The organism is Halalkalibaculum sp. DA384, assembly GCF_043951955.1.
GTDB lineage: Bacteria > Bacteroidota > Rhodothermia > Balneolales > Balneolaceae > JAMQKA01.
Genome location: NZ_JBINJE010000016.1, coordinates 1 through 57671, shown reverse-complemented (window position 1 = coordinate 57671; position 57671 = coordinate 1). Strand labels below are relative to the sequence as shown.

The window sequence follows — 57671 nt, the reverse complement described above, 5'->3', positions numbered from 1 at the left end:
CCCTAACGTAAAGGTTAACAGCAAATATTTGAACTTATTTTTCTTGCCTAAATAATTTAAGTCACGCACAAAACATCTACTCATACATATTTAAAATTTCTATATATAAATACATTAATCTTATGTGCAGCATATAGTTATATATAATATATCTATCCATATTTTCCCATTTGACAATACAATTAATGAGAGTTTTTGACTCTCTTTTCCAGGGATATGACCCAGCTGGTAACTCATGACGCCAACTCATTGCCGGACAATCAGCTACAGCTTTCTTACATTATTATTTCTTTTTCTCATGACAAAATGCCGATCCGGTAGATTATCACCCCAAAAACTTTAATGTGACCTCTTCATCCCTGCACTTTTCTGTATGGATGGGCCCATCATTTCCTAATTCCGTCCTGGCGGCCAGCATTAAAAATTTTGTGAAATGTGTTTCCAATGAACCAGCTTACACTGTGTACCCTCGAGGTATCCCTTGCCTAATCCCAAAGTAAATTCCACCCTACTCTCTACACCTATTTTCAATACCAAAAGGGTCGTTTTTTCTCCTTATATCCCCCCCCTCCTTTCATCCAATTATTTATCCATTATTGCCTGCGTGATATACTCTTTTCAGGTTTATTTTTCCGGGCTTTTCCCTGCAGGAACCACCAGGCTGTCGATATACATTTTACCGCTTAAGTCGCACTCCCTGTAGCAATTTAATAGAGTGCATTTTCAACTTCCTCAATTCTTCGTTCTGAGGGGTATACTCCCGTTTGATAAGATCAGGTGGTACAACCACCTTCCAACTAAATAGCAGGTTCTGCAAAGGTCCCTCAATATCAAAATTCATTTAGGGTATGATTCTTAGTTCTTACTGTTTATTTTAAGCGGGAAAGCTCACAAAGTGCCTAAAAATTAATATTACAATGACCGAATCACAGACTCCTGAAATCACTGAACAGTATTATTTTAATGTCTTCAACCGTCTCCCGATTGTAATGGAACGGGGAGAAGGTACCCGCGTATGGGATGAGGAGGGAAATGAGTATATCGACTTCCTGGCCGGCATTGCGGTAAACAGCCTGGGACACAACCACCCCAGCGTGGTGAAGGCGATACAGGAACAGTCTGAACGGCTGATACATGCCTCCAACATTTTTTACTACAAACAGCAGGCCGATCTCATCAAGAAGATGGCTGAGCTGTTTGATATGGATAAAATATTCCTCTGCAACAGCGGAGCCGAAGCGGTGGAAGGCGCCGTTAAACTGGCCCGGAGATATGCGGCTAAAAATGGAAAAGACGGCGAGATAATCACGATGGAAAACGGGTTTCACGGCCGTACCATCGCCACCATTTCAATGGGAATGAAAAAATACCAGGAGGGCTTTGACCCGATGCTGGGGGGATTCAAGGAGATTCCATTCAACGATATCGAGGCGCTGGAAGCGGCGTTCGACGAGAACACCTCCGGGATAATACTGGAAGTAATCCAGGGTTCCGGCGGACTTCACGTGGCCACCCAGGAGTTTATGAGCGCTATTGAACAGCTTTGCCGCACACACAACGCCGCCTTTATTGTGGATGAGGTACAAACCGGCGTTGGTCGAACGGGCGCATGGTTTTCGTACCAGAACTTCGGTGTTCAGCCGGATATCGTCGCCTCTGCAAAGGCGCTCGGGAACGGGTTCCCCATCGGGGCGGTCCTGGCCCGCGAAGAAGTGGCCGAAGCGATGGACACCGGCATGCACGGCAGTACGTTCGGGGGAAATCCGGTGGCCTGCGCGGCGGCGCTTGCCACGCTTGAAGAGATGGAAAAGCAGCAGATCGTAAAGCAGGCCGCCGAAAAAGGAGCCTATTTTACCGACAAACTGAATGAACTGGCTGACAAGCTCGACGGGGCGATCAAGGATGTACGTGGACTCGGACTGATGATCGGCGTTGAGCTCTCTTTCAATTGCGGAGATATCGTTACCGAAATGCTGAAGCGCGGCATTATCACCAACTGTACCAAGGGCAATGTGATTCGTATCATCCCGCCCATCATCATTACGGCTGAAGAGATCGATATCTACATCGAAAAACTGGAGGAATCGATTAATGCCGTGCGGTAACCGCGTACAGACCCGCCCGGGTTAACAAGTCGTTTACAATACCTCGTGCATGAAGTGGGGATGCGTTTCTTGTGGAGAGCAGCCGGCAGCTCCGGTATAAAACGCCTGTTTCAACGAAACGGTCAAACAGATGGAGATCTATAATGAAATCGAGGCTGCAAACAAGCGGATACGGAGCCATATTCTTCATACCCCGTTGATTCGGTCTCGCTGGCTCGGGTCACTGGCCGATGGGGAAGTGTATCTCAAGCTGGAAAACGAGCAGTACACCGGGTCCTTCAAGGCGCGGGGCAGCCTCAACAAGCTGATGTGGCTGCAAGAGAGAGGACAGCCATTTTACCCGGTAACCGCCTCCACCGGCAATCACGGCCTGGGATTTGCCCGGTCCCTGGAGCTGCTCGGACTCGAAGGCCGCGTCTACCTGCCGGAAACTGCTGTTAATGCAAAGGTGGAAAAAATAGCGGCTTACGGGGCAGATATCGAATATTATGGTGATGATCCCTATAAAACGGAGATGCATGCCAAAAAGCTGGCAGAAAAACAGGACCAGTGGACATATATATCGCCTTATAATGACAGGCAGGTGATCGGTGGACAGGGAACGATCGGCATCGAAATTTTCGAGGATATACAGGGTATCGACAACCTGTTGGCGACAGTCGGGGGCGGCGGACTCATTTCAGGAGTTGCGAGCTATTTTGCCAGGCATCTCCCGGGAACCCAAATCATCGGATGCCAGCCGGAGAACTCTCCGGAAATGGCAGTCTCGGTCCGTGCCGGCCGCTATCAGGAGGTGACATCCAGCCCCACGCTGTCGGATGGCTCGGCCGGCGGATTTGAACGCGATTCCATGACATTCGCTCTTTGCCGGCAGTTGGTCGACCAGTTTATCCTGGTCTCGGAACAGGAGATCGAGGATGCAATCAGAATGATGATAGAAAAGCATGGCAAACTTGTGGAAGGAGCCGCGGCAGTGGCGGTAGCCGGTTTTTTAAAGAAAATTGAACTATTCCGGGGAAAAACCACCGTCATCATTATCTGCGGGGGAAATATTTCGCGGGACCAGCTGAAAACCATTCTTTGACCTGGCGAAGATGTTGAACAAACCGATCGTTTTAAACGGAAATTAACCGGCTGTTAAAATTAATCGCAACCAGCAGGAAACACGATGAGCTTTCTTTTCCCTCTTATTACCTGTTCACATTGTCAGTACCCCATCAATTGTGTGTTGGAGTGGAACCAGTAACACGGTTAAAAAAATATTAACGGCGAACACTGCGTCAGGAAATTCTCTTTCCCTTAAACTATATTTTGACGGCAACCCGTTAGATTACAAACCCTAATCATCTAAACCCATTGATATGCGTTACCTCCTGATCCTGTTAAGTTTTTACTTTATTGTCCCCCCCGCCCCGGCGCAACAGCCTCAAGATAATATCATCTCGGTAACCGCAAGTGGCGAAGTAGAGCTCCCGGCCGATATCATCCAGTTCAATATCAATCTTAATGCCGAAGCCGATACGCCCCAAAAAGCTTATGAGCTACACAAAGAGCGCGAAAAAGTGCTCGTGGACCTGTTGGACCGATATGAGGTAAACGAGGATCAGATCCGTTTTCAGCCGATTTCGATCCAGAAAAGGTATACTGATGAGTATGTTCCCGGGGGAGAACGTGAGCGAAAAGAAATTTTCCAAACCAAGCAGCAGGTTAGCCTGGCTCTAAGGGATTTTGAAATATATGAGCAGATCCAGGTAACCCTTATTGAACACAGTTTTGACCAGTTTAGCGGGAATTTTCTCTCCTCCGACCAGCAGCAAGGAGAAGATGAGGCCCTTCGGCAGGCGATGCGCAAAGCTCAAAACAAAGTGGATATCATCGCCGAAGAAGCCGGTGTTGTACTCGGGGATATTAAATCCATCAACTACCACGAGAGCCAGTACTATCCCGGCCAGCGGATGGAATCGATGGCCATGAAAGCCGCCGACAGTCCCAGCCTGATGCAGTACGAGCAGACGGTGATATTAGAGGCGTCGGTCACAATCCAGTATACCATCGGGAAAACGAACTGAGAAGACGGAGACTATCTTTGAAGAAGACTTCAATCGTGCCGGTAGAATCCTTCGCCCGTTTTGTCGCCGAGCCTGCCCGCATCCACCATCTTCACCAGCAGCGGGCATGGCCGGTATTTGGGATCTTTAAATCCCTCGTAAAGCACCTCCATGATGTCCAGGCAGACATCAAGACCGATAAAATCAGCCAGGCGCAGCGGGCCCATCGGGTGGTTCATTCCCAGCTTCATGACCGCATCCACATCTTCGGGATCGGCCACGCCCTCATACACGCAGAAGATCGCTTCATTGATCATCGGCATCAGTACGCGGTTTGAGACAAATCCAGGTGAATCCTTCGCTTCTACCGGCGTTTTGTCGATCGCCCTGGCGATGCGTTCTACCGAATCATAGGTAGCCTGGCTGGTTTCAAGTCCCCTGACCACCTCAATGAGTGTCATGATGGGTACCGGGTTAAAAAAATGCATCCCGATGAAGCGGTCTGGCCGGCGGATCGTCGCCGCCAGCCGGGTGATGGAAATGGATGAGGTATTGGAGGCCAAAATGGCATCCTCACCGGTGGCAGCATCCACTTCGGCAAATACCTGCTTCTTCAGTTGGAAATTCTCAGGTACCGCTTCCACGACCAGGTTCACCTGCTCTACCCCTTTGGCGAGATCGGTGAATGTTTTGATGCCATTGAGCGTCTCCAGCTTTTTTTCGGGATCGATCTTGCCTTTGTCAACCATCCGTTCAAGGTTATATTCAATGGTTGCCACGGCGTTTTCGGCCAGCTCCCGGGAGGTTTCCACCAGGTGAACAGGGATCCCATTCATCGCAAATACATGAGCAATACCATTCCCCATCGTTCCGCCGCCCACAACTGCTGCTTTCTTAATCTCCATCGCTTGTTATTGATTAGTGGTTCTCCTTTATTGGCTGAAAGAATCATTTACCCTTTTGTAAACTAACATATCTACCCGCTATATGCGACATTGAGTAGCAACCGTTCTTTCTCAATCTACTCCTTTTTGGGAATGCGTTGCATATCACATGATCATTGATCAAACAGTTTTGTTTCGTACATTTCCAGAGGACTTTGCAAAGCTCTCTTCCACAAATTTTTATCGTCGAATTTTTCCATGAATAATTTTCTGAAAATTCTTCTGCTCATTCTGATCGTGTTAATCGGGATAACGGGACTGGGGATCTACTGGACGTTCTACCGGACGCTGCCCGACTACCAGGCCACCCATACGCTGGAGGGACTGGACCGCGAGGTTCAGATCCACTGGGACAACTACGGGGTTCCCCATATTTATGCCGACACGCGCAACGACCTCTACTACAGTCTGGGCTATGTGCATGCCCAGGACCGTCTCTGGCAAATGACCCTCACGCAGATGGCTTCCGAGGGTCGCCTGGCAGAGTTCCTGGGGGAAGACCTGGTGGAGGCCGACCTCTTTCAGCGTACGCTGGGCTTTTGGAAGATTGCCCAAAAAATCGAGCAACAGCTGCCGGACTCTACCCGCCGGATCCTGCAGTCATATACCGACGGTGTCAATCAATATGTCAAAACCCATCCGAACCAACTCCCGCTAGAGTTCGCACTGGTCGACATGGAACCAATACCGTGGACGGTTACCCACTCGCTGGCACTGGCACGACTGATAGCCTGGGAGCTGAATATTGCGTGGAAGAACGAGCTGTCGCTGGCCTATCTCAGCAAGCACCTGGAACCGGCACAGTTCAGGGAATTGATGCCCAGCAATGAATTTACAGCTGCCAAAAAGCCCTCAGTTCCCGCCTCTCTCACTTCCGACAAGATGCTCGCGTTGCTGGAGGGGGATCTTGCGCTTCGCCGGGTTTTGAAATCGGAGGGATTCAGTCCCGGCAGTAATGCCTGGGCCGTCAGTTCCGAAAAGACGGAGACCGGCTATCCCCTGCTGGCGGGCGATCCCCACCTGGGACTCAGCATGCCCGGCAAATGGTATGAGGTGCACCTCAATCTCAACGGCCGGAATCTCTCCGGGGCCACCCTGGCCGGGGCTCCGATCCTGGTGCTGGGACAAAACGATTTTATGGGATGGTCGCTCACCAATGTGATGCTGGATGACACCGATTTTTTCCTGGAAAAAGTCAATCCCAACGATGAAAACCAGTACCTGGTGGATTCGCTTGACGGTCAGCCGGTCTACCGTGAATTTGAGATTCAACGTGAACTGATAAAAGTTCGAAACAGCAATGATACCACCTTAACCCGCCGTTTGACCAAACACGGACCGGTGATATCAGAAATCTATCCCGGCCAGCAGATCATTGGCGAGCAGGTGATTTCCATGAAATGGACGGCCCTGCAGGTCAGCCACGAGGTGGATGCGCTGCTGGGCATCAACTGGGCGCAGTCATTCAAAGAGTTTCAGCGGCATCTTCCCTATTTCAAGGTTCCGGGTCAGAATATTATCTACGCCGACAGGGACGGAAATATCGCGATGTACAGCCTCGGCGGACTCCCGGTCCGCAGTGGTAACCCGGTATTACTGCGCGAAGGCTGGAAGCCGGAAAATGACTGGCAGGGCTACGTGCCGTTCGAAGAGATGCCCCGAACCGTAAACCCGGAGTCTGGCTGGGTTGCCAATGCCAACAATCCTGTACAGCTTCGCGAAGCTGAGCGGTATATCTCCATATACTGGGAACCCGACGCCCGGTATGAACGAATCCGCCAGTATTTGACACAAAATGAGCGCCTTTCGCCCCAAATTTTCCAGGCCATGCAGCTCGACACCTACTCTATTTATGCCCAACAGATCACCAACATGATCTTGCCCGTACTGCAAAATGCCGACCAGGATTTCGATACGGTGATATCTTACCTGGAAAACTGGGATTTCCAGTATGAACCCAACGAAACGGCTGCTTCTATTCTCGATGTCTTTATGCTTCGGCTCAACGAAAATGTGTTTAAGGATGAGATGGGAGAAGCCGGCTACAACAACTACATCCGCTTTTCGGGGCTGCCCGCGCGTATCCTGTTTCGTTCCCTCAGGCAAAACAGCTCGTTCTTCGATAATGTTAACACCGACACCATTGAAACGCGGGAAGACCTGATTGTAAACACGATGCGGGAGACGACGGATTACCTGGAATCGGAGCTCGGCGAAGAGCCGTACGAGTGGCGGTGGGAAAATATCCATACCGTTACACTTAAACCCCAGCTTTTTGGTCAGGCGGCCGAACAGCCGGATGCCAACAGCGCGCTGAAGCTCATCGTCCGGAACCTGATGAACAAAGGACCCTATGCGGCACGGGGACACAAAATGAGCATCAACAAGGGGTCCTACCTTTGGAGCGATCCCTATGAGATGGTTGTCGGCCCCTCCATCCGCCGGGTTGTGGACCTGTCGAATATGAGCAGAACGCTCTCGATAACACCTACCGGCCAGTCGGGGCTGATGCTATCGGAATATTACGGAGATCAAACGGAAAGCTGGCTCAACGGCCAGTACAAATATCTTTACCAGGACAGTACCCTCTTTGAGGAGACTGTCTACCGCACCATGCGGCTACTACCGGCCGAAGCCCCATAATCAACATGGCCGACAAGCGTTGCAAGAGTTGAACTCTTTGCCGTATGTTACGCATCAAAGAGCTGGTAGCTCATGGTTAAAGACCTGTATAAAGTATTGATCTTTTCAGCACTACCGCAGGAATTGTGTAAACAAAAATTTAACCGGACCGAAACCTCATGTATTCGACGCTTTGTAGTTCCACTGTCAGCCAATATCAGTCAGAGGCAGTGAGGACCGGCAGGCTACAGCAAGAGGGTCGATCCGGCTTAACCGTATTGGAAATTTGGAAAAAAAGTTACTGATGAATGTTGGATCAAATTGGAGCACCCGTATAACAGTCCTTTCCCTATCTGTACTGGTATTGCTGGTCAGCTGCCGCACCACCCGGGAGACTCCCTCTGTTAATCAGCCAGATCAACCCGGGGCGATGGAGCAACCAAGCGTGCTGGAACAGCAGCTCCACGGAGAGGGTGACGGAAAACCGAAACCTGAAATATCCCTGGTCTCCGGTCCCGTAACCATCGATTCGCTGATGGAAGAAATGACCTTGCGCGAGAAGATCGGTCAGCTTTTTGTTACCCACGCCAACGGGTACTTTGTCAATGAGGACAGTGACACCTATTATGAGCTTGTACAGAAGATTCGGAAATACCAGGTGGGCGGAATCATCTTCAACAGCGGTAATATTTACGGACAAGCCGTGCTTCACAACAAACTGCAGCGGGCCAGCAGACTCCCCCTCTGGATAACCCAGGATATGGAGTTTGGGGCGGCGATGCGGGTCCGCCGCTCGACATACCTGACCCCCGCAATGGGAATTGCCGCCACGCAGAACCCGGAATACGCCTACTGGGCCGGAAAGATTACTGCGCGTGAGGCCAAGGCGCTGGGCGTACATCAGATCTTTGCTCCCGTCCTCGATGTAAATAATAACCCGGAAAACCCGGTCATTAACGTGCGCTCTTTTTCAGGTGATCCACAAACCGTGGCTACCTTTGGTAACGCCTTTATTGACGGGGTACACTCGGAAGGCGTCGTGGCCACAGCCAAACATTTTCCGGGTCACGGGGATACCGACGTCGACTCTCACCTCTCCCTGCCGGTCATACCACACTCCTATTCCAGGCTGGACACCCTGGAGCTGCTCCCGTTCAAGGCAGCCATCGACCATGGAGTTTCGAGCATCATGAGTGCTCATATCGCTTTTCCAAAAATAGGCAACTCCAACGGTACCCCCGGCACGCTGGATGAACAGGTGCTGGATCGTATTTTGCTGGATTCACTGAATTTTAACGGCATTGTGGTCACCGACGGGCTGGAAATGCGCGGGATCTCTTCCCGGTATTCTCCCGGCGAAACTGTTGTCAAAGCCCTTCACGCCGGGGCCGACCTGATGCTGCTGAGTCCCGATGAACTGACGGCAATCAACGAAATAGAGCAGGCGGTCCGCCGGGGAAGTATCACCGAGCAGCGTATTGACCGTTCGGTGCGAAAACTGCTTGAATGGAAAAAGGAATACGGACTTTTTAAAAGCCGGACTATTGACATCGACAGCCTCGACAAGGAGATTCATACTACGGAGCACCAGCTGATCGCGGATGAGATCGCCCGCAAGTCGATCACAGTCATTAAAAACGAGCAGGATCTGCTGCCCCTGCGCCCCTACAAATACCCGAACGTGCTGGCGATCTCTATCGCCGACGACATCTCGGGAGAGACCGGCACCTATTTTGCCGAGCAACTCAAAACCTATCATCCAAACGTCAAGTTTCATGTATACGACCGGCGAACAAACGAGGAAGAGAAAAAGGAGATCATGAACGATGCCCGAAATGCTGATCTCATCATCCTGGGCTCATTTATCTACGTGCGTTCCGCCCAGCCCATGCAGCTCTCTTCCGAACAGTTCGATTTTTTAAAACAGCTGGCGGCCGGGAACAAACCCTCCCTGCTGGTGGCGTTCGGGAATCCGTACATTGTTCGAGACCTTTCCCAAACCGATGCACAAGTGATGGCGTGGTCGGCTCGAAACGCACAGGTGCGAAACACTGTACCGGCCCTGTTCGGGGCCTCCCCTGTTACCGGGAAGATGCCGATCGATATCCCGGGGTATTCGGTCATCGGTCAGGGCATCGAAATTCCACAAACCACTATCCGAAAAGATCAGCCGGGGACCGCCGGTTTTGCCAAGGATTCCCTGCGCCGCATCGATCATATCATGCAGGAGGCTGTTTTCGATTCTACCTTTCCCGGCGGCACGGTAACCGTGCTTAAAGACGGGATTATCGCCTACCAGAAGGGATACGGGTATCACACCTATGACAAGCTGAACCCCGTAAATGCCACCGACATCTATGACCTGGCGTCCCTGACCAAGGTAGTTGCCACCACAACAGCGGTAATGCGACTGGTCGATACCGGAAAATTGAAACTTGACGACCGGGTGGCCGAATATATTCCCGAATTCAATACGGGACCTAAAAAGAATATCACGATTCGCCATCTGCTGTCTCACAACTCGGGACTGCCCCCGTTTCGAGTGTATGTCGATTCCCTGAAAGAACGCAGTCAACTGATCCAGGCTGTCAGGGATGAACCTCTCATCTATTCGCCGGGAAGCAGGTACGAATACAGCGACCTGGGATTCATCCTGCTTGCCGAAATAGCAGAAAAAGTCTCCGGCCGGCGGATCGACCGCTTCATCCGTCAGGAGATGTTTTACACGATGGGGATGAACTCCACCTACTTTAATCCCCTGGCAAAGGGAGAGTGGATCAGCAACCGTATTCCTCCCACGGAGATCGACACCGTCTTTCGAAAAGAGACCGTCCGGGCCCGGGTTCATGACGAGCGGGCCTATTTTATGGACGGAGTGGCGGGGCATGCCGGTCTTTTTTCCAACGGTACCGACCTGGCGGTATACGCACAGATGCTCCTGAACGGGGGAACGTATGGCGGACGCAGGTACCTGAGCGATGCTGTTATTCGAGCCTTTACTGCCCCGCAGCCGGCCAATCCTGAGCGGGGACTCGGGTTTGACCGGAAAAGTACCGGTTTCAGTTCGGCGGGAACGTTGACCAGTGACAACACATTCGGTCATACCGGTTTTACCGGCACCAGCATCTGGATCGATCCTGCACGGGACCTCGCAATTATTATTCTTGCCAACCGGGTGCATCCCCACCGGTCGTACGGCCACAACATCAGTGAAATCAGGGCAGCCGTGGCCGATGCCGTCATTTCATCCATAATTGACAACCAGTAAAATGACGTTGGAAGAGCTCGAAACCCGATCCTACACTCCCTACTCCGGGCAGCCTGCAGCTGTTATTTTGGAAAGCCGCTCGGGGAAATTATATCCGGGTGTAAGAATTGAAAATATCTCCTTCCCCTTGACCATCTCCGCAATGCAGTGCGCCGTGGTAATTTGCACAAGCGAGGGAGAACAACCGGTAAAAGTCTACCGCAGAACACCGCCATCAACAGATGGAAAGACCGATTTTTGGGAACGAGAGCTGGACCTCGAGTATTCTGTTGAGCCTGATTTTGACAAAGAGCTGGATGAGATCGTCACTTCACACGATGATATCAGCCATTGCCTGCAGCGTCTACTGGGCCGTTCACACTCCCCCTATTCCAACTTCCCGGTTTCCACAATTCTTGAAACGAGCGGAGGCCTTGTCTCGGGTGTGAATATTGAATTCAGCGCCTGGGAGTCGGGGCTTTGTGCTGAACGCACGGCCATTGCCAAAGCGATCGCCGGCGGGATCGACCTTTCGTCGATCAAGGCCCTGCATCTCCATACCCGACACGGAGAATACAGCAGCCCCTGCGGAGCCTGCAGGCAGGTTATCATTGAGCACCTGCCCCAAATCCCCGTTTTCATCCACCATTCGGATGGATCCCTATCCCGGCACTTTAGTTCCGACCTGTTACCATACAGCTTTAAATCCGACTTCCTGAAAAAAAACTTACAACACACAAAAAACCAGTAATGAAATATATTCTAACACTCGATTACGAGCATCTCGATAATGGCTTATTCCTTACCAATATTGCCCAGGGGCTGGCCCGGTTTCAGAACAACCGGGATGATGCCCGGCTTGTTGTCGTTCACGGAGAAAGTGAATACACCGAACGCCTTATACAAACCGGAATTATGCGGGAGGAGGCCACCATTCGAGCGATCAAGGATCTGAATCATCGACTGGTGGCCCTGTTCGCCGACCAGGGCGTTTCAGCGGTGGGGCTAAACGGCTATCAGCGAGAATGCATCACGCTGGAAGAGGGAAAACTCAACATCAATATGGACTACATTGAATCACTGCACCACGGCCCGGTATTGCTGCTTTCCAACCTCGTGCTAAACCGAAAGAACAATAAACCGACGCCCGTGCCACTGAATAGATACCTGGAATTCCTCCATATGCAATTTGCACCCGAAGAGCTCATCCTCTTTTCAAAGTACGACCATCGTTCGCCATCCAAAGAAAACTCTTCGGGCCCGGCCCCCGCTCCCCCGGATGATCTCACCGGACTCTCGGTCCCAACCCATATTACCACGACGGCGGAGTTCATTACCCGAATCAACCAAAATCCGGACCAATAGCAGTACAAAGGATTAATATTTCCCGATGATACTCCGGATATCCCCCTTATTCTGTTAGAATAGGAGAAAAAACGCAGAATTTAGGTTAAAAATCAGGTTTTTTACTTGACAGTACAGATTGGAATGTATTAGTTTCGAACAATCGATGGCGGTATAAAAACAAATGTCATCAAATCGATTAAAATTAACATTAAACATTAATTTAACGGAGTTACATAATGAGCCGATATGACGAAATGAGCGAACTGTTAGATCAGCTGGAACCAGATATTAACAAGTTCTACAACAAAGGGAACAAAGCTGCCGGCACACGTGCTCGCAAAACTCTTCAAGAGATTAAGAAGACAGCACAGGATATTCGTTTGGAAATTCAAGAATGGAAAAACACCGGTAAAGTAGACGAGATTAAAGGATAAGATACCCAATTATTTAATTCGGTAATATCCTACCGGAAAAGGCCACTTTTTTTGAAGTGGCCTTTTCTATTTTAAATGATTTTTAATGCCCGTTCGATATAAAATTTCTTGCAAATTATCTGTTCATTTCATCGGGCCTGGCCCTGCCCTCCCGCCGCAACCGGGTATTTCTCTCCCCGCCCTTTCATTGCATCAGTTACTGGCACACGAAGAGTATTTTAACGTCCGTTAAAAGTTGTAGGCCAGAGTAAGCCGGGGAATCAGGTCTGTGCCCGGCGTGGTGCCCGTTAAATCGCTCTCATCATATATAGCGGCTTCCAGGTTGGGCATTAAATGGATATTGTTGTCCAGCTCGAAATCAAGCCCGGCAATCAGGATGGTTGAGGCAGACTGGCTGCTGATCGGAAAATAATCGTTGTTCTGTACCCCGTTTATATTGTCAAACGTACGGTCGACCCGCAAGAAGCCCTGCATTTTCTCTGAGAGTGTAAAATTGCTGAATACAGAGGCCACCTCCAGGCTCAGGTCCACCTCGTTGCCCGCTGAATACTGCGTGGCATTCTGCCGCTGTTGATGGGCAAAAAGAAGTCCCAGGTTAAAACTGTCTGACTGGTAGCCCAAAAAACCCTGCAGAGTGAACCAGTCCTGGTTTTCAAATTGATCGTTATAATCGCCATAAACTTCTGCCACCAGGTGATCGGTCAGTTCATAGGAAAGCGAAAGCATAAACTTTTTACCCGGGTTGGTTTCCGAGCTGTTGCTGTTCCCGTTGCCAACCATAAAGTGGTAATTCAGCCTGCCGTCCGTGTCCAGTTCTCCTTCAAACGCAATTCCAAAATCCCGGGAACTGGCAAATTTCAGCAAGTCCAGCGGCGACTTTTCAACCGATCGGTAGCCCCACACATCCTCAACGAGGGCAAAAGTGGGCGTCGGTGATATGCCCGCCAAAATCTGGTGTTGGTCATTCTCCCACTGCAGGTAGAGATCTTTGACAACGGGAGTAATTTTTGCCTCGGTATTAAACTGACCGGGGCTGTTCCCCTCCAGACGAAATCGACCGGAAAAGGCCTCACTTATCTGGTAGTCGTAGGTAAAATAGACTCTGCGTATCCAGAATCCGTTTTTTCCCTCCAGGTCATTGTTGTGATTGGAGGCGACCCAAAAATAGTCGCTGTAGACCCTTCCGCTGATCTCACCCTTTTCGGTAAGAGCAGATTGTGCAAATGTGGTGGACGCCCATACCAATAGCAGGGCGCCTAGTAAACCTGACGTCTTCATGTAAGTGTGTTTTTTGTTTTGCTGATCGTTTTTGGACGGCGTTTGATCGTCCTGTCAAAAAAATCATCCGGTGCATCGCTGCTACCCGGTCACGCTGTCGCACCTGTTATAAAGCTTCCGTTCCACTGTAGGTGATCCCAAACATGTATTTCCAGGAAGCGGCTTCATTAATATCTCATAAAGCCACTGCAAAGCCGGTATCGGGTTACTCCTCGTTATTCTTCTTTTTCTTTGATCCCAGCTTTTTGTGTTTAAGGACTTTGGCCTCAATATAAAATACCAGCTGCTCGGCGGTATTCTTTGTCAAGTCGCCCACCCGCTCCAGCTTGCGAATGATGGAAAACAGGTACAGGTACAGCTCTACGTTGTCTGGATCTTTCTGGATAAGCTTTCCCGTGGTTTTTGCCGCTTCCTGGTTGATCTCATTCAGCAACTGATCTTTGGAAAATACCTTCCGGGCTTTCTCCGTATCTTCGGCGACATAGGCGCTAAATACGTTGCTGAGCATATTGATAGCCGTTTCGTACATCTCCTCGATCCGCATTTTTTTGATCACCTTCTGATCAATGGGGTCTCCGTACTCCAGGATATACCGTGCGATGCTGTCGGCGTGGTCGCCGATCCGTTCGAGGTCGGAATTGATTTTAAGCGAGGCGATCACGAAGCGCAGATCCACTGCAACCGGATTAAAAAGCGCAAGGAAATTCTCGCAGTCGCGATCTATTTTCAACTCCAGGGCATCGACGCGCCTTTCGTTGGCAATAATATCGTGGGCCAGTTCTTTATCAAAATTGAGCAGCGCTTTTTTCCCTTTCTCAAGCTGGGTTTTCACCAGGTACATGATCTCTAAAATATCGTCATTGAGTAAGCGGAGCTCCGTCTCTAGGTGTGACATGGTGGCTGATTCTTTTAATTGTCCTGATTCATCGGTATGCATTAACCGAATCTCCCTGTAATGTAATTTTGTGTACGCTCTTTTTCAGGATTTGTAAATATTTTTTCAGTATCGCCATATTCAATTAATTTTCCCATATACAAAAAGGCGGTTTTACTGCTTATCCTACCTGCCTGCTGCATGTTGTGGGTGACAATGACAATGGTGTAGTTTTTCTTCAGTCCATGGATAAGATCTTCAATTTTACCGGTGGAGATCGGATCAAGTGCCGAGGTGGGCTCATCCATGAGCAGCACCGAGGGTTTGACGGCGAGCGCACGCGCAATACACAACCGCTGCTGCTGGCCGCCCGACAGGGATAATGCCTGCTTGTCAAGATCATCTTTGACCTCGCTGTAGAGCGTGGCCTGCTTCAGCGATTCGATAACCCGTTCTTCAATATAATCCTTGTCGGAAATTCCCTGTATTTTCAGCCCGTAGGCTACATTCTCAAAAATGGACTTGGGAAATGGGTTGGGTTTCTGAAAGACCATGCCCACCGCCTTGCGCAGTTCCTCAACCCGGACTGACGGGGCGTAAATATTTTGATCGTCCAACAGGATTTTGCCGTTCATTTTAAAGTTGTCGATATAGTCGTTCATCCTGTTAAAGAGCCGCAGAAACGTTGATTTTCCGCATCCTGAGGGACCGATAAAAGCAGTTACGGAATTGGGAACAATATCCAGGCTGATGTTCTGTATCGCCTGGAAATCCCCGTAAAATACGTCAATATTCTTTGCCTGCAGCTTGTACTGCAACTGGTCACCTTTCTTTTGCTTGTTGGATTCTTTCTCCACGGCGTTTACGTTTGCCTCTTTGGTTTTGGTCTCCATGTCATTTCAGTTTTTATCTTGATACTCATCGTTGTGAGCCGGGCTGCCTACCAGTTAACTTTCTTCTGCCATCGGTTTCTAAGGTATACCGCAATTCCATTCATCACAAATGTGATCAGCAGCAGTACAATGATGGCCGCGGCCGCATTTATTACAAATTCGTGCTGCGGGCGGGTAACCCAGTTAAATATCTGTATCGGCAGTACGGTAAACTCGTCGAGTGGACTCCGGGGAGCAAATGGGACATAAGCCAGGGCGCCTATAACAATGAGAGGGGCCGTTTCCCCCACGGCGCGCGAAATCGCCAGGATAACCCCAGTCAGGATTCCCCCGATACAAGCGGGCAGAATCTGGTTCCATATAGTCTGCCATTTGGATGCTCCCAGCGCAACGGAGGCGTCCCGTATGGAGGAGGGAACCGCCCTGATAGCCTCCCGCGTAGATACGATAATAACCGGCAAAATCAGCAGCGACAGCGTCAGCGCACCGGCCAAAATGCTGTTTCCCAGTTTCATAATCCGTACAAATACCTCCAGCCCCAATAGTCCATAGATAACCGAAGGCACACCCGCCAGATTCGCAATATTAATTTCCAGAAATGAACTGAGCCTGCTCTTTTTTCCGTATTCCTCCAGGTAGAGTCCCGCACCCACTCCCAGCGGAAACGAGATGAGCGTGGTCAGCACAAGCACCCATACCGTACCGATCCATGCAGTATAGATGCCAGATCGCTCGGCAAACCGGGAGGGAAGACTCATGATAAATTCCCAGCTCAAACGCTCGCTTCCCATGTATACGATAAATCCCAAAAAGATAGCCAGGACCACCAGTCCCACAAGCGTGGCAGCCACGCCCACCCCTTTGAACATTTTGTCTTTAAACCTGTTATATCTGGCTCTATTCATATTTCTCCCGGTATTTTGCGCGAATCCAGTAGCTGATATTGTTCAGGATAAAGGTAAAAATAAATAGCGTTATCCCGGCCGCGAAGATGGTCCGGTACGCGGTGGTCCCATACGGTACATCTCCCATGCTTATCTGTACGATATAGGAGGTGATCGTTTGAATCGGGACGGTGGGATCAAAGGTAAACCGCGGCTGCATACCCGCTGCAATTGCCACAATCATGGTTTCGCCGATAGCCCGCGCAACGGCAAGAATACCCGAAACGATGATACCCGACGATGCCGCCGGAACCATCACTTTAAAAGCGGTCTGCAGCCGGGTCGATCCCATGCCGAAGGCCGCCTGCCGCAGGGAATCAGGCACCGAATTCAGCGCATCTTCACTCAACGACGAGACAAACGGAATAATCATGATACCCATCACAATTCCGGGCGAAAGAGCATTAAACCCGGAGAGATCGGTAACAAAATTCTTTAGAAAGGGGGTTACGATCATTAACGCAAAAAAGCCGTAGACCACGGTGGGTACTACGGCTAATACTTCCAGCAACGGTTTGACCACGTTCCGAAATCGCCTCGGGGCGTATTCATTCAGATACACCGCAATGATGATTCCGATGGGCAGGGCCACCGAGATCGCAATCAAAGAGGTGAGCAGGGTTCCCGCAATAAGAGGTAAAATACCATACGACTTGCTGGTAAAGAGCGGGGTCCATTCCGTACCGGTCAAAAAATCGATTATTGAAACTTCACTGAAAAAAGCGACAGCTTCCACTAGCAGCACCAGGATAATCCCAACGGTGGTCAACACGGTAATAAAGGCACAAGCCGCCAGCGCCCTTTCTATTATGTTCTCCTTCGTTTTCCTTTTCATATAAAAACGATGTCGTTACTAATACCCAGCAATTTTTTGGTTATGGTTGAGCGCTCGTGCTGTCAGAGGAAATAAAGGAGTGGAATTTGTCTTTTTGAACCTGGTAAACAGAATCGGGCATCGCCACGTAACCGACCGATTTCGTAAGTTCAGGAGCGATGTCCAGATAGAATTCAATAAATTGCTGCACTGCCGGTCGCTGTGCGGCCTCTTTGGAGACATAGATAAACAGCGGACGCGAGAGGGGGGTGTAGGTATCATTGGATACTGTTTCAATGGAGGGAGCCACCGGGTCTTTCTCGCCATGTTTGACCGGAACCAGCCTGAGCTGTTCCTGGTTTTCCTCGTAGTAGGCCAGGCCAAAAAATCCAAGTGCGTACTGGTCGGTCGACACCCCCTGTACGAGTACATTATCATCTTCACTGGCCGTAAAATCTCCCCGGCTTGCACCGCTTTCGCCAACAACAGCTTCCGTAAAGTAATCGTACGTACCGGAGGCGACGCCCGGTCCATACAGGTTGAGACCATTCTCCGGCCAGTCGGGGCGGATATGATTCCACTGGGTAATCTCATCCTGCGCTTCTGGTTCCCAGATCGTTTTCAGCTCCTCAACCGTTAAATAGTCGACCCAGTCGTTTTCCGGGTGTACAACGACCGCCAGCCCATCATACGCCACCGACAACTGAAGATATTCGACCCCGTTTTGTTTGGCCGCCTCAATTTCGGTAGGACTAATCTCCCGCGAGGCGTTATTTATAGCCGTTTCTCCTCGTACGAATTTCTGGAACCCGCCCCCTGTACCTGACACGCCCACGGTAACCCGAACATCAGGGGCTTCGGAACGGAATTCTTCAGCAACGGCTTCGGTAACGGGAAAAACAGTGCTTGAACCATCGATATTGATTCTACCGGAAAGGGTGTCTCCGTCCCCCCCGGAACCGCAGGAGGAGAGTAAAAAGGATGCAACCAACAGGGTGAGAAACAGGCTTTTATTCATAATGAGGAAAAAGTGAAAAGGTTAAAAAGTATTCTGATTTCAGTGTGCTGATCATTGAGCGGCAAAACTAAAGAACAGATGTTAACAAACTGTTAAGCCAATGTATTCTTAGTGTTATGTTGTCCTGCAAAACGACTTTCCGCTGTGGTTCTCTTTAATAAATACAAAACGGCAAAATCTCAACTGGTTTTTAAAAGTTATTTCTTTCCACAAACCTGTCATCTCCCTCCATCTCAGAACGCTCTGTTCTCCAGGTGTTGCGGCACAGTCTCCAAGAGAGCCTCTAAAAAGCCTGAAGCTTGTTTCAAAGCCAATCCCTGAGCGCGGAATTGGTCGAAACAACGTTTTTTTCGATGACCTCTATGAAAAACAGTCTGGTAAAATTATTTGGCCATTGACCACTGCACCGGGACCAGCGCCCGGGTGTAGTGCAGGTATTTACAGCCACCGAAATTGCAGCATCACGACCCAAAATTTGATACGCGGCTCCCTTTTTAAATGAAAAAGCGGCAAGCCCAAAATGCCGGCCAGTGCCAGAACCTGAAACTTTCCTTTTTAAGGAGTTCAGGCACAAATATGATGGTTTTTTCGCTTATAATTGGTTTTATTTGATACCCATATTAAAAGGATAATTACAGATCTAAAAATCATAAAATGAACAACCTATTTGATCTTTCAGGTAAAGTAGCAATCGTAACGGGCGGGACCGGAGTTCTGGGCGGAGCCATGGCAAAAGGGTTGGCTGCTGCCGGGGCTAAAGTCGGCATTCTGGGCAGGAGCGAAGATTCTGCCAAACAAAATGTAAAAGATATCGAAGACAGTGGCGGGGAAGCGGTGCCATTGATAGCGGATGTGCTGGTAAAAGCTGACCTGGAAGCGGCACGGGACAAAATTATGGACAAATGGGGACGTATTGATATCCTCGTCAACGCTGCCGGCGGCAACATGGCGGGAGCCACGATCAATCCCGACCAGTCGTTCCTGGACCTGGACGATGAAGCGCTGGAAAATGTGATGGATCTGAATTTTTTTGGCACCTACCATCCCACCAAAGTATTCGGCGAAGACATGATCAAGAACGAACGGGGGTCGATTGTTCATATCTCATCCATGGCGGCAGATCGTGCCATCACCCGTGTGCTGGGATATTCGGCCGCCAAATCAGCCGTTGACAACTTTACTAAATTCCTTGCAACCGAGCTTGCAATCAAATATGGAGACGGACTCCGGGTTAACGCGATTGCCCCGGGCTTCTTCATCGGGGAACAGAACCGGGACCTGCTGCTCAATGAAGACGGATCTCTAACCGAACGCGGGCAGACGATTGTCGACAACACCCCGATGAAACGGTTTGGAGAAAAAGAGGAGCTTATTGGAACGGTGGTTTGGCTGGCCAGTGAGGCATCCAAATTTGTTACCGGTACGGTCATTCCCGTTGACGGAGGTTTCAGTGCGTACAGCGGAGTCTAAATATTGTTTTCCTGCTCAGATCCTCTCGGAAATGGGGAAAAATGTTAAACGTTTTCACCCGTTCAGCAGGAGCTTTTTAATCATGCTCCTGCTTTTTCTTTTTCTTCCGCACCTGCTGCCCGCCCAGCAGATGAAAGCGGAGCGGTACGAATACCGCAGCTCTCACATGGGAACCACCTTCCGGATAGTGCTTTACGCAGACTCGAACGTACAGGCAAACTCCGCCTCGCGGGCTGCATTCAGGCATATCGAAAAGCTGGATTCCTTGCTAAGCGATTATGATCCCGAAAGTGAACTAAATCGACTGAACCGGACCTCCGGCAGGGATACGGCCGTTGTGGTCTCCCGGCACCTGTTCAGGGTACTGCAGTACGCCCGGCAGGTTTCAGAGAAAACCGGCGGCGCTTTCGATGTCACTGTCGGTCCCTACGTGCAGCTTTGGAGAAAGATGAACCGCCAGGCGGAACCCGCACTCCCAACCGATCAAACCCTTGCCAGCATGAGCAAACGGGTCGGATTCCGGTATGTAAAGCTGGACGAACAACACCAGACCGTTGAACTCAGGCAAAAAAATATGCAGCTCGATCTTGGCGGAATCGCCAAAGGGTATGCAGTGGACCAGGCCCTGAAGATGCTGAACCGTCATGGAGTTGATGCCGCCCTTGTTGATGGGGGAGGCGATATTGCGATTGGCGCCCCTCCCCCCGGCAGGAACGGGTGGAACATCGAAGTGCTCACCCACGACACCGCCGGCGTTGACAACCGTATTATGCTGCAGCTCGCAAACAGCGCGGTGGCCACCTCGGGCGATCTCTATCAATACGTGGAGATTGACGGCACCCGCTACTCCCACATCATCGATCCGCGAACGGGGCTGGGACTGACCGACCGCAGGCAGGTTACCGTGATCGCTTCCAACGGCTTGACTGCCGACAGCTACGCTTCCGCTGCCAGCGTTCTCCCCCCCGAAAAAGCCCTTCGTCTGGCCGAAAAAATGAAAGGAGTTGCCCTCTTTATGGAACAATACCGTGATTCCGGTATCAAACGGTGGCAGTCCGGTGGGTTTCGCACGCTGATACACGAGGAATAATGGGTCGCCAGGCTGTCTGACAGATTGCAATCGCCAAAATTCTCATCATTTCTTAAATACTGCTGATTAACGCTCACAATATTTTTTTACCGCCTCCATATCTTTAACAAGGGCCTTTCTGATGGAACCCTTCATGAGTGGAGTCATGATCCTGGCCATAAATTTTTGCGGTTGGATATCCATTACCAGGGTCAGGGTGGTTTCCTCCCCCGTTTCCTCCACGGTAAACAGCGAATCCCAGCGTACACCGTGACTTTCAGCAACAATACGAATTCGACTATTTTCCACCAGCTCCGTCACCTCAAGCTCCTCCGTCGCTTCGCGGCCGTACATGACGCGTGTTTCCCTAAAACGGGTACCCACCCCATATGTCGATTTTGACAAAAATTCCACCTCCACAATATCCGGTACCGCTTCTGAAAAATTCCGTATATCGGCGATGGTCTTAAACACCAACTCTGCCGGGGCATCGATCGCTATACTGGTGGTAATATGACTCATAATAGATCCCTTCGATATGTTCCAGTTTTATATAAAAAAGAGCAAAGGGATATCGCCTGCTACAGCGACATCCCTTCACACATTACACCAAAACCATTCCCAACAAAACCTCAGAACCGGGCGATATGATGTGTTTTTTCCAGCTCCTTGTAGTATTCCAGGGAGTGTTCCGGCTTCTCATATTCCTCGGGAATCGGCTCTCCCGCAAACTGTTGGAAGTAGAGTACGCAGGCGTTTCTCCACCAAAGGGCCGCCTCCTCCTGGATTTCCAGCAGCGCTTCCACATGACGATACCGTCCCTTGTCGATCAGTCCCTCTACGGACGCCCATTTTTCCCGCATTTCCCGGACATCTTCCACCCCCTGGTAGTAGCGATGCACCAGCTCCTGCCAGAGTGTTCGGCCGGTTGAAAGCTGATAATCCCAGGGCACGTGGTGGAACCAAAGCAGGTATTCCAGCGGTGTATCCCCCATTTCATCAAATTGGTCCCGTACTTCCGGTGCGTATTGCTCAATTGCGTTTGAGCCGGACTCCGTGCGGTCAAAACCGATCCCTTCGTCATCCGCCCTGTGATAGTATACCGCCGTCCAATCGGGGCGCGGCAGGTCGGAGGTCCAGGGCGCCGGACCGTAGTGATGGCCCTGCGCGTACAGGTGCGTGAGGCCCAGCGGATTCCGGTATCGTACGCCCGCCTCGCGAGACATCATCATCATCTCTTTAACCGGTTCCACAAAATCCGGATCGTGGGTAAACGTCATTCGAATCCACTCGTCAGCGAGTCCTTCAGCCGTTTGTGTATGATCCCATGCCAACCGGCCAAACAGGTACCAGTTCGACTGCCCAAACGGATGGCCGGTCCAGTTTCGGTCGCGCCCGGTATTGGCCACACCCGCAATACCGGTGTGCTCGTAGTCAAATACCTCCCCGTCGATTACCCGGGCCACCGTCGAGCCTTCCCCTTTGGCATAGGTATCGGCACTCAGTGCTTCCTTGTAGAGTGGGCCCATATATGCAAGGTGCAGACTGAATCCGAAATATTCCTGCGTAATCTGCAGCTCCAGCATGGTATTGGTCTCCGGCAGGGTTCCAAACAGCGGGTGAAACGGTTCCCTGGGCTGGAAGTCGATCGGCCCGTTTTTGACCTGCAGTATCACGTTGTCCGCAAACTGCCCGTCCAGGGGAACAAACTCGTCGTAGCCCTCGCGGAAGCGATCCTCCTGCTCGGGACTGTATACAAACGCCCGCCACATCACAATACCGCCGTGCGGAGCCACTGCTTCTGCAAGGACATTGGCCCCTTCGGCATGCGAACGGCCATAATTCTGGGGTCCCGGCTGCCCTTCCGAGTTGGCCTTTACCAGAAAACCTCCAAAATCTGGAATATGTTTATAAATTTGATCCGCCTTGTCTTTCCACCACTGCTGCACGTCAGGATTTAGCGGATCCGAGTTTTCGAGACCTCCTACACGACTTGGTGCAAAAAAGTTGGCTGAAAAGTAAATCTTAATTCCATAGGGACGAAAGATGTCGGCCAGCTTTGCGGCTTTTTTAATGTACTGCTCAGTGAGCATCCGCGGGTCGGCGTTTACATTGTTGATCACCGTACCATTGATCCCAAGTGAAGCGTTGGCCCGTGCATAATCCGTATAGCGGGGATCTTCGTAGTTGGGCAGCGTCTTCCACTCCCACAGCGAAAGCCCGGCATAACCCCGCTCCACCGTACGGTCCAGGTTGTCCCAGTGGTTTAGCACGCGATGCTGTATTTTCGGAGCGCTTGCGATCGAAATATGTTGCACCTCTTCATGCGTCTTCATCAGCCGCAACAAGTGAAAAGTACCGTAGAGTGCCCCCACATCGGTATTGGCTGCAATCACGACATGGTCATTCCCCTGAACACGGTGCTGCTCAATCAAGAACCCTTCGTCACCAACCGACGTTAATTTTTTATCCAGGTTGAGCGAGGAGATGATTTCAGAGTCCGACGGTGTACCGATAATAAGCGACCGGTTGCCAGAGAGCTCGCTTTTGACCGGGATCTCTTTACCCAACAGCCCACTCAGGCCCTTTTGGATTTCCCTGCCTGTCACCCTGGATGTTTCCGAATCGCCGGCCAGGACAACCTCCTGAAAGGCCAATCGATACTGCTGAAGTCTGGCGTTATCTGAAATCTGGTCATATCTCAGCCACAGGCGGTAGCCATCGTCAGCGATAACCTGCTGAGCCCCTAATCCGACTAAAAACACCACCAGAAATAATAGATGCCTTTTCATATTAGGTATCATAGTAATCCTGTTTTTATGAGTTAACTTGCTACCAATGTTTATAGTCTGCAATTGAGATAAAAAAAATTAAATGCCAACATTGCCCATAATGACCAGGTGCCCGTTTGTCGTGTGACTCCCATATATCCTCCCGGCAGAATCTTCAAATCACCGTCAACTGGTCTTGTAACTGCCTGAACCATCACTCGGGAAACTCAAGCAGATACTCTCTTTTTTCCTCTTTCAGCTCCACCCACTGACGGCGACCGTCAAACCAATGCACCTCTATTTCAGCAACATTGTGATTCGACCGGCTGCCCATTACCTGGGTAAAACTATTTTGCGACCAGTATCCTGAACCGGCCTGTATTTCGCGCAGCGGACCCTTTTCACCGTTGCCATAAACCAGTCGTATAGCCGAACCCAGGGCATCGCTGTTCTGTTCGGGTCCCTGCAGCGTTACACGATATCCAGGTTTCCTCGTTCGGTTCAGGTACAATTTAGTCTCGGCGTCATTTTGGGTGACCGCCAAATCTACTTTCCCGTCGTTGTTAACGTCACTAAACGCGGCTCCCCGCTGTTCGCCATACACCTTGATTCCAGATTCACTTCCCGCCAGCGGCGTAAAATCGCCCGTTCCATCCCCCCGCAGCCACAGTCCCCGGCCGGCATCAAGGCGCGGCACTTCGCGAGGCATACCGAAGTAATTCTGGCTCAGGAACAGGTCCTCATTGCCGTCGTTGTTGAAATCAGCCACCCCCACGTGAAATGCCGCCGAAAATTGAGAGCGCACGGGCAGCGGTTTCGCGTCAAATCCTTCGCCGGTATTGATGAAGACCATATGCCGGAGATCGTTTACCGCTTTATACGGAATTTGCGATAACCGGCTCCCAAATATATCCTGCATGTCGGAACCGGCAAAGGCACGGTAACTTTGGAACCGGTTGGAAATAACGGGGAGGGTATTGTATTCATATAATTTCTTACGGGGTACGTAATGTCCTTCACGGTTGGCGTGTGTTTCAATAATATCTACGCGCCGGTCGCCGTTGAGATCCGTATAATACATCCGCAGCGGATCCCCGAACTCCATCTGGTATGAGCTGTTCAATCCCACGTTGGCAACAACGATATCGGGGCGGCCGTCATTGTTGAAGTCGCCGGTGGCGATACCGCGCCACCAGCCCTTGTACTGATCAAGGCCCACTTGTGCAGATATATCATTAAAAACACCGCCATCATTCTCCATCAGAATAACGGAGTCCCAGCCGCGGCTCAACAGCAGATCCTGGTCCCCGTCCTGGTCGTAATCGCTGAATACCGCTCCTGTAATCAACCCGATCTCTCCCAATTTCCTTGAATTCTGCGCATCGAGCACAAATGAGCCGTTTTCATTTTTAAAGAGCCGGGAGGTGGCATCCCTGGGATAATGGGCCGGTACAAACCGCCCACCGAGAAACAGGTCCACATCCCCGTCATTGTCGTAATCGGCCGCTGCCAGCGTACCGGTGGTAGAGTAGTTGGAAAGCGTGCCCGACTGCTCAAATTGGGTGCCCGGAGTCCGTCGGTATTGATAGGCAGAAGGCGCCCGGGGATTGCCCTGCTCGTAGTTGGCGCTACCCACCATCAGGTTCATTCCCCGGGCGGTAGACCATCCCAGGATGGCGGTCTGGTCGCCCGGTGCAATTTCATCAAAAGGGAATTCTGTCACCGGTTCAAAAGTGCCGTCGCCCCTGTTTCGAAACGCCCCGAGTGTACCTCCCTTGCCGGAGGCTACCAGCAGGTCATCGTCACCGTCATCGTCGATATCCACCCAGGATATTCCCGGTCCGAGCGTACTCAGTTTGCCGGGCAGCAGCGGTTGAATGGTCGAATCATCAAACGGATCTTCGTGATGCGTATGATCGATGCGGCCGGATACATCCTCAAAAACGGGCTCCCCGGAAGTAAATATGTTTCCATTGTCCTTTCTACCTGTCGTTGCACCCGACTTTTTAATTTCGTAGATCCGGTTCGCCTCCACCTCATTCACCACGCTGAAAGCCCCATCCGGCCAGGTGACCTCGATCGTGTAATCCGCTTCCTCATCTGCCGCAAACATCGCTAAAGGAGTAGATCCGGAAAGATAATCTCCCCCGGCCGAAAGTTGCCTTTCCTGGGTCATCGCAGGACCTACCAGCCTGACGCTGGCACCGATTCCGCGAACATTGGGTGCATCGCCCCGCAACCGGACTGCGATACGGGATGCGCGGCTTGTATTCTCAAAGACCGCCGCACTGCTGTTCAGGCGGTTACTGGCAAAATCGAGATCGCCGTCGTTATCCAGGTCGGCCGTGGCAAACCCGTGAGAGACATCCGGTTCGCCAAATCCCCATTCCGAACTTCGGTCCCGAAACGTCAGGTCCCCGTTGTTCATCAGGAATTTGTTGGAAAGATCCAGCTTCGGGGCCCTGCCGATCAACAGATCAAAATTTTCATCCATATTTCGGCCCTGCCTGATCATCCCCGCCTGCGTATCAATGTCGAGGATATCATAGGTGTAGCCCGTGTTTATGACAAGGTCTTCGTACCCGTCCAGGTTGATATCCATAAACCGGGTCGCCCACGACCACCCGGTGGCTTCTGTATTGCTGAGATAAGCGATCTCTGCGTAGGTATCGTCTTCTCTTTTCAGGTACATGGAGTTTCGGTTATACTGGGGCTGGGCTTGTATGGAGTCGGTCCGGTTGGGAGTCGGATCATCCGATCCCATCTGGCGGAGGCGGCGCTCGTGGTCGGGACTCAGCATTTCGGTCACAAACATATCGAGCCGGCCATCGCGGTTGATATCGGAAAAGTCTACCGCCATGGCCGAAAAGCTCATGTTCCGCACCGACTTCCAGTCCGCCTCACGAAAAGTACCATCCCCCAGGTTCATCCAGATGCGATCTTTTGGGAAAAAATCGTTGCACACATACAGGTCAGGGAAGCCGTCCCCGTTTAAATCCTGGAATTTGGCCGTCAGTCCCCAATCTGGTTGCAGCCCCAGAGGCTCCCCATTTGCGTCAAGAAAGGTGTCACCGGTATCAGTAACTTTTCGGAACGTTCCTTCCTCATTAATATAGAGCTCATCCTTTTCTCCCGTCTCCGCGGCTCCAACAAGTCGATTATCCCGGGACATAAACAACTGGTAATGCTCGTCGAAGGGCGAAACGAGGGTAAAGGGGCCGGTTTGATTTTGCTCATTATAGGGCTCCTTCAGGATATTATTCCACTCCAGTTCCTCGGTCGTATATATATCCTTGACCGACTTCTCCTTGTAGTTGGTCACGTACAGGTCAAGATCCCCGTCCCCGTCAATATCAGCCAGGTCCATCGTCATGCTTCCCTTTGCAGCACCGAGACCGCTGTCCTCTTTTTTGGAAAAAATCCCGTTTCCATCATTAATATAGAGTACATTCTGCTTGTGCATGGCCGTAACCAGCAAGTCGAGATCCCCATCCCCGTCCACATCGGCAAAGACTGAGCCCGTGGAGTAGTAGCCTTCGTGCGATACGCCGGACTCGGCAGTTACATCCTCAAACTGCATTCCTCCCCTGTTTTTATATAGCTTATTGGGCGTATCCAGGCCAGCAAAATAAAGATCGACAAGACCGTCGCCGTCAATATCGCCCGCCGTTACTCCCGAGCCGTTCAGGTAGTGTCGATTTTCGGCGATCTGTTCCTCCGTAATCCGATTCTCAAAATGGATACCGGTTTGGGATGGAGAGCGTGGTGAGAAGCCGGTCTCCCCGAAAAATCCCGGAGAAACCTCGGCCCAGCGGTAGTTCGTCTCTTCGTTCCACTGCAGCTCCGGTGACGCAGAGCACCCGGCCAGAATAGCGATCATCAATATGAACACCGGTTGTAATACGGAGGTAGCACCTCTTTCGGATAGTACTGCGATGTTCCCTGGCAACCATTGTTTCATCCTACCTAACCCTGATTCTTGAAGTAACGGTGCTAATTTCACATGAAGACTTCGGACATACGGTTGTCAAAGCCCTCTCATATTTAATACCGGGCACCTCTTATATATCACTGGAAAAAATAGTGTTGATCCCCATCTTCATGAAGTTATAACAAGAGAAGATACGCTGGATATTGGCCCGCATACACATCTGAACCCTGAACCTGATGCCGTATCCCCAAATCTTGCAAACTCAGCATAATATTGCCCGCAGGTTGATTGGGCTGCGGCACTCAGGATACCGATATGTAGCCCTTCAAAATAAGTCTGCGGGCAAATTACTTATTTTACTGTCCATGAGATTCTATTCCAACAGCTTGACCCGGATATTGCGCCAGCGTACCTGCAGGGGTTCTTCATGATCGGTACTGTGCACCTGCAACCCTATAAAGCCACTGGCGTCCATCGAGTCAACCAGGTGCGCGACCGGAACCCCGTTGACCCATGTTTTCAAGGTATCTCCGTGTGCCCTGATTTTGTATTTATTCCATTCTCCATTTTTAAAAGCTTTTCGGGCTTCTGGCTGTCCCTCCAGGTCATCCAGCCAGCCACGGCGGGCTTCGTCATAGATGCCGCCACTCCAGGCACGGTCAGAGGGGTCGATCTCAACCTGGTAGCCATGCACACGGCCGTTATTGTACGATGCCTTGCTCTGGCTGCGAATCTGGATACCTGAATTCAGCTCCGGATCCACTTTTACCTCCAGCTCCAGTACAAAATCGCCATATTCCATTTTCGTGCACAAAAAACTGTTGGGCGTATCCGGTACCGTGGTACCTACAATCTGGTTGCCCTGGATACGATATTTGGCCTCTCCTCCGCGCTGCACCCAGTTCTCGGACAGATCTCCTTGAATGAGGTTGGTCCACTCTCCATCCTGCGGAAGATCTGTTGAATGCAGGTCGGCTTCAGGAGTCACAAAATAGTCGCTGTTTACGCCCGCCAGCAGTATAACCGTTAGCAGAAGTACCAAGGTGCTCATATTTTTCAGTCTGTTCATAATTATATCCGTTTTCAAGTAAGATTAATTTATAGAGGGCTTGCAAAACCCTGAAATCTTCGTTCCAGGGGGAGTTGTACTTTCGTTTAAAGAACAATAATAAGGGGTCGGTACAACCACCTCCCGGTCAAATAGCAGGTTCTGCGAAGGTCCCTCACAGCATGTTTTGTAAAAGGGTAATAATCCTATATTCCGAAATGTTCGTAGTATTAAAAGGGAAACCACAACATATTCAATAAACCGAGCCATATCACAAGTGAAGGTACTTACCCAATTAGCGGCAGAGTCTGACCCGGTGATTTAGATTTCCATTACCTTTACCCTTTTACGAACGTGCTATTTACTATTAATTTCATCGTATTTCAAATATTTGCGGACACAGTTCCAAATGGATAACAGGATGCCGATCCAATAATCATATACATCAGATGATTCATCAGCGGAGCCGGTTCAAGGTATAATACACCCGGTTGTGAACCAGCGAATCCCCGTTTTCAGCGCGCAGCCCCTGGATACGCATATCGTAGATAAACCCGGGTTCTAGATCTTCAATCGTTAGGTTTACTTTCTTGTGATCACCTGAGACCTCGGCCTCCGAGACCTTAATATTATTAATGCCATACCGGTCTGATCCATACGGCTGGTGATATTTATAGTAATACCGTTCAAAGTGGTAGCGGTCGGGATCGGATGCGGTCTTGGGATCCACCGGCCTGGTAAAAGTCAGCTCGAACCCCTTTTTAGTGAGACTCATGGTGAGTACCTCCATCGGGACGATGCCGTTCCAGGTGATCTTTTGAATACCCTGGTCACCGGGCCAGCCGTGATCGGTCTGGCCTACCCACAATTCCCCTTCGGGCGAAAATGCCAGCCGGTTATTGCCGATATTCAGTCCCGTGGAATCGATAAAAGAGGTCGTTGCTCCCTGGAACTCACCCTGCACTTTTTCAAGCATGACGCGTACAATGCGCTTGTGATTCATCTCCCCCACAAACATCTGCCCGGAAAACGGTCCGAATTGCCCGCCGGTTCGGTCGATGAGCGGCTGTGTGGGAGAATTCACGAAAAAGCCGTGCGGGAACTGGATGGCAGCCTCCGTCCGCATCTTATCCAACACCGGAACCGGCAGTTCAAGCGGCTCAATATCTTCAAATCCCTCTTCCCATACCAGGCTGGGCGCGTGCCCGTAAAAATGATCCTTTTTGATGTGATAGAGTTTGCTGGTGCCAAGCCAGTCTCCCTGGTTATCCGGTATAAACAGGTTATCCTCATCGTCCATCTCAAGCCCGTTTGGAGAACGAAGTCCGCTGGCCCAGGGAATCGTTGTGCCGTCAGGCTTAACCTTGAGCACCCAGCCGCGATAGGGAACGGCTGAATACATGCGTCCCTGGCGACCAGCGGACGAAAATTCTCCACGTATAATGTCGTATATCCCGGCCATGGCAGAGGCGGTATTGAGAGCGATATAATAGTTGCCCTCCCTGTCGACTTCGGGTCCGTATGCAAACTCAGCGTAATTTCCCGACATGCCGAAGTCATCGGTAACCGTTTCATACAGGTCGGCTTTTCCATCCTGGTCGGTATCTGTAATGCGGGTTAGTTCGGCCCGCTGCATCACCAGCACCTCGTGGTTGGAAACGGCTTTAATCCACAGGGGATCCTGCAGGCCGTAGGCAAACAAGTCCCACTCTTTCGTTTCCTCATCATAGGTCATAACCTCTCCCCGGCGGAAACATCCTACCAGCCGGCCGTCCGGGAGGAAGTCGAGTCCCCCGGTCTCCACGCTCAGTCCCTCCGGCGTCTCGATTGTTTCCACGCTGTAGGCAGGTCCCCCTGTCGGCGATTCCTGCTCGCATCCCATTCCCGCCAGGAGGATCAGCAAACCTGTGATACATATTATTCCGAGTTCCGTTCGTCTCATACTGTCGTTACCTACTTTTCTGAAATAAATGCTATTGAAAACTCCTCCGCCTCTTTGGGCATCAGTTTGACGATATCTGCCTCCCTGGTTCCTTTTGACACCTCAACCCGGAGATTATCGTTGGTACTCAGGGCATACCAAATCGGCTGCTCTACATTTTCAAGACGATACTCAATCCGAAAGCCGGGCGTGGTATCAGCCGGCAAAACTAATTCGCGAACCACAATCTCTCCCATTCGATATTTAAACTGTGGATACCCGTCTACCATGCGATATCCCTGGAAGCTGGGCCGTGGCACCGAATCCTGGTGCCCCACCCGAAACGGGAACCCGGTGGTATTCCGGTAATAGATTTCACCCTCCAATTCAGCCACTTCGTGCGCTTTGGCATCCCATTGTTTGGATGCGTCGATGTAGCCGCCGTCCCAGGCGTACCGCAGGAAGCCGTATCCCGCATCCCAGTTGTAGGATTGATCTTTTTCCATACCCACTGCAATGGCAGCGAGACTCGATTCCGGCATAAAAAGACGGGTGATAGTGGGCATTTCCCTCGGGTATGGATGCATGGCGTTGGATGCGGCCATCTCGTTCCGCACCGGTTCCGGGATATTCGGATCTTCATCCAGCGGCGGGAGCTCGTCAGGATTTCGGGTGGCATAAATAGCCCCGTACATCACCATGCCGTGGGCCGGGTAGGTGCAAACATAGGGATATGTCGCCTCCCGGTCGGGGACTTCAAATATGACCGAGGCTTCTTCCCCCGGGTCAAGAAGCGGGGTGCTTACCAGCACGTTTGGGGATTCAGGTACAAATCCGGCTTCAACACCCTCCGCTCCCATCGCTTCTGCCTGTTTTACCACGTTTTCCCGGGCACCCGGTTGAACAACAAGCAAATTGTGGATCATTTCATCGGCATTTACCAGCCTTAACCGAACGACAGAGCCCGGTTCTACCACCAGCCGAACCTTGTCATATTTTAACCCGGCAACCGCCTCGATATCTATCGTTTTATCGACAGAAGTGTTGTTTTGTGCCGCTCCCTGCAAAGGCCTGGCGAGCAGGAAAGCGAGAAGGATAAAACAAGATAGTATCAGCTTCGCAATCGGATAGCACTGTTTTGTAAAAGATGTTTCCGGCATTAATCTGTAGACAAAATTCGAACTGAAGGGTGTTATTGATCGCTGTAAATAATGTGGGCTTACATTTAACCCGGGAACCTGTTCCTGGGGAGCTTTGAAAAGTGTAGCCAGAATCGTCCCAGGCGGAGTTTATCGTGCCAATTTCAGCCTCTATTTCTACCCGGATCTCCACCTGTACGTTGCAAGAAGAACAATGCTTGCGCCTGGACTAGATAAATAATTCACCCGCCCAAAGCTGATGGGTTAACGCCGGTGATGATGTCCAACACCGGCAACGAGCCTATCTGCTTTTCTCATACGCCTGGGTGGTAATAAAATACTTGGTCAGCATATTTTTTCGCTCCCACTCAGGAATTTCCCCTTCTACAAGATAATCCAGGTACTGTTCCGTGACCTGCGCAAAATGGGCTTCGTGACCGATCCTGTGTTCATCCGGGATAACCACTTGCCATCCGTTATCGGAGGGAGTGAGTGACACGCCCGAATATTCACCGGCAATCTCTTCGATTGCACTGTTAAGGGCTTGTTCAAACTGCTCGCCACCGCTGCCATTCACCGGCTCAACATACAGGGTGGGCGTATAATTTTGCTCTTCGCCCTGCCGTATAACCAAATTCGCTTTCGTTCCGCGCATAATCGAGTAGTGGGTATCACCGGCTCCCTCGGGCGCCTGGTAGTCCCATTCAACCGAAACCTTGCCGTGCACCCCGTTTACGGTAAAGACAAACGATCCGTTGGCAAACACATTCAAATTATTATTTTCATCCAGATCTTCCTCCAGGTACTCGGGGTACGGCTCCATCTGCGTAACCTTGGTAAATTGATCCGGAGTCATCTGCGTGGCCCACCGGTCGGCCTGCACCACGTTCACATCGGTAGTGTCGATGCCCTGCCCGGGAAAGGTTTCCCACAATATCATATCCACAAGATGGGTGGAAACATCTACAATCGCCTCTCCCTGCTGGTCTACATCAAAAAACCAGCCCGGACGAATAAGCGGTTGGCCAGAGACATATTTAAAAAAGTGATGCACACTTTCTTTCGTAATAGCAGGATCCTCGGGCGTACCTTTTTCCAGCTCGCCAAACACATCCGGGTAGCGGGAGAGCTCACGCTGCAGTATCGTGGTTATTTCAAACCGCTCGGTCATGATGTCGTAGAGCAGAATCCCGTTTTCATGGGCCTGCTCCAGCGCTTCTCTGAGCATCGGAAACCGTTCCGGCTTGATCACCATCGGCTTGTCGGAAAGCACATTCAACCCCGCATCAACCGACTGCTTTATGTAGCTGGTCTTTTTCGCATTATTGCCGGCCAGCACCACTACATTCCCGGGTCGCTCTTCGATCATCTTCTCAAAAAAATCGGGCCCGGTATAGACCTCTTCCACCCAGTTAGTGGGATTTTCCTCGCGGTTATTGTACTGCTCAATACGGGCCAGGTGCCGTTCCAAACCGTCCGATCCTTCAGGAGCGTACACATAGGCAACAGAGTCTACCTGGTCATAGCTGTACTTTTGTACCAGACTGGCGTGGAAATGGCCCGGATCCACCGTCATCAGCTTTACCTCCCCGGGCGCGCCGGTAAATTCATTATCTGCAGTCGTGCTGTCGCCGGTTTCGGTACCGGAGCAGGAATAAAAAACCAGGGGTAATATCATCAGTGATGCAATTCGTTTAAGTGACAGATTCTTCACTATTTCCTCTTGTCGTTTGTTTAATGACTGTTTACAATCAGTTATAAAGATAAAATCAAAATCGAGAGTACAAAAAATGGGAGGCACCTGAGAGGCGCCTCCCTGCGGTTCATCTAAATTCGCAGCCCGTCAATATACTTCACGCCCCATGGTGAACGCTGCGGGCGCGAAAGCATGGCATTGGCCTCATCGTCATTTTTGAACCGCTCATTGACCGGATCCCAGTACAGTTTGCGCGGCAGTTTCATGGCGATATGAGAAACCAGGCAGGCGCTGCACGAGCGGTGTGCCACCTCGGCGGGGGCCACAGTCAGTTCACGCGATTTTATGCACTTCAGCCAGTTGCCGTGCTGCTCTTCTGACTCGTAGAGGTGAATTTCGTTTTCCCCGATCTCGGAGCGCAGTATCTTCGGATCACTCGCCTGGAACGATTCCGTCTGCTTCTGGGCGCTGACCGGATCACTCGCTGTTACTCCCACATCGCCCCGTGAGACGTAAATCCAGCCGTCGGACCCGACAAAACGGACGCCCTGCTTGTTGTCTCCGCCCACGGTCATCGTAACGCCATTGGCGTACTTGGCTGTTACCTTGAAATCGCCGTGAACATTCCACAGTCCACTGTAGTTGGGATCGTCGGTTGGGAATTCAGCGGTTGCCTCTATTTCCACAGGACCGGTATGCTCGGTGCCCATGCCCCAGTGGGCCGTGTCGATGTGATGGGCGCCCCAACCGGTAATCATGCCCGCACTATACGCCTCGATGCGCAGCCAGCCCGGACGTGAGTATCCTTCTTCCGGGTGTACGCGCTGCTCGGTGTACGGCACGTCAGGCGTTGAGCCCAGCCACATGTCATAGTCCAGGCTTTCGGGCACCGGCATTTGGGTCGTATCGCCCCCGCCGGGATCGCCGGGCAGCCCCACTTCCACATGCTGTAGCTCACCGATGCGGCCGTTGCGAACCAGCTCGCAGGCCCGCTTGAACTGCGGCCACGGGTTGACCGATCGCTGCTGGCTTCCGATCTGGAATACCGTGCCGGTACGATGGATAATATCGCTCATGGCACGCCCTTCTTCAATCGTCAGTGAAGCCGGTTTCTGCAGGTAGATATCCTTGCCCGCCAGGGCCGCCTCAATGGCCGGCTGGGCATGCCAGTGGTCGGGCGTACTGATGATAACGGCGTCAATTTCAGGGTCTTCCAGCATCTCCCGGTAATCCTGGTAGACGGCTACGTCGATATAATTTTCTTTGCCTTTTTCCCTGGCATAATATTGCTCTACCAGCTCTTTTCCCTCGCGGGCCCGGTCCATATCCACATCGTTGACTGCCACCACGCGGGCCATATCATATTTCATGGTCTCCGGCAGGTCGTGTCCCCGGGCAATACGCCCGCAGCCGATCTGGCCGATATTAATCTTCTCGCTCGGTGGATTTGATCCCATCACCGACGAAGGGACGATAGAGGGGGCAAAGAAGAGTCCCGCCCCGCCCATAGCGGAGGTCTTTAAATATTCGCGCCGTGTCATTTTGTTGCCACTACTGTTCTTTTTATCCATAGCTACATTCCATTTTAGTTTTAAACTTTATTTCTTGAATATTTTGGCGGGGTTTTGCAAAACCAGGGTTCAGAAGCTCGTTTACAACTGCTGGTTCGTGGTGCAATAAAGCCCTCCACATCTAATATTTTACTTGAGAGAACCACCTGAAACGGCCCATTCTATACCGCCCAGAATATGCTGTACAAAAACCGGGTCGTCATAATCCTCCACACTGTGCCCCAGCGTAGTATACCAGGAACGTCCCCCCTCAAATTCATGGTACCAGGCCAGTGGAAATGTATCACCGAAAACATCCCCGGGATACTGCTGCTTCTCCTCATCCTCCACCGTAGTCATATCGGCGTGAAGCAGTACGTTGACATCGGGATTCAACTGCTTCAGATAATAGCACTCATCTTCGCGTACCCATTCTTCCTGTAAAAACGCGGTAGACGGGTGGGAGTGATCCGTTATATTCACCGTAAATTCCTGGAAGGGAGCGTGCCGGTGAAAGGTACCGCCGACCAGACTCCAGAACCAGGGCCAGTCGCGCTCAGCACCGGAGGTGGAGTGAATACCCACAAAATTGCCACCGTTTTTCATATAGTTTTGCAAGGCCTTGTGCTGGGCTTCGGTATTGAAGATGTCATTGTTGGTATTTGAGAATACCAGCGCATCATACTTCTTCAGGTTTTCTTCCGTAAAATCCGAGGGATCCTCTGACGCATCAACCGTAAAGTTATATTTCTCGCCCAGGTTCTGGATCGCCTCGATACTGTTGGGAATGTTTTCATGAACATACCCTTCCCCGTTTTTGGTATACACCAAAACACGGCTCCCCTCGAGAACCTTTTTCCGGACCTCAACCTCCGGTGGATTCCCAAAATCCTGCCAGTAGCTCTCCGCATCTTCCGGTTGAATTTTGCCATCATAGACCATCATGCGGTATTTCAGGTTATAGCTGTTGCCCGGCTCCAGGTGCCAATCCTGTTCCTGAGCAGGGTTGAAGTTAAAATAGACATTTTCCTCTCCCCCGTTGGCGCCTGTCGGCCAGATGCGAAGCTGTTCCGGAAAATTCTGGTTGCCGGGATGGGTCATAAACAAAATACCGGACGTTCCGACGTGAGACACTCCGTTGATGTCGGTCCAGCGGGCGCGCGTGGCGTTGCCATTGCTCTTGTCCTTTCCCTGCGAAGTCAGCAAGGTGGCAGTATCATCGCTCCATTTTTCGGTGGCCCGCAGGCTGAACCCCTGGTAGCGGTAGGCCTTGATCGTTACCGGTGACTCTGACGCCGGATTCAGCGTAGAAACAAAGTCAACCAGCCAGATGTCGTTCTCCGGATCTGCATTCCATACCTTTACTTCCCACTTTTCATTGAGAGCGACCTTGTCTCCCGTTGGTGTGGGGGCGGTCAGATCCACGTGGTTCAGGAAGGCCTCAAATCCTCCAAAAACCTCTCCTTCGATGGTCTGGGGAATCGCTTTGTGGCGCACGGTTCCCTCTCCGTCACCCAGGTTCCAAAAGTCAATTTCGCGACCTTCAAAATCGGTTCGCGTCCAGGGATTCCATATGCCGTAGTGATGGTAGTGATCGGAAGGCTGGATCCGGGTAATCACCTCTCCCTCCGGCGACCAGAGCGGGTGGATATATCCGCTGCGCGAATAGAGATCTGAGACCCCTTCAGGGGGAGATTTAGTCGCATACCGGTAGCTAAGAACTTTTTGGTCATCGACCATTAACGTCAATGATTTTCCATCATCGGTAATGTGAACCGCCTTTTCGGGTTCACCGGTCTTGTCTTCGGGGACTCTTTTTAATAAATAATTTCGTTTTGCTCCTGCAGGCGTTTCTCCCCTCAATATCCAGCGGAGCGTCTTGTCATATCCATCCGCATCAACCTGCGAGGCGACGGGATGCTGTTCACCGTCAACAATTTCGTAGAGCTGCAGCTCCTGCCCAGTTTGTAGTCCCAGTGGAATACCGTTCAATGAGGCACTTACCGGGGTATTGCTCCGGTCATATTCTCCCGCTTTTACCGTAAATTCCGCTATTTCCTGTGATTGTGCAAAAAGCGCGTCAGCCGGAAACGCTGAGAACGCCACCGCAATAACAAGAGACAGAAACCCGCAAAGCTTCCTTGTAGCATTTTTCATAAGCTGGTTGGATCATTATGGATTAAAAATAGCTGCCCTGGGAGTGGATTCTCCCAAGGCAGTGTTAATTTTATAATATATCAGAACGTAAGGCAATATTAATAGCCGGGATTTTGCTCATATCCCCCGTCGGTTCGGTTAATCTGCGTAGCCGGAATCGGGCGAAGCAGGTGCCTTTCCTCGATATTGTCGCGACTTTCCTGCAAGCCTGCATAATTTCTGACCCGCTCAAGCAGTTTGCCCGTTCGCTTAAGAGTGATCCACCGCTTTTGCTCGCCGTAAAACTCGCGGCCCCGCTCATCGAGGATGTAGTCAAGCCCCTCGTTCTGAAGATTGGCCAGCGTATTGGCGGTTATATTGGCTTCTTCTCCCGGCCAGGCCGCCCGTTCCCGAACAGCGTTTATATGATCGGCGGCGGCAGGCAGTTCACCCATCTGGTAGCGCGCCTCGGCGGCAAACAGGTACGCCTCTGCAAGACGATAGACGATGTAGTCTTTATTACCAGCCGATTCATTGACCGATGGGCGCTGGAAATCGTCGTGCTTTTTCAGGCTGGGGAACATGTTGATATTTTCGTTGGTGTGCGCTGTAGCCCAGGACATCAGGTAATAGGGAGCACTGTCCTGGTTTTGCTCAACCTCCTGTGCTGTCATATCCGGATCGATATAGATCGCGGTATCGCCTACAGCCACATTGGGATACTCATCTGTTGGAAGACTTGCGGCATCGTTGTAATACCATGTATCCTGGAAGCTTTTCTTGTATCGTGAATCCTGGTCGATGGGACGGTAGTTCTGCAGAGCAAACGGCGTCATTTTAAATCGAATCCAGGGGCGACCATAGCCCGGCTCCAGGCTGCGAACGAGCCCGGCGCCACTTCCGTCTCCGCCGTACACTTCATACCATGGGCGGTAGTAGAGGTGGCTTCGGTTACCCGGGCCGTTAATCAGCGGATCCTTGCCATATTGAACGGCCCAGATGATCTCCTCATTCTCCTCGTTGTCATTGTCAAAGATCATCTCGTAATCATCCAGCAGCCGGAAGTTGTAATCATTGATCACACTTTCAGCAAGCGTGGCCGCACGGCTGTAGTCGTCGCTCTCGGCAAAGTCCTTGTATCCTCTCGTCAACAGCACCTGGGAGAGCAGCATCTTGGCAGCCGGCTCGGTTGCCCGCCCCCACTCCTGCTCCGACGGATCGGACGGGAGGTTATTAATGGCGGTCTCCAGGTCGGAGACGATCTGGGTGTAGACCTCTGATTCCGGAGCTCGAGTAGCCTCAATTTCAACCCCGATGGTCTCCTCCGTAGTCAAGTGAACGGGACCAAAATGTTCCACCAGGTGAAAGTAGTAGTGAGCCCGGAGAAAATGGGCTTCTCCCAGCCTGGTATTCTTGAGCCCTTCGTCCATATCCTCGATCTCGGAAGCGCGGTTAATCGCCGCATTGGCCGAGTTTATGGCGATATAGTAATTATCCCACAGCGTTTGCATGGGACTTGCCTCCGAGTTGAGACCGGCATTATACTGATTCATATAATGGAAGCCTCCGTGACCTGCATTCTGGATCAGGTCGGTACCATACTCGGTAAGATTTCCTCCCTGCTCAGCCCCGTAAAACGACCTGAGTGGTTCGTACGCCCCGTTCACTGCATCTTCAAACCCGCCTGGAGTCGTGAAATGTGTTTCTGCAGTTACATCGGAGACAACCTCCTCATTCAGCACATCACATGATGCAACAATGAGGATAAAAAGCGATAATATCGATGTATAAGTTAATTTATTCATCACGCTAAATCCTTTGTCCTTAGAAATTAATGTTTACGCCAACAGTGTAGAGTCGGGTCGTCGGAACGTCTGCTTCAATTACCCCGCCATACTGCTCAGGGTCGATATTCCCCGTTTCCGAGAAAAGCAGCGGCGTTTCGGCGTTGGCGTACACTCTCATAGAGCGCAGTCCAAACTGCTGAACCAAATCAGGAGGCAAGTTGTATCCAAGCCTGATATTGCGCACTTTCAAGAATGACCCATCCTGGTATGTAAGCGTACTTCGGTAGAGTGGATACTCACGACTCACATCGGGCCGCGGGAACGCATTGGTAGGATTGTCTTCTGTCCAGTAATCGACATCCAGATCGTTGGTTCGGCCATTTAGCGTAACATTTCTATAATTATTAACGATGGTCTGACCTACACTCGCGTAAAGAAAGACCGAAAGGTCAAATCCTTTATAACTGAAATGGTTGGCAAAACCCGCATTCCAGTCCGGCATATCCGATCCCAGGATCACGCGATCCTGTTCATTGATAGTACCGTCGCCATTTTGATCTTTAATCTTGATTTCACCCGGATCCTGCCCGTACGAATCGGCCTCCTGGGCCTCGTCGGACTGCCAGATCCCGATCTTTTCATAATCGTACCACACCGTCAGCGGTTCACCGATAAACCATTCGTTACCCACATCATCCTGCTGGTTGCCGTAGAGATCAATAATCTCCTCCTTGTTGGTAAAGAACATCAGGTCGCTGCTCCAGCTAAACGCATCGCGACCGGAACTGACGAGATTCTGGCTGTTCACGGTCAATTCCAGCCCGGTGTTTTTGGTCTCACCCACGTTTTCAAACACACTGTTAAACCCGGAGGTAATCGGCAGGTTTCGTTCAAGCAGCATATCCGTGGTGTTGGTCTGGTAGTACTCTATACTACCGGTAACCCTGGAGTTCCAGAGCCCGAAGTTCAGCCCTACATTCCACTGCTTGGAGGTCTCCCACTGCAAGTTGGGATTGGAAATTTGCCCCGGCCGATAGCCATAGCCGGCGTTATCACCAAACTGGTAGGTGGTTCTTGCAAGGGTCCCCTGGGTTTGATAGGGATCAATGGCGGTGTTGCCGGTGACCCCGTAACTGACCCTCAGCCGGAGCTCAGACAGCAGGTCCTGCTCTTGCATAAACGGCTCTTCAATAATTCTCCAGCCCACGGCAGCGGAGGGGAAGAAACCCCATTTTTTACCTTCTGCCAGCCTGGAGGAACCGTCGGCACGACCGGTAAACGTAAACAGGTACTTGTCGTACAGCTGGTAATTGACACGCCCCATAAAGGACATCATGCCCCATTCTGTAAGATAACTGCCAAAGTCTTCAGCGGTGCTGGCCGTTCCCAAATTGTGATACTTCTGGGTTTCGTACGGCAGACCGGAAACCGACACACTATCTCTAGTCGTACGATCTGTTTGAATACTAAACAGCCCCGTGGCGTCGATTTCATGAATATCAGCAAATGTTTGCTGGTACGTTAAAATATTTTCGAATGTATAAGCCTGGGTTGTGCGATTCCGCTTTTCAGCATATGGCACCCCTTCTCCGCGGGCCGTGGTCAGGGTTCCCTGAAAAACGCCGCGGGTAAAAGAAGAAAGATCCGGACCAAAATTCATGCGATAACTGAAATTGTCCGAGAAATCGTAAATCCCGAAAATATTACTGAAGATCCGCATCCGCTTTCGGTCATCCAGCATTTTGCCGGGGACCAGGTCATTCAGCACATTTGCTACCAGCCCGTCGTCTGTCGGCCTGAAATCAAGGGTTCCATCCTCGTTGTAGGGGTTACCAAGCGGGTTCATGGCCACCGCGCCGCCGTAGGGATTGGTGCCGTAGGCCTGGTCGAATCGAGACAACAACGTGGAGGTTCCGATGCGGAAACGGTCGCTCACATCATGATCGAGATTGATTCTGACCGTGTACCGGTCAAAATCCTGGCCTGGAATAATACCGATCTCATTAAAAAAGTTACCGCTTATGGCAAACCGCGTGCTCTCATTCCCGCCCTGCACGGTAATTTGGTGACTCTGCTGGTACCCGGCGGGATCGGTGACAAGGTCCGGATAATCATAGGTGGCCCCGCTCTCGATCGACTCCAGCTCGGGCTCCGTAAAGTGGTTCTCATCATTGCCCGTGTAGTTGTCGTTGGCCCTGAATCCTTCGCGACGCATCTCGGCAAATTCCGGTCCGGTCATCATGTCCGGCTCCTCGAGCTGTTGAGAAACTCCCAGGTAACCGTCATACGAAACCAGCGTCTCGTGATTTCCACCGCGCTTGGTCGTGACCAGCACAACCCCGTTTGCACCGCGAGACCCGTAAATAGCGGTGGCGGAAGCATCTTTCAATACCTCCATCGACTCGATATTTTGCGGGTTGATATCGTTCAGATTTCCACTAAACGGGATACCGTCGACCACAAACAGCGGGTCATTGGAAGCCGTCAACGAACGGCGACCCCGAATGCGCACCGTAACGCCATCGCCCGGGCGGTTGCCGCCGGAATTGGCCACCATAACACCGGCAGCTCGTCCCTGCAGCGCAGAAGCGGCATCACTTACCGGAACTTCGGCAATCTGGTCGGAGGAGACCGAAGAAACAGAGCCGGTAACATCCTGCTGTTCCTGTTGACCGTATCCTACAACCACGAGCTCTTCCCCTTCAAATGTCTGGGATACCAGCTCAACGTTGATGGTTGAACGCCCTTCGATGGGCACCTCCTGGGTTTGGAATCCGACAAATGAAAAAACGAGTGTTCCTTCGGCTGAAGGTACATTTAATGAATATTCACCATCTGCATCGGTGGAAGTACCAATCGATGTTCCCTGTACCGAAATATTTACTCCCGGCAGGGTTTGACCATCTTCGGCAGAAGTGACTGTCCCACTGACTTCGTGGGTGCCCTGCGCGTGCACCTGCGGGGAGAGTCCCCCGAGCAAGGCCGCACATATAGAAAATATCAGAACCTTTATTGTAGTTATTTTCCCCATATTCAGTCCTTTGTAGTAAGTTTGAGATTAAAAAGAGAAATGTTAACGTCTTTTTTGTATTCAGCATCCAGGTCTTTAACCCAAGACCCTTCCCAGAAGTAAACCTTATCCTTTTGCTATATTATTCCCCTTTCCCTTTTGTGTTGGATTTGCTGTGTGAGTTTTCCCGTTTTGCACTTTTTGCGAAAACGTTTGCACTACCCAAAAGTAAGTGAAAAGACTTTTTTATCAATTATATTTACAATTTTTAACATTAACTCTTTTTTTTACGTATTTTCCCGTAGCAAAAGGACTCCAACCCCGATCTATATCAAATTTTGTTGAATAAACGTTTGCAATAATTATTTTTTTATACAACTTTTTGGCAAAATTTGGTTTAACCCGTAATGAAATTTATAAATCAGGTTGATATTGAGCATGTTGTGGCGAACTCCGTTTGTAGTAACATCGCGAAGACGCCCGCGATGCCTCTGAAACGTCCGCCTGGTTGCAAACGACTCCTGTTCCGGTATAGATTCAGATAGGGATCAATGGTTTTCAGGAATATTCTGCTTTGTTTTTTTGCTAATACATTCCTATACATTGTTTAGTCAAAATATCGGGGCCTGACGGTCTTATCAGCACAATCGGAATCTGATCTTGTACACGCACAGACGTCGAAACAGACGTCACCTGCTTGTTGGCCTGTGCCTGGCCTCTAAATCATAACTACTAATTTCTACTATCCACGTTGGGGAGCCACCGCCAGCCGTTGGTTACAGACGGTCTCCGGTTCCCGACTACATGACTATACAATGAAAAAGAAAAAAACAACGATCCGGGATATTGCCAAAGAACTGGACATCACCGCTTCCACGGTATCCAGGGCGCTGAGGAACCATCCGAGAATTAGCTCCGCCACTAAAGAAGCAGTGTGGGATGTGGCCGAAAAATTAAATTACCAGCCCAACAATATTGCCGCGGCGCTGGTCAAGGGCAAAAGCAATATCCTGGGGGTTATCGTGCCCACCTCCGACCGCAGCTTTTTCGCTTCCGTGATTCGGGGTATCGAGGAGGTCATCCGTGACGAGGGGTACAACCTTGTGATTTGCCAGTCCGATGACCAGTTCTCCAAGGAGCAGACCAACGTTGAGGCGCTGCTAAAGATCCAGGTTGACGGAATCATTGCTTCTGTGGCCAAGGAGACCACGGATTTTGAGCACTTTAAAAAGGTAAAACAGCAGGGAGTTCCACTTATTTTGTACGACCGCGTGAATGAATCACTGGATGTAAATGCCGTGGTTACCAACGACTACCTGGGCTCCTACAAGGCGGTATCCCACCTGATTGAACAGGGATGCAAGCGCATCGTACACTTTGCCGGCAAGCAGCACATCAACATCTACCAGGATCGCCTGAAAGGATATATCGACGCCCAGCGCGAGCATGGGATTCCCATCGACAACAACCTGATCATGGAGGAGGATCTGATCTTTTCGATGGAACGGGTGGTGGAACTGGGACAGACCCTGGCTCACCGCATGCTGGAGATGCCGGAACTGCCTGATGCGGTATTCTCGGCCAGCGACTTTGCTGCGATGGGCGCCATGCAGGTTTTCAAGGAACAGGGCATTGAGATCCCCGGCGATGTGGCTTTCGTGGGCTACAGCAATGACGTGTCGGGATCTTTTATCGAACCGGGACTGACCACCGTTGACCAGCACACCAAGCGGATGGGTAATTTGGCGGCCCAACTGTTCCTGGAGCAGATCAGCGAATCCAATACCGAATTCACCCCGCGCAAAACACTACTGAACCCAAAACTGGTCATCCGGGGATCATCACAGAAGAACGGCTGATTTTATGGCCGAGTCCCAAACCCTCTCTACCCCAGACTTTGTTTTTCTTTTGGCTTGATATATAGCAGGCGACTTATTATTTACCTTGTGCAAACGTTTGTATTAAATTAAGGGATATACCGATGGGAAAATTTCTGACTGAGGACTTTTTACTGCACTCGGAGGAAGCAAGAGAACTTTATCACAACTACGCCAGTGATATGCCGATCATCGATTACCACTCTCACCTCCCCCCGGCCGAGATCAGTGAGGATCGTAATTTTGACACCCTCACCAGCATCTGGCTAGACGGCGACCACTACAAATGGCGGGCCATGCGTACCCTGGGCATCGACGAGCAATATATCACCGGCAACGCCGCGGACCGGGAAAAATTCCGAAAGTGGGCTTATGCGGTGCCCTACACCATGCGGAATCCCCTGTACCACTGGACCCACATGGAGCTTAAAAACTATTTTGGCATCGAAATCCTGCTGAATGCGGATACCGCTGACGACATTTACACCACTGCCAACGAACAGCTTCGGCAACCGAACTTCAGTGCCCGCAGCCTCCTGAAGCGCATGAACGTGGAAGTGGTCTGCACGACCGACGACCCCGTTGACACTCTTGACCACCACCAGGGCCTCCGGGAGAGTGATTTTGAGATTACGGTGCTCCCCGCGTTCCGTCCCGATGCGGCGTTCAACTTCGATGACCCCGCCTCCTACAACAGCTACATTGATGAGCTGCAGGAGGCCAGCAATATCGAAATAAGCTCGCTCAATTCCCTGCTGGAGGCCCTCGGACAGCGAGTCGACTATTTCCACCAACACGGCTGCCGTCTTTCGGACCATGGATTGCAGCGGATGTACTACCGCCCTGCATCCCCGGAACAGCTGAATCGCTATTATAGGCGGATTCGCAACCAGGGAAAAGAGCTGAGCGAGGAGCAGAAGCAAGCGTTGACATCCCACATTTTGCTCCAGCTGGGACGCATGTACAACGAGCACGACTGGGTACAGCAGTTTCACCTGGGCGCCCTTCGCAATGCAAACGAGCGAATGTATAACAAAATGGGACCGGCCGTTGGATTCGATTCCATCGGAGATTTTCAGCAAAGCCGGGCACTGGCCAATTTTCTTAATGAGCTGGACAAAAACCGGGAACTGCCCAAAACAATCCTGTACAATCTCAATCCCGCTGACAATGAAGTCATAGCGACCATGACCGGCAATTTCAACGACGGTTCGGTAAGAGGGAAAATACAATACGGGTCTGCCTGGTGGTTCCTGGATCAAAAAGACGGGATGGAAGAACAGATGAACATTCTCTCGAACATGGGCCTGTTGAGCTGCTTTATCGGCATGCTTACCGACTCCAGGAGCTTCCTCTCATTTCCGCGGCACGAGTATTTCCGGCGCATTCTCTGCAACCTCATCGGCAACGACGTCGCGAACGGCGAACTGCCCGATGATATGGAGTGGCTCGGCAAAATCGTATCTGATATCTGCTACTATAACGCCCGGGAGTATTTTGACTTCCATCCCGCTCCTGTTAAAAATTAGTAAAACCGAAATATTACCCTGAATAATTCAAATTTGGGTTTGTTATCATTGCGAAAAATTTGTATTTGAATATTGTTTTGCGAACGGTTTACCACTTTAAATATGTTCGGATCTTATTGATCAAATCGCGTGGTATACAAACCTCCGACCAAATCAAATAAAACAAAAACGAACTGGGCAAACGGGACAAGTAACCGGTTACGGGTTGAGATACCATTTTTGAAATCAAATTGTGGGTGCAGGATTGAGAATGCAACCTGTTGCACAAGGTTCAAGGGTAATTTGAAATTTTCGGGAAAAACCGCAGTTACACTGACATTCTTTTCCCGGACAGGCGAAAATTACAGGCTTTTTTACCTGCTTTATTTATGACCATAGCTCAAAAATCTATGACACAAACAGCAAACTTCTACAGTTCGAATCTATTATTATTTTCAATGGCCCTGCTACTCTTTTGGGGGTGCAGCCGATCCGATACCGCTACCGACCGGTCTAAAACACTAATTATGGCCCACGCCATGCACCTGGAGCATCCGGTAAGCAAGGCGATGGCCTACATGGATGAACGGGTTGAAGAAATTTCGGACGGAAGGCTGAAGATCGAGATGTACCCCAACCAGCAACTGGGATCCGAACGCGAATTGCTGGAGCTTGTGCAGATCGGAACCGTGGGCATGACCAAGATATCCGGCGCTGCACTCGGCAAAATAGTTCCTGCCGTTACGATCTTCAGCCTGCCCTACCTGTTCCGCAATGAAGCCCACCTGAAGGCTGTCCAGAATGCGCCTATCGGCCAGGAGATACTGCAGCGGGGGGCCGAATACGGGTTGAAAGGCCTGACCTACTACGATGCCGGCTTCCGAAGCTTTTACACGGTGGAAAAACCGGTACGGGAGCCAGCTGATCTGAATGGTATGAAAATTCGCGTGCAGGAAAGCCAGATGGCGATTCAAACGATGCAGGCGCTCGGAGCCTCTCCCACTCCCCTTGCCTATGGTGAGCTATATACCGCCCTGCAAAGCGGCGTGGTGGACGGCGCTGAAAACAACCCGCCGAGTTTCCATACCGCCCGCCACTACGAGGTCTGTAACTACTACTCGCTGGACCAACACACCTCGGTCCCGGACTTCCTGGTGATCAGCACCAATGTGTGGATCGACCTGACCGACCAGGAAAAAAAGTGGCTTTCTCAAGCCGTGGAGGAGTCGGCCGCCCGGCAGGAAGTGCTCTGGGATGAAGCCGTTGAGGAGGCGATGAATATTGTGACGGAAGCGGGTGTAGAAATTATTCGTCCTGACAAGGGTCCATTTCAGGAGGCTGTTCAACCGGTTTACGACCGATATGCCCAGCAAAATCCCGAACTTTACAAGATGGTCGAACAAATCAGGGAGATTCAGCCCGACAGTCAACAGGTTCAATCTGCAAATACCCAGGAGACAAAATGAGAGACACGGTAGATACCATCACTAAATACACACTCGTATTTCTAATGGGCCTGCTGGTGGTAGACGTTGTATGGCAGGTGTTTACCCGTTATGTGCTCGGCTCTCCAAGTATATTTACGGATGAGCTGGCTCGCTTTCTGCTGATCTGGGTCAGTTTTTTGGGAGCAGCCTACGCTTCCGGCCAGCATATGCACCTCTCCATCGATCTGCTTTCGCACAGGCTCAGTCCCGCGGGGCAGAAAAAACTGGCCATCTTTATCCATTCTGTCGTGCTCCTTTTTGTTATCACCGTACTGGTGATCGGGGGCAGTGTACTCGTCTATTACACCCACATATATGGACAGCTTTCTTCCACATTGCAGGTACCGATCGCCTACGTTTACTCGATCGGGCCCATCAGTGGATTGCTGATCCTGTACTACAAGCTTTCCGATATTAAACGAATTCTGACTCAAACACCCGCCGAATACATCGAAAACCTATAGGAACTTATGGAACTGTATGAAATTCTGGTACTCGTTTTAAGCTTCGTTGTTCTTTTGGGCATAGGCGTGCCCGTAGCCTGGACGCTGGGTATCTCCGGCGTGCTTACCATCCTCCTGAGTATTGAAACCATTACAGCTTTAACGACGATGGCCCAGCGCTTTGTCACCAGCCTGGACAGCTTTACGCTGCTTGCCATCCCCTTCTTCATATTGGCCGGTCAACTAATGAACAAGGGCGGCATTGCCACCCGGCTGATTGAATTTGCCAAAAACGTGGTGGGAGCACTGCCCGGAGGGCTCGCTCATATCAACGTGGTTGCAGCCATGCTTTTTGGGGCCATTGCGGGCTCCTCCGTAGCGGCGGCCTCGGCAATCGGCAGTATTATGGGACCCAGGATGGAAAAAGAGGGATATACCAAAGAGTTTGGAGCGGCAATCAACATCAGTGCTTCCACGACCGGGCTGATTATACCACCATCTAATACGCTGATCGTCTATTCCCTGGCAAGCGGGGGGACCTCCATTGCCGCCCTGTTTGTGGCGGGCTATCTGCCTGGTATTCTCGTGGGGCTCTCGCTGATGGCCGTGGCGGCAGTATGGACGCTGCGCAAAAACTTCCCGGTCGGGGAACGAGGTACCTTTAAAGAACTGATTCAATCATTTATGAGCGCGTTCCCCAGCCTTTTTCTGCTGGTAGTCGTAATCGGGGGTATCATCGCCGGTATATTTACGGCAACGGAGGCTGCCGCCATTGCCGTGGTTTACACCCTGGTACTTGGATATTACTACAACGAAATAACGATGAATAACCTACCGGATATTCTGCTGGGGGCGGTAAAGACCACCTCCATCGTAATGCTGCTGATTGCTACATCGGTCAGCATGTCCTGGGTTATGTCATTTGAAAGCATTCCACAGGCCATCAGTAACGGCATTCTTTCTCTGAGTGACAGCCCGGTCGTGATTCTCCTTCTTATTAACATGATCTTGTTGTTCGTGGGTATGTTCATGGATATGACCCCGGCGGTACTGATCTTTACGCCCATCTTCCTGCCTATCGTCACGGAGCTGGGCATGGACCCCGTTCACTTCGGCATTATGATGGTACTGAATCTCTGCATCGGTATCTGTACTCCGCCTGTGGGTACACTGCTGTTCGTGGGCGTAAGCGTAGCGGGAACGACTATTCCAAAAGTGATAAAACCATTACTACCGCTTTTCGTGGCCATGATTATCGCCCTGCTGCTGGTTACCTTCTGGCCGGCCCTGAGCCTGTGGCTGCCACAATTGTTTGGACTGGCGTAAAATAACGTCACAACTTATTTGAGTTCAGTCTATGCTATGGTTCGAAGTAATCAAACTATATTTATGTCATGCATCCAAAACGTCTGATTCAATCTTCCTCATTGCTCCTGCTTGGGACCTTCTTGCTCTTTTTGACGGTAGCTCAGGGAACGGCTTGGGCCCAATACCATGATTCGCTGACCTCGGGTAACGTTCTTGATCCCGATCAGCTGTCACAGGTTGATTCCGTACTGCAGCATTATGTGGACGAGGGGCGAGTAGCCGGAGTGGTGGGCCTCGTTATGCAGGATGGCGAAATTGTATATGAACACGCCGCCGGGTGGGCCGACCGCGAATCCAATCGCCGGATGGGCACCGATGCCATTTTCCGGATCGCCTCGCAAACCAAGGCCATTACCAGCGCGGCCATTCTCATGCTGGTGGAAGAAGGTAAAATCAACCTCAACGATCCAATAAGCCGCTGGATGCCCACGTTCGTAAATTCGACCGTCGCCGTACAAACCGACACCGGCCGAGCCATTGTCCCCGCCAACCGCCCAATTACCATTGAGCATCTGTTGACGCACACATCCGGAATTTCTTATGGCGGCAGTTCGTTAGTTGCCGACCTTTATAAAGCAAAAGGGCTGGGCTATGGCGATACCTACGGCTGGTACACGGCCGATGACGAGGAACCGATCTGCGAAACGATGGACCGTCTCGGCACTCTGCCATTCGTGGCTCAACCGGGCTCCGACTGGGTATATGGATACAACACGGATATCCTGGGATGTGTGGTTGAGCGGGTCAGCGGCCTGCCACTCGACCAATTTTTCCTACAACGCATTAGCGGTCCGCTTGGAATGGAGGATACGCATTTCTTCCTGCCCCCGGAAAAAGAGGAGCGGCTGGCGACGGTGTATACACCAACGGAGGGTTCCAACCGCGTGCTGCGTGCTCCTGATGGTCCCCGTGGACAAGGTAACTATGTTGAGGGACCACGTCGCAGCTTTGCAGGTGGTGCCGGGCTGCTCTCAACCGCACGGGATTACGCCCGCTTCCTAGAGATGATTCGACGGGGCGGTGCCCTCGACGGGAAGCGATATCTGTCGCCACATACCATAGCCCTGATGACATCGAATCAAGTAGGTGATCTGTTCAGTGATGAGGGCATGGGATTTGGACTCGGATTTGAGACCACCGATCGCCTCGGGGCCAATGGATTTACATCCGCAGGCACATTCGGCTGGAGCGGGGCCTATGGCACCGACTACGAGGTTGATCCCAAAGAAGATCTCGTTACCGTGCTCATGATCCAGGTCGTTCCCTATTATGGAAGCGGCATTCGGGAGGCATTTGAGAGTGCTGTTTATCAGGCGCTTGTACCGGCAGAATAATAGAATGTCGTGAATTCAATGTAGGATAAATTTTGCCACTGGCGCAAGCGTCTCGCTCGTGCTATTATTCAAAAATGGCACACTTGCGCCAGTACTTATTTTCTTAATTTTCTAAAAAAGAAGGCGCCTCAGCCGTCGGCTGTAGCGCCTTAATTGTTTAATCGCGTTATCACCTACAACAACCCCACACCTGGCTGCATTTTTCACCAAGAAATCTAACATGATTCTCATGGAAAATGCAGGCTAAATCGCGTACTCTTCCTTCCACGGTTCGATGGTGCCATTACGCATGGCATTGTTGGCCATTATTACGCATATCGCGGAATCATGTCCATTAATTACATTTGAAAGCGGTTGTTTGTTATCAATAATACATTTCACAAAGTGGGTAAGCGCCATTTGTGTGGTTCCTGCCTCCTGGTTGGCCTGTCCTTCAACCTTCAGGGGGATCGGCTCGCCCTGCTCCCAGGCTTTGTTTGTGGGTTTCGTTATGGCATCGGCCTGGTTATCGTCTGCACGGGCCTGCCGGGCCTGCTGTTCGGCGTAGATGCTGGCCTGGTGCCCCGAAACATCCCTGACTTCAATCATCGCCTTTTTACCGTAAAACCGGATGGAATAGCCTTCGTGTGCATTGGTGGTAATGGCGGTGTACTTTCCTTTGACGCCGGAAGGATAATCAAAAATGGTGTGCACATTGTCATAGGTTTCCCGCCCGTCTTTCCAGTAATCGATGCCTCCAAAGCCCGACACCCTGCCTGGAACCTCTCCAAGCACCCAGTTGACGATGTCGATTTGATGAGAACAGAGCTCCGCCATAAGACCCTGGGAGTACTCGCGATACATCCGCCAGTTGATCAGTCGCTCCAGCGAGGGATCCGGCACCGGCCGCCGCCAGTCGCCATTCCGGTTCCATGTACATTTGACGTAAGAGATCGGTCCTATCGAACCATCATTGACAAGCTCATATATTCGTTGATACAAGGGGTTATGACGGTGCTGGTACCCAACCTGGAATATTGATGATGAATCCTGAACCTGGGCGGCCAGCTTCTGGGCCTCTTCAATGGCGTAGGTCATAGTCTTTTCACAATACACATGCTTGCCGGCATTTACCGCATCCCGGGCCATTTCATAATGCAAAGAAAGCGGCGTTGCAATGATCACGGCATCCAGTTCCGGGTGTTCAAGCATCTTGCGGTAGTCAGTGTACCCCTTTGCGTTGTTGACAGCATAACTCAGGCCGCGCTCCAGATTTTCCTGGCGGACATCGCAGCAGGCAACCAATCGGACATTAGAAGTTTGTGCGATTTCCTGGGCCAGGTAGGTACCACGGCTCCCGGTTCCGATGACACCAACATTTATCGTGTCATTTGCTCCAAGTATAGAGGAATAACCCAGAGCACTTATCCCGGTAAATGCAGCTCCTGTTCTAAGAATAAAGTCTTTTCGAGTAATTTTATCGGACATACCGATACCTTTTTACTGTTGGATATCACTTTTGGTTAGAACTTCAACTACCAGTAGTTAACTACTTGTTTATAAAGAGAGTATAAATTTTCACAAGTTTATTCCTTTTACCGAAATCAAAAAATAACGCGGGTAGCTATTCCGCGCTACCATATTTGAAGCGGTCAGGGGATCCGCCTTCGTTAATATTGCTCGCCCAGAAACAAGGGAGCGATGTGCCGGTTAAAGAGATTATACGTCACATTTTCACCAATGATTTCTTCATGAGCTTCCAGGGCATCAGTAAAGTCTGATCCCATTTCACCCGCAATCTTGTAGGCGCAGTGGAGCAGCTGACGGAAGCTGGAGTTAAAATCCGGGTGTGAGGGGTCGTGGCGCAGTGCATTTGCCAAATGATTGCCGTTCCAGCTGCTTACCTCCTCGGCGGCGGGGAGTTCGGACCGTGAGATGTCGATCACCGTTTCATAGGGAGCGGTCAGCTCCTCGAATCGATCCAGCGCCCGGCGATAGATCTGCTTTACGATATCGGCCGCCTCATTCCCGGCCAGCGCAAGCCCGATCAGCTCCTCCAGCCAGGTTGTACCGGCCGTTTTCAGGTGAAGTCCCTTTTCATGTTTCATGATAAGATCGTGCATAGGCTTGTAGAGTGAAAACTTGTCGCTGCCGGAATGCACGCTCAGCTTGAGCTGCTCAGGCAGGCCAAACTCCCGGACCGCATGATCAATCACCAGAAGATCCTGCTCAAATTCACGGGCGAACTGATCCACATTGCCCACGTAGTCCACCCCTTTGTTAAATCGTCCGGAGAACTTCAGGGCGATGGTATCCAGCTTAATATTGCGATCTGCCAGCATTCGGAGAATCAGAAGCAGCTCCACCGGCGTCTGGGGTGTTTCCACTTCATCCATGGAGACCTCGATAACAGGTTTTTGATCCTTGTTTTCAAGGATGTAGAGATACACTTTCTCCACCTCGGCAATCGCCTCCCAAAAATCGGAGACTACCTGGCGCATTTTTGCTTCTGTAATGGTAAACGGCTCCCCAATGCCGCGGATTTTAACTGTACCGATCAGATCCTGGTGGAGCTCCAGAAAAGAATCCACCGCTTCAACTTCAGTCCCCTTGCCGATATAGTCAGCCACGTCAATTGTAAAAAAATCGGAATATTCCAGAAAATAGTCGACATTGTCCATGCCGATATGGTCGGCATCCACAAAATATGGCTCCTCCCACCCCGCTTTTTCCACCGCCTGGTCTGCCTCCTCCCGCACCTCCCGGGGCGACGTACCGATAATTTGATGCTCGCGGTACGACTTGTTCCAAACGGGGGAAATATGAACGCCCTGCTCCCTGGCTTTGATGACGGAATTCAACTGTGCAGTGCCCTGACGCGCAAATCGATCTCCTGTTCCGAATGAGTATGTTGTAAGTTGCATAAGACAATCAACATTTTTTAGAATTTGAGTAATACTTCGTACTGTCCTTCCGCACACAAAATAAAGGCGGTTTTCAAGGGAATTTCCACTCTTTTATAACATTCCTGGTCTTAAAATTGACGTAATTCATGTACATCAGGACATTAGGAGTAGCCAAACAAATTCTTGTTAGAAATACAGGTTATCCTCTATAAAAGGAAACCCTGCCAGTGTTGTTACCATTACATTCAGGAATACGATACGCGGTAAATTTTTCAGGTAATACGCCTGGATTATCCGGTTATAAGGCAGAAAATAACTTGTGACCCTCCCCAAGTGACTAACACACGAATCAACCGATAACTACACGGGCCCCGCATATTTTAATACGTCATACAGCGATCAGTTGACAAGATTGTGATCAGGGAAAATATCTATAATATCAAAAATGGCCATTGCCCCTGTTAAAAGACAATGACCATTCCGATAACGAAGGTTCCGGTTTAGAGTTTTGGTTCCCATCCGGGTTCATATTCACGGCTCCAGAGTTCCATCGCGTCCCGGTCGTAAATGCGGCCCGTGGAGGTATCGGTCTCAAACGACTTGTTTACTCGATAGGCTATATTGGCCAGGTGGCACAAGTGGACGCTCTTTGCTCCCTCATCAATCGGGGAGTTCTGTTCGGAGGCCGTTCCCCGGATCGTATCCAGGAAGTTAACAATATGCTTGGTCGACATGCTTCCGCCGCCGCCCAGGGCTGTTCCCTGCTCATTTCCGTCGGATGTGCGCTCTCTGACCAACTCGCCCCCGCGGTCATAGAGCCGGTAACCGGAACGGTTAACAAATACCGATCCCTCGGTTCCGTAGATAATGGTTCCCCGTCCGGAGCCGTAGGTATTCAATCCATTGCGGCTTTTGCCATCCCAGTTGATGACCTTCTCATCCGGAAATTCAAACGTGGCGTACATGGTATCGTACATGGTCCACCCGTCGTCCTGGTAGTGCTGCTTGGCGGCATCCACGTAGACATATTCAGGATAGTCTACCTGGAGTGCCCAGCGGGCGACATCCACCTCGTGCGTGGCGTTGTTTCCGGTTTCGGCCGTTCCCCACTTCCAGCCGTACCAGTGCCAGTTATAGTCCCAGGTATTGTGGTGATATTCCTCGCGCGGGGCCGGCCCCTGGAAAAGCTCCCAGTTCAGGTCGGATGGGGGATCCTGCGGCACGCGGTTGGTCACTCTGCCGCGCTGGTTGCTGTAAAAGGCCACCGCTTTGTAGGCTCGGCCAATGGCACCATTGTGAATATCATTGATAATTTCGATCGTAAGATCGGCCGAGCGCTGTTGATTCCCCATCTGCACAACTTTGTCAAATTTTTGCTGGGCAGCCACCAACAGCTCGCTCTCGGCGGGATTGTGGCTGCAGGGTTTTTCCACATACACATGCTTGCCCGCCTTCATTGCCATTACGGCCCCGGGTGCGTGCCAGTGGTCGGGAGTGGCGTTGAAGATGGCATCCACATTGGGATCTTCATGTACTTCGCGGATGTCGTCGGTCAGTTTGGGAGTATATGAGAGTTCTCCCTCCAGGTCTTTTGCCACCCGGTCTCGCTGGCTTTTTTTAACATCGCAGATGTAGGCCAGTTCGGTGTTATAGGGCTCGGACAAACTCTCGTAGTAGGCTCCCACCCTGCGGCCACATCCCATAAAGGCCACCCGTATCCGATCATTGGCCCCAATAACTCTGCCATAGCTTTTAGCTGACATGCCGAGAGCCAGTCCCCCGGCTCCAAAAGTCGCTTTTTTGATAAAATCTTTTCTAGATCCCATAATCAGTATGTTTTGTGTTAACGTATTGTGGTTTACAGTTCTCGAACTTTGATGCTTCGAAAGCTCACTTCATTTCCGTGATCCTGCAGCAGCAGATGTCCCTGCGGCCAGCGACCGAATCCTTCCCATTTCTCATATTTGCTGTAGGCCACCAGTGCAGCAAACATCTGGGAAAACCGGTCATATTCGACCACTTTTTGATTGTTCAACCAGTGTTCCACATGACCGTCTTTGGAAACAATTCGGGCTTTGTTCCAGCGCCCCACCCCATTAAACGGCTTGCTTCTGCTGGGAGCGGACAAGTTCTCCGCGGCAATCAGGTCGTACAGGGAACCCACCTGTCGATTCCCGGCGACGCCCTGGTTAGCATCCGGGTGGTTCTCATCATCGAGAATTTGAAATTCTGTTCCAATAGCTGATCCGGGTCCCTGGTTCAGCCCCGGGTCGACAAAATATTTGATGCCGCTGTTGGCGCCCTCGGTAATCTTGAACTCGAGCTCCAGCTCAAAATCGCTGAACTGGTTGCGGGTAACGATATCGCCGGGGCCCGTGGCTTCGCCGCCGTCGGTCTCCTGTACCGTGAGCACTCCATCCTCAATCTCCCAGCCGCTTTCCGGGAAATGATCGAGTTTGGCTCCACGCCAGCCGTCACTTGTTTTTCCGTCCCACAGCAGGCGCCATCCGCGGCGTTTCTCCAACTCGGTTAATTCATTTTTCAGGTAACTGATCTCCGGAACCTGCGGATCCGGGGTCGTACGGTGTGCTTCAAGATTTTCCGTAAGGATCCTGATATCACGCCATTTTACCTTACCGCCAACCATTTGGTCCTGCCAGGGAAAATGAACCTGCAGTGCGATAAAACCCTCGGCGGTCATATCATCCACCAGGCGGGCACACTGCACGCCGTTCACCCAGGTATTAATGGTTGAACCGATCGCTTCAACCCTGACTTTATTCCACTGCCCGTTGCGGAATGCACTTTGCGATTTCTCACTCTGTGTTATCGGATACAGCCATCCACGCCGCGCTTCATCGTAAATTCCGCCGGTCCAGGCGCGATCCGAGGGATCCAGCTCTACCTGGTACCCGTGCACCCGGCCATCTCTGTACGATTCTTTGCTCAGGCTCCGGATTTGAACTCCGCTGTTAATATGGGGATTCACCCATACCTCAAACTCCAGAATAAAGTCTCCATACGTTTTGTCGGTGGTCAAAAAGGAATTATCGTTGTTCGGAATTGTTTCTCCTACTATCGCACCATCTTCCACGGTGTAGGGTGCATCACCACCCTTCTGCGTCCACCCATTCAGCGTTTCCCCATCAAAAAGAGGAGTCCACTCCTCCTGGGCCAACAGGGTTTGTGGAAATACCAGAAAGACTACTATAAGAAAAGAAAGCATTATTTTTAAGATACGCATACCGATATATTAGTTTCGACTACTATTTTGATGTTTTCAGATCCATTTGGATGGCAAGGTGTATCCCGTTAATCCCGTTTTACATCCGTTGCCCACAAGCAATAAATGCAATCGATTGCACATTTTCAAAAAAATTTTCCCGGCAACCCCTGCCGTTCGAGGCAGATACCGAGATTATTAGTGTAATCTTTGCAGAGATGGTGCGGCCTTCGCTGGATGATCGGGCAGACCAGTACAGTTCCGTGAGAACAAAAGAGGTCGTTCGCCACCACATGCAACTTCAGCCCTGTCAGCCGCCGGCGTTCCGGAACACTTCATCCAGCCTCACCTCTTCCCCACCGCGGCGCTTGCTCTCATCGGCCGCCTCCATAAAAGTATAAATTTCCAGGATCTCCTCTTTGCCGACCGGGGGAACGCCCGTGCGAAAGAACTCCACGATTTTGACCAGGAGTGGCCGGTATCCCCTGTAGGGACCCACCTGGGCTTCTCCCTCCTCGCCAAACGCCGTTCCTCCATAGCTGTGCTGTCCCGACCTGCGTCCACGAAATGTACCGATGCGACCGTCTTCCCAGGTTCCGACCACCACATCGGTGTCAGCGGTGTGCTTGCGGACTACGCTCTCGCATCCTGTTCCCATGACGGTAAAAAGTGTTTCCACTCCGTGAATGCCGTACCAAAAAAGATCAGGATGCGTCTTTTCCAGGAGAGCGGGACTGTAGGTATCCGCACCGGTAACCTTGCCTATCAGCTCCCCGTTTCTTATCGCCTGGGCGTTTTCCATATATCGGAGGGAAGAGGAACAGAAGGTGGGAACATTATATCGCTCGGAAGCTTCAAAAATAGCTATGGCGTCAGACAGTGAACCCGCTATCGGCTTGTCAATAAAAACCGGCTTGCCCGACATAAAAACGGGAATCGCCTGTTCCAGGTGGCGGTTCCCGTCATTGGTCTCCAGCAAGACGGCGTCGACCTTGTCGAGGAGCTCATCAATCGAATCGACAATTTCGACTCCCATCTCTTTTACCTGTTCGGTATACTTCGGAATTCTGCTGTAGCTCGATTCAATTCGCAAACTCCCTTTCGGGTAGGCGGCTACAACGGGAAACCCAGCCAGGTCGGGAGCTACATTCGGGTCGTTCAGGGCTTTGGTGAAAGCAATGCTGTGAGAAGTATCAAGGCCAATAATTCCGACTTTCATCTCTGCCCGGGACGATCGATCCCGCCACAGGGAAGCCGGTCCCTGCAAACTTAGCCCGAGTCCCGCTGAAGCGGCCATCTTAATAAAATCCCGGCGATCTACTGAACTATCCATATGCTCTTTTTTTTGATATTTTCCTATTTAACGTGAGTTCGAGATAAGAAAAGTACTTATTTCGAATAAAAAAGCGGAAGATTCAGTATATTTAAGTCGTTGCGCAACATAAACTTA

Annotated in this window: 39 protein-coding genes; 16 read left to right on the top strand and 23 right to left on the bottom strand. The window is 51.0% G+C overall.

Translation table 11 applies throughout. The features are described 5' to 3' along the window. Window positions 1–917 precede the first annotated feature (917 nt). The 3 genes from ACG2E4_RS10720 to ACG2E4_RS10710 all read left to right on the top strand — a co-directional run bounded on the left by ACG2E4_RS10720 (window position 918) and on the right by ACG2E4_RS10710 (window position 4174). Window positions 918–2105, top strand: a complete 1188-nt coding sequence (locus ACG2E4_RS10720) for an aspartate aminotransferase family protein (protein ID WP_395258679.1) — start codon at window positions 918–920, stop codon at window positions 2103–2105. Window positions 2106–2235: 130 nt separating this feature from the next. Then, entirely contained in the window at window positions 2236–3189 is a 954-nt protein-coding gene (locus ACG2E4_RS10715; protein WP_395258681.1) for a threonine/serine dehydratase, read from the top strand. 277 nt (window positions 3190–3466) lie between these two features. Continuing rightward, entirely contained in the window at window positions 3467–4174 is a 708-nt protein-coding gene (locus ACG2E4_RS10710) for an SIMPL domain-containing protein (RefSeq protein ID WP_395258684.1), read from the top strand. A 29-nt stretch (window positions 4175–4203) separates the two neighbouring features. Here the strand turns inward: ACG2E4_RS10710 and ACG2E4_RS10705 are convergent, their stop codons facing one another. Next, window positions 4204–5058 carry a 3-hydroxyacyl-CoA dehydrogenase family protein gene (locus ACG2E4_RS10705; protein ID WP_395258686.1) on the bottom strand — a complete coding sequence of 285 codons (855 nt, stop codon included), beginning with the start codon at window positions 5056–5058 and terminating at the stop codon, window positions 4204–4206. A 237-nt stretch (window positions 5059–5295) separates the two neighbouring features. On the opposite strand from ACG2E4_RS10705, the gene ACG2E4_RS10700 reads away from it, so the two are divergent. From ACG2E4_RS10700 to ACG2E4_RS10680, 5 genes are all read left to right on the top strand, one after another. Next, window positions 5296–7740: a penicillin acylase family protein gene (locus ACG2E4_RS10700; protein WP_395258688.1), complete on the top strand. Its 2445-nt coding sequence runs from the start codon at window positions 5296–5298 to the stop codon at window positions 7738–7740. Window positions 7741–8005: 265 nt separating this feature from the next. Then, window positions 8006–10987, top strand: a complete 2982-nt coding sequence (locus ACG2E4_RS10695) for a glycoside hydrolase family 3 N-terminal domain-containing protein (protein ID WP_395276537.1) — start codon at window positions 8006–8008, stop codon at window positions 10985–10987. 1 nt (window position 10988) lies between these two features. Further along, the gene (locus ACG2E4_RS10690) at window positions 10989–11717 is read left to right on the top strand and encodes a cytidine deaminase (RefSeq protein WP_395276536.1); all 729 of its coding nucleotides are present in this window, start codon (window positions 10989–10991) and stop codon (window positions 11715–11717) included. Beyond that, window positions 11717–12331 (top strand): hypothetical protein, encoded by a 615-nt coding sequence (locus ACG2E4_RS10685; protein ID WP_395276535.1) that lies wholly within the window; start codon window positions 11717–11719, stop codon window positions 12329–12331. The genes ACG2E4_RS10690 and ACG2E4_RS10685 overlap by 1 nt, the downstream gene beginning before the upstream one ends. A 218-nt stretch (window positions 12332–12549) precedes the next feature. Next, window positions 12550–12747: a histone H1 gene (locus ACG2E4_RS10680; protein WP_395258697.1), complete on the top strand. Its 198-nt coding sequence runs from the start codon at window positions 12550–12552 to the stop codon at window positions 12745–12747. A gap of 228 nt (window positions 12748–12975) precedes the next feature. Here ACG2E4_RS10680 and ACG2E4_RS10675 read toward each other — a convergent pair whose 3' ends face one another. From ACG2E4_RS10675 to ACG2E4_RS10650, 6 genes are all read right to left on the bottom strand, one after another. Beyond that, on the bottom strand, window positions 12976–14025 hold the full coding sequence (locus ACG2E4_RS10675; protein WP_395276534.1) for a hypothetical protein: 1050 nt from the start codon (window positions 14023–14025) through the stop codon (window positions 12976–12978). Between the two features lie 205 nt (window positions 14026–14230). After that, complete coding sequence (gene phoU / locus ACG2E4_RS10670) at window positions 14231–14920, bottom strand: phosphate signaling complex protein PhoU (protein WP_395258701.1); 690 nt, start codon at window positions 14918–14920, stop codon at window positions 14231–14233. Between the two features lie 41 nt (window positions 14921–14961). Continuing rightward, window positions 14962–15792: a phosphate ABC transporter ATP-binding protein PstB gene (gene pstB, locus ACG2E4_RS10665; RefSeq protein ID WP_395258703.1), complete on the bottom strand. Its 831-nt coding sequence runs from the start codon at window positions 15790–15792 to the stop codon at window positions 14962–14964. Between the two features lie 47 nt (window positions 15793–15839). Beyond that, window positions 15840–16697, bottom strand: coding sequence for a phosphate ABC transporter permease PstA (gene pstA, locus ACG2E4_RS10660; RefSeq protein WP_395276533.1), 858 nt, complete (start codon window positions 16695–16697; stop codon window positions 15840–15842). After that, complete coding sequence (pstC, locus tag ACG2E4_RS10655; protein WP_395276532.1) at window positions 16690–17571, bottom strand: phosphate ABC transporter permease subunit PstC; 882 nt, start codon at window positions 17569–17571, stop codon at window positions 16690–16692. Before pstC ends, pstA begins: the two co-directional genes overlap by 8 nt. 40 nt (window positions 17572–17611) lie before the next feature. Continuing rightward, a complete protein-coding gene (locus ACG2E4_RS10650) occupies window positions 17612–18568 on the bottom strand; it encodes a PstS family phosphate ABC transporter substrate-binding protein (protein ID WP_395258709.1) in 957 nt (318 codons plus the stop codon). A 654-nt stretch (window positions 18569–19222) separates the two neighbouring features. On the opposite strand from ACG2E4_RS10650, the gene ACG2E4_RS10645 reads away from it, so the two are divergent. After that, a complete protein-coding gene (locus ACG2E4_RS10645; RefSeq protein ID WP_395276531.1) occupies window positions 19223–20038 on the top strand; it encodes an SDR family oxidoreductase in 816 nt (271 codons plus the stop codon). Between the two features lie 82 nt (window positions 20039–20120). Then, the gene (locus tag ACG2E4_RS10640; RefSeq protein WP_395276530.1) at window positions 20121–21128 is read left to right on the top strand and encodes an FAD:protein FMN transferase; all 1008 of its coding nucleotides are present in this window, start codon (window positions 20121–20123) and stop codon (window positions 21126–21128) included. A 66-nt stretch (window positions 21129–21194) separates the two neighbouring features. Here the strand turns inward: ACG2E4_RS10640 and ACG2E4_RS10635 are convergent, their stop codons facing one another. From ACG2E4_RS10635 to ACG2E4_RS10585, 11 genes are all read right to left on the bottom strand, one after another. Further along, window positions 21195–21629, bottom strand: coding sequence for an SRPBCC family protein (locus tag ACG2E4_RS10635; RefSeq protein WP_395258715.1), 435 nt, complete (start codon window positions 21627–21629; stop codon window positions 21195–21197). Window positions 21630–21739: 110 nt separating this feature from the next. Further along, on the bottom strand, window positions 21740–23911 hold the full coding sequence (locus tag ACG2E4_RS10630) for an alpha-glucuronidase family glycosyl hydrolase (RefSeq protein WP_395276529.1): 2172 nt from the start codon (window positions 23909–23911) through the stop codon (window positions 21740–21742). Window positions 23912–24092: 181 nt separating this feature from the next. Further along, complete coding sequence (locus ACG2E4_RS10625) at window positions 24093–27758, bottom strand: FG-GAP-like repeat-containing protein (RefSeq protein WP_395276528.1); 3666 nt, start codon at window positions 27756–27758, stop codon at window positions 24093–24095. Between the two features lie 424 nt (window positions 27759–28182). After that, window positions 28183–28878: a DUF1080 domain-containing protein gene (locus ACG2E4_RS10620; RefSeq protein ID WP_395276527.1), complete on the bottom strand. Its 696-nt coding sequence runs from the start codon at window positions 28876–28878 to the stop codon at window positions 28183–28185. A gap of 436 nt (window positions 28879–29314) precedes the next feature. Beyond that, entirely contained in the window at window positions 29315–30799 is a 1485-nt protein-coding gene (locus ACG2E4_RS10615; RefSeq protein ID WP_395276526.1) for a hypothetical protein, read from the bottom strand. Window positions 30800–30810: 11 nt separating this feature from the next. Next, on the bottom strand, window positions 30811–31938 hold the full coding sequence (locus ACG2E4_RS10610) for a plastocyanin/azurin family copper-binding protein (protein ID WP_395276525.1): 1128 nt from the start codon (window positions 31936–31938) through the stop codon (window positions 30811–30813). Window positions 31939–32218: 280 nt separating this feature from the next. After that, on the bottom strand, window positions 32219–33595 hold the full coding sequence (locus ACG2E4_RS10605; RefSeq protein ID WP_395276524.1) for a putative oxidoreductase C-terminal domain-containing protein: 1377 nt from the start codon (window positions 33593–33595) through the stop codon (window positions 32219–32221). Between the two features lie 149 nt (window positions 33596–33744). Further along, on the bottom strand, window positions 33745–35184 hold the full coding sequence (locus tag ACG2E4_RS10600) for a Gfo/Idh/MocA family oxidoreductase (protein WP_395276523.1): 1440 nt from the start codon (window positions 35182–35184) through the stop codon (window positions 33745–33747). Window positions 35185–35313: 129 nt separating this feature from the next. Then, on the bottom strand, window positions 35314–37320 hold the full coding sequence (locus ACG2E4_RS10595) for a ThuA domain-containing protein (protein WP_395276522.1): 2007 nt from the start codon (window positions 37318–37320) through the stop codon (window positions 35314–35316). Window positions 37321–37418: 98 nt separating this feature from the next. Beyond that, on the bottom strand, window positions 37419–39104 hold the full coding sequence (locus tag ACG2E4_RS10590; protein ID WP_395276521.1) for a RagB/SusD family nutrient uptake outer membrane protein: 1686 nt from the start codon (window positions 39102–39104) through the stop codon (window positions 37419–37421). A 19-nt stretch (window positions 39105–39123) separates the two neighbouring features. Then, window positions 39124–42117 carry a SusC/RagA family TonB-linked outer membrane protein gene (locus tag ACG2E4_RS10585; RefSeq protein ID WP_395276520.1) on the bottom strand — a complete coding sequence of 998 codons (2994 nt, stop codon included), beginning with the start codon at window positions 42115–42117 and terminating at the stop codon, window positions 39124–39126. Window positions 42118–42911: 794 nt separating this feature from the next. Here ACG2E4_RS10585 and ACG2E4_RS10580 point away from each other — a divergent pair. From ACG2E4_RS10580 to ACG2E4_RS10555, 6 genes are all read left to right on the top strand, one after another. Further along, window positions 42912–43955 carry a LacI family DNA-binding transcriptional regulator gene (locus ACG2E4_RS10580; protein ID WP_395258739.1) on the top strand — a complete coding sequence of 348 codons (1044 nt, stop codon included), beginning with the start codon at window positions 42912–42914 and terminating at the stop codon, window positions 43953–43955. 122 nt (window positions 43956–44077) lie between these two features. Further along, window positions 44078–45502, top strand: a complete 1425-nt coding sequence (gene uxaC / locus ACG2E4_RS10575) for a glucuronate isomerase (RefSeq protein ID WP_395276519.1) — start codon at window positions 44078–44080, stop codon at window positions 45500–45502. A gap of 437 nt (window positions 45503–45939) precedes the next feature. Then, the gene (locus ACG2E4_RS10570) at window positions 45940–46947 is read left to right on the top strand and encodes a TRAP transporter substrate-binding protein (RefSeq protein WP_395276518.1); all 1008 of its coding nucleotides are present in this window, start codon (window positions 45940–45942) and stop codon (window positions 46945–46947) included. After that, window positions 46944–47432 (top strand): TRAP transporter small permease, encoded by a 489-nt coding sequence (locus ACG2E4_RS10565; protein ID WP_395276517.1) that lies wholly within the window; start codon window positions 46944–46946, stop codon window positions 47430–47432. The genes ACG2E4_RS10570 and ACG2E4_RS10565 overlap by 4 nt, the downstream gene beginning before the upstream one ends. Before the next feature lie 6 nt (window positions 47433–47438). After that, window positions 47439–48737: a TRAP transporter large permease gene (locus ACG2E4_RS10560; RefSeq protein ID WP_395276516.1), complete on the top strand. Its 1299-nt coding sequence runs from the start codon at window positions 47439–47441 to the stop codon at window positions 48735–48737. Between the two features lie 68 nt (window positions 48738–48805). Continuing rightward, window positions 48806–50113: a serine hydrolase domain-containing protein gene (locus tag ACG2E4_RS10555; RefSeq protein ID WP_395276515.1), complete on the top strand. Its 1308-nt coding sequence runs from the start codon at window positions 48806–48808 to the stop codon at window positions 50111–50113. A 243-nt stretch (window positions 50114–50356) separates the two neighbouring features. Here ACG2E4_RS10555 and ACG2E4_RS10550 read toward each other — a convergent pair whose 3' ends face one another. The 5 genes from ACG2E4_RS10550 to ACG2E4_RS10530 form a co-directional block, all read right to left on the bottom strand. After that, complete coding sequence (locus ACG2E4_RS10550; protein ID WP_395276514.1) at window positions 50357–51580, bottom strand: Gfo/Idh/MocA family protein; 1224 nt, start codon at window positions 51578–51580, stop codon at window positions 50357–50359. A gap of 182 nt (window positions 51581–51762) precedes the next feature. After that, a complete protein-coding gene (locus ACG2E4_RS10545; RefSeq protein ID WP_395276513.1) occupies window positions 51763–53016 on the bottom strand; it encodes a tagaturonate epimerase family protein in 1254 nt (417 codons plus the stop codon). Window positions 53017–53498: 482 nt separating this feature from the next. After that, window positions 53499–54824, bottom strand: coding sequence for a Gfo/Idh/MocA family protein (locus ACG2E4_RS10540; protein ID WP_395258755.1), 1326 nt, complete (start codon window positions 54822–54824; stop codon window positions 53499–53501). Window positions 54825–54856: 32 nt separating this feature from the next. Further along, on the bottom strand, window positions 54857–56242 hold the full coding sequence (locus ACG2E4_RS10535) for a DUF1080 domain-containing protein (RefSeq protein WP_395276512.1): 1386 nt from the start codon (window positions 56240–56242) through the stop codon (window positions 54857–54859). Window positions 56243–56531: 289 nt separating this feature from the next. Beyond that, entirely contained in the window at window positions 56532–57554 is a 1023-nt protein-coding gene (locus ACG2E4_RS10530) for a Gfo/Idh/MocA family protein (RefSeq protein WP_395276511.1), read from the bottom strand. Window positions 57555–57671: the final 117 nt, after the last annotated feature.

What these genes read in the sequence shown, in the direction of transcription:
- ACG2E4_RS10720 (WP_395258679.1), top strand. Translation starts at nt 918, where the DNA reads ATGACCGAATCACAGACTCCTGAAATCACTGAACAGTATTATTTTAAT.
- ACG2E4_RS10715 (WP_395258681.1), top strand. Translation starts at nt 2,236, where the DNA reads ATGGAGATCTATAATGAAATCGAGGCTGCAAACAAGCGGATACGGAGC.
- ACG2E4_RS10710 (WP_395258684.1), top strand. Translation starts at nt 3,467, where the DNA reads ATGCGTTACCTCCTGATCCTGTTAAGTTTTTACTTTATTGTCCCCCCC.
- ACG2E4_RS10705 (WP_395258686.1), bottom strand. Translation starts at nt 5,058, where the DNA reads ATGGAGATTAAGAAAGCAGCAGTTGTGGGCGGCGGAACGATGGGGAAT.
- ACG2E4_RS10700 (WP_395258688.1), top strand. Translation starts at nt 5,296, where the DNA reads ATGAATAATTTTCTGAAAATTCTTCTGCTCATTCTGATCGTGTTAATC.
- ACG2E4_RS10690 (WP_395276536.1), top strand. Translation starts at nt 10,989, where the DNA reads ATGACGTTGGAAGAGCTCGAAACCCGATCCTACACTCCCTACTCCGGG.
- ACG2E4_RS10685 (WP_395276535.1), top strand. Translation starts at nt 11,717, where the DNA reads ATGAAATATATTCTAACACTCGATTACGAGCATCTCGATAATGGCTTA.
- ACG2E4_RS10680 (WP_395258697.1), top strand. Translation starts at nt 12,550, where the DNA reads ATGAGCCGATATGACGAAATGAGCGAACTGTTAGATCAGCTGGAACCA.
- ACG2E4_RS10675 (WP_395276534.1), bottom strand. Translation starts at nt 14,025, where the DNA reads ATGAAGACGTCAGGTTTACTAGGCGCCCTGCTATTGGTATGGGCGTCC.
- phoU (WP_395258701.1), bottom strand. Translation starts at nt 14,920, where the DNA reads ATGTCACACCTAGAGACGGAGCTCCGCTTACTCAATGACGATATTTTA.
- pstB (WP_395258703.1), bottom strand. Translation starts at nt 15,792, where the DNA reads ATGGAGACCAAAACCAAAGAGGCAAACGTAAACGCCGTGGAGAAAGAA.
- pstA (WP_395276533.1), bottom strand. Translation starts at nt 16,697, where the DNA reads ATGAATAGAGCCAGATATAACAGGTTTAAAGACAAAATGTTCAAAGGG.
- pstC (WP_395276532.1), bottom strand. Translation starts at nt 17,571, where the DNA reads ATGAAAAGGAAAACGAAGGAGAACATAATAGAAAGGGCGCTGGCGGCT.
- ACG2E4_RS10650 (WP_395258709.1), bottom strand. Translation starts at nt 18,568, where the DNA reads ATGAATAAAAGCCTGTTTCTCACCCTGTTGGTTGCATCCTTTTTACTC.
- ACG2E4_RS10645 (WP_395276531.1), top strand. Translation starts at nt 19,223, where the DNA reads ATGAACAACCTATTTGATCTTTCAGGTAAAGTAGCAATCGTAACGGGC.
- ACG2E4_RS10640 (WP_395276530.1), top strand. Translation starts at nt 20,121, where the DNA reads ATGCTCCTGCTTTTTCTTTTTCTTCCGCACCTGCTGCCCGCCCAGCAG.
- ACG2E4_RS10635 (WP_395258715.1), bottom strand. Translation starts at nt 21,629, where the DNA reads ATGAGTCATATTACCACCAGTATAGCGATCGATGCCCCGGCAGAGTTG.
- ACG2E4_RS10630 (WP_395276529.1), bottom strand. Translation starts at nt 23,911, where the DNA reads ATGATACCTAATATGAAAAGGCATCTATTATTTCTGGTGGTGTTTTTA.
- ACG2E4_RS10625 (WP_395276528.1), bottom strand. Translation starts at nt 27,758, where the DNA reads ATGATCGCTATTCTGGCCGGGTGCTCTGCGTCACCGGAGCTGCAGTGG.
- ACG2E4_RS10620 (WP_395276527.1), bottom strand. Translation starts at nt 28,878, where the DNA reads ATGAACAGACTGAAAAATATGAGCACCTTGGTACTTCTGCTAACGGTT.
- ACG2E4_RS10615 (WP_395276526.1), bottom strand. Translation starts at nt 30,799, where the DNA reads ATGAGACGAACGGAACTCGGAATAATATGTATCACAGGTTTGCTGATC.
- ACG2E4_RS10610 (WP_395276525.1), bottom strand. Translation starts at nt 31,938, where the DNA reads ATGCCGGAAACATCTTTTACAAAACAGTGCTATCCGATTGCGAAGCTG.
- ACG2E4_RS10605 (WP_395276524.1), bottom strand. Translation starts at nt 33,595, where the DNA reads ATGATATTACCCCTGGTTTTTTATTCCTGCTCCGGTACCGAAACCGGC.
- ACG2E4_RS10600 (WP_395276523.1), bottom strand. Translation starts at nt 35,184, where the DNA reads ATGGATAAAAAGAACAGTAGTGGCAACAAAATGACACGGCGCGAATAT.
- ACG2E4_RS10595 (WP_395276522.1), bottom strand. Translation starts at nt 37,320, where the DNA reads ATGAAAAATGCTACAAGGAAGCTTTGCGGGTTTCTGTCTCTTGTTATT.
- ACG2E4_RS10590 (WP_395276521.1), bottom strand. Translation starts at nt 39,104, where the DNA reads ATGAATAAATTAACTTATACATCGATATTATCGCTTTTTATCCTCATT.
- ACG2E4_RS10585 (WP_395276520.1), bottom strand. Translation starts at nt 42,117, where the DNA reads ATGGGGAAAATAACTACAATAAAGGTTCTGATATTTTCTATATGTGCG.
- ACG2E4_RS10580 (WP_395258739.1), top strand. Translation starts at nt 42,912, where the DNA reads ATGAAAAAGAAAAAAACAACGATCCGGGATATTGCCAAAGAACTGGAC.
- uxaC (WP_395276519.1), top strand. Translation starts at nt 44,078, where the DNA reads ATGGGAAAATTTCTGACTGAGGACTTTTTACTGCACTCGGAGGAAGCA.
- ACG2E4_RS10570 (WP_395276518.1), top strand. Translation starts at nt 45,940, where the DNA reads ATGGCCCTGCTACTCTTTTGGGGGTGCAGCCGATCCGATACCGCTACC.
- ACG2E4_RS10565 (WP_395276517.1), top strand. Translation starts at nt 46,944, where the DNA reads ATGAGAGACACGGTAGATACCATCACTAAATACACACTCGTATTTCTA.
- ACG2E4_RS10560 (WP_395276516.1), top strand. Translation starts at nt 47,439, where the DNA reads ATGGAACTGTATGAAATTCTGGTACTCGTTTTAAGCTTCGTTGTTCTT.
- ACG2E4_RS10555 (WP_395276515.1), top strand. Translation starts at nt 48,806, where the DNA reads ATGCATCCAAAACGTCTGATTCAATCTTCCTCATTGCTCCTGCTTGGG.
- ACG2E4_RS10550 (WP_395276514.1), bottom strand. Translation starts at nt 51,580, where the DNA reads ATGTCCGATAAAATTACTCGAAAAGACTTTATTCTTAGAACAGGAGCT.
- ACG2E4_RS10545 (WP_395276513.1), bottom strand. Translation starts at nt 53,016, where the DNA reads ATGCAACTTACAACATACTCATTCGGAACAGGAGATCGATTTGCGCGT.
- ACG2E4_RS10540 (WP_395258755.1), bottom strand. Translation starts at nt 54,824, where the DNA reads ATGGGATCTAGAAAAGATTTTATCAAAAAAGCGACTTTTGGAGCCGGG.
- ACG2E4_RS10535 (WP_395276512.1), bottom strand. Translation starts at nt 56,242, where the DNA reads ATGCGTATCTTAAAAATAATGCTTTCTTTTCTTATAGTAGTCTTTCTG.
- ACG2E4_RS10530 (WP_395276511.1), bottom strand. Translation starts at nt 57,554, where the DNA reads ATGGATAGTTCAGTAGATCGCCGGGATTTTATTAAGATGGCCGCTTCA.